General features: G+C 62.7%; 51 protein-coding genes and 1 tRNA gene (1 of these 52 running past the window's edge). 35 read left to right on the top strand and 17 right to left on the bottom strand.

Annotated elements, in window-relative coordinates; translation table 11 throughout:
• Positions 1-146, top strand: the 3' end of a protein-coding gene (locus ABF990_RS04330) for an ATP-binding protein (RefSeq protein ID WP_415500304.1). It extends 1237 nt beyond the left edge of the window; only the last 146 of its 1383 coding nucleotides appear in the window; its start codon lies off the left edge, out of view; it ends in the stop codon at positions 144-146.
• Positions 147-295: 149 nt separating this feature from the next.
• Here the strand turns inward: ABF990_RS04330 and ABF990_RS04325 are convergent, their stop codons facing one another.
• A complete protein-coding gene (locus ABF990_RS04325; RefSeq protein WP_415490242.1) occupies positions 296-859 on the bottom strand; it encodes an outer membrane protein assembly factor BamE in 564 nt (187 codons plus the stop codon).
• Positions 860-1110: 251 nt separating this feature from the next.
• Between ABF990_RS04325 and ABF990_RS04320 the strand changes: the two genes are divergently transcribed.
• From ABF990_RS04320 to ABF990_RS04290, 7 genes are all read left to right on the top strand, one after another.
• Positions 1111-1665 carry a YceD family protein gene (locus ABF990_RS04320; RefSeq protein ID WP_415490243.1) on the top strand — a complete coding sequence of 185 codons (555 nt, stop codon included), beginning with the start codon at positions 1111-1113 and terminating at the stop codon, positions 1663-1665.
• Positions 1666-1867: 202 nt separating this feature from the next.
• Positions 1868-2071 carry a 50S ribosomal protein L32 gene (gene rpmF / locus ABF990_RS04315; RefSeq protein WP_415490244.1) on the top strand — a complete coding sequence of 68 codons (204 nt, stop codon included), beginning with the start codon at positions 1868-1870 and terminating at the stop codon, positions 2069-2071.
• Positions 2072-2156: 85 nt separating this feature from the next.
• On the top strand, positions 2157-3266 hold the full coding sequence (gene plsX / locus ABF990_RS04310) for a phosphate acyltransferase PlsX (RefSeq protein ID WP_415490245.1): 1110 nt from the start codon (positions 2157-2159) through the stop codon (positions 3264-3266).
• Positions 3267-3343: 77 nt separating this feature from the next.
• On the top strand, positions 3344-4309 hold the full coding sequence (locus ABF990_RS04305; RefSeq protein ID WP_415490246.1) for a beta-ketoacyl-ACP synthase III: 966 nt from the start codon (positions 3344-3346) through the stop codon (positions 4307-4309).
• A gap of 68 nt (positions 4310-4377) precedes the next feature.
• Positions 4378-4701, top strand: a complete 324-nt coding sequence (locus tag ABF990_RS04300) for an integration host factor subunit alpha (RefSeq protein WP_415490338.1) — start codon at positions 4378-4380, stop codon at positions 4699-4701.
• 4 nt (positions 4702-4705) lie between these two features.
• Positions 4706-5308, top strand: coding sequence for a MerR family transcriptional regulator (locus ABF990_RS04295; RefSeq protein WP_415500303.1), 603 nt, complete (start codon positions 4706-4708; stop codon positions 5306-5308).
• A gap of 63 nt (positions 5309-5371) precedes the next feature.
• Positions 5372-5445 (top strand) — tRNA-Pro (locus ABF990_RS04290).
• A 98-nt stretch (positions 5446-5543) separates the two neighbouring features.
• Here ABF990_RS04290 and ABF990_RS04285 read toward each other — a convergent pair.
• On the bottom strand, positions 5544-6662 hold the full coding sequence (locus ABF990_RS04285) for an AI-2E family transporter (protein ID WP_415490248.1): 1119 nt from the start codon (positions 6660-6662) through the stop codon (positions 5544-5546).
• 95 nt (positions 6663-6757) lie between these two features.
• Complete coding sequence (locus tag ABF990_RS04280; protein WP_415490249.1) at positions 6758-6883, bottom strand: hypothetical protein; 126 nt, start codon at positions 6881-6883, stop codon at positions 6758-6760.
• Here ABF990_RS04280 and murJ point away from each other — a divergent pair.
• Both murJ and ABF990_RS04270 read left to right on the top strand, forming a co-directional pair.
• Positions 6882-8426, top strand: a complete 1545-nt coding sequence (gene murJ / locus ABF990_RS04275; RefSeq protein WP_415490250.1) for a murein biosynthesis integral membrane protein MurJ — start codon at positions 6882-6884, stop codon at positions 8424-8426. The genes ABF990_RS04280 and murJ overlap by 2 nt on opposite strands.
• A gap of 18 nt (positions 8427-8444) precedes the next feature.
• Entirely contained in the window at positions 8445-9869 is a 1425-nt protein-coding gene (locus ABF990_RS04270) for a UdgX family uracil-DNA binding protein (RefSeq protein ID WP_415500302.1), read from the top strand.
• A gap of 176 nt (positions 9870-10045) precedes the next feature.
• On the opposite strand, the gene ABF990_RS04265 is transcribed toward ABF990_RS04270, so the two are convergent.
• From ABF990_RS04265 to trxB, 4 genes are all read right to left on the bottom strand, one after another.
• Positions 10046-10336 carry an integration host factor subunit beta gene (locus ABF990_RS04265; protein ID WP_415490252.1) on the bottom strand — a complete coding sequence of 97 codons (291 nt, stop codon included), beginning with the start codon at positions 10334-10336 and terminating at the stop codon, positions 10046-10048.
• A gap of 127 nt (positions 10337-10463) precedes the next feature.
• A complete protein-coding gene (locus tag ABF990_RS04260) occupies positions 10464-10934 on the bottom strand; it encodes a MucR family transcriptional regulator (RefSeq protein WP_415490253.1) in 471 nt (156 codons plus the stop codon).
• A 458-nt stretch (positions 10935-11392) separates the two neighbouring features.
• Positions 11393-12274: a LysR family transcriptional regulator gene (locus tag ABF990_RS04255; RefSeq protein WP_415490254.1), complete on the bottom strand. Its 882-nt coding sequence runs from the start codon at positions 12272-12274 to the stop codon at positions 11393-11395.
• A 121-nt stretch (positions 12275-12395) separates the two neighbouring features.
• Positions 12396-13343 carry a thioredoxin-disulfide reductase gene (gene trxB, locus ABF990_RS04250; RefSeq protein WP_415490255.1) on the bottom strand — a complete coding sequence of 316 codons (948 nt, stop codon included), beginning with the start codon at positions 13341-13343 and terminating at the stop codon, positions 12396-12398.
• A 200-nt stretch (positions 13344-13543) separates the two neighbouring features.
• Here trxB and ABF990_RS04245 point away from each other — a divergent pair, with 200 nt between their 5' ends.
• From ABF990_RS04245 to ABF990_RS04210, 8 genes are all read left to right on the top strand, one after another.
• On the top strand, positions 13544-14026 hold the full coding sequence (locus ABF990_RS04245) for an Lrp/AsnC family transcriptional regulator (protein WP_415490257.1): 483 nt from the start codon (positions 13544-13546) through the stop codon (positions 14024-14026).
• Between the two features lie 72 nt (positions 14027-14098).
• Complete coding sequence (locus ABF990_RS04240) at positions 14099-15193, top strand: glycosyltransferase (protein ID WP_415490339.1); 1095 nt, start codon at positions 14099-14101, stop codon at positions 15191-15193.
• Entirely contained in the window at positions 15190-16659 is a 1470-nt protein-coding gene (locus tag ABF990_RS04235; RefSeq protein WP_415506482.1) for an ArnT family glycosyltransferase, read from the top strand. Before ABF990_RS04240 ends, ABF990_RS04235 begins: the two co-directional genes overlap by 4 nt.
• A 124-nt stretch (positions 16660-16783) precedes the next feature.
• Positions 16784-17776, top strand: coding sequence for a glutathione synthase (gene gshB, locus ABF990_RS04230; RefSeq protein WP_415490259.1), 993 nt, complete (start codon positions 16784-16786; stop codon positions 17774-17776).
• Positions 17777-17984: 208 nt separating this feature from the next.
• A complete protein-coding gene (locus ABF990_RS04225) occupies positions 17985-18749 on the top strand; it encodes a class I SAM-dependent methyltransferase (protein WP_415490260.1) in 765 nt (254 codons plus the stop codon).
• 155 nt (positions 18750-18904) lie between these two features.
• Positions 18905-20221 carry a cbb3-type cytochrome c oxidase subunit I gene (locus ABF990_RS04220; RefSeq protein ID WP_415499990.1) on the top strand — a complete coding sequence of 439 codons (1317 nt, stop codon included), beginning with the start codon at positions 18905-18907 and terminating at the stop codon, positions 20219-20221.
• Positions 20218-21183: a heme o synthase gene (locus ABF990_RS04215; protein ID WP_415499989.1), complete on the top strand. Its 966-nt coding sequence runs from the start codon at positions 20218-20220 to the stop codon at positions 21181-21183. The genes ABF990_RS04220 and ABF990_RS04215 overlap by 4 nt, the downstream gene beginning before the upstream one ends.
• On the top strand, positions 21180-21317 hold the full coding sequence (locus ABF990_RS04210) for a hypothetical protein (protein ID WP_415499988.1): 138 nt from the start codon (positions 21180-21182) through the stop codon (positions 21315-21317). Before ABF990_RS04215 ends, ABF990_RS04210 begins: the two co-directional genes overlap by 4 nt.
• A gap of 347 nt (positions 21318-21664) precedes the next feature.
• Here the strand turns inward: ABF990_RS04210 and ABF990_RS04205 are convergent, their stop codons facing one another.
• From ABF990_RS04205 to ABF990_RS04180, 6 genes are all read right to left on the bottom strand, one after another.
• Positions 21665-22624 carry a Tim44 domain-containing protein gene (locus ABF990_RS04205; protein WP_415490264.1) on the bottom strand — a complete coding sequence of 320 codons (960 nt, stop codon included), beginning with the start codon at positions 22622-22624 and terminating at the stop codon, positions 21665-21667.
• A 27-nt stretch (positions 22625-22651) separates the two neighbouring features.
• Positions 22652-23992, bottom strand: coding sequence for a TldD/PmbA family protein (locus ABF990_RS04200; protein ID WP_415499987.1), 1341 nt, complete (start codon positions 23990-23992; stop codon positions 22652-22654).
• Positions 23989-25254, bottom strand: coding sequence for a M16 family metallopeptidase (locus ABF990_RS04195; protein ID WP_415490266.1), 1266 nt, complete (start codon positions 25252-25254; stop codon positions 23989-23991). Before ABF990_RS04195 ends, ABF990_RS04200 begins: the two co-directional genes overlap by 4 nt.
• Positions 25255-25315: 61 nt before the next feature.
• Entirely contained in the window at positions 25316-26719 is a 1404-nt protein-coding gene (gene thrC, locus ABF990_RS04190) for a threonine synthase (RefSeq protein WP_415499986.1), read from the bottom strand.
• A 111-nt stretch (positions 26720-26830) separates the two neighbouring features.
• Positions 26831-28006, bottom strand: a complete 1176-nt coding sequence (locus ABF990_RS04185) for an L-dopachrome tautomerase-related protein (RefSeq protein ID WP_415499985.1) — start codon at positions 28004-28006, stop codon at positions 26831-26833.
• Between the two features lie 179 nt (positions 28007-28185).
• The gene (locus ABF990_RS04180; protein WP_415499992.1) at positions 28186-29703 is read right to left on the bottom strand and encodes a carboxypeptidase M32; all 1518 of its coding nucleotides are present in this window, start codon (positions 29701-29703) and stop codon (positions 28186-28188) included.
• Positions 29704-29773: 70 nt separating this feature from the next.
• Between ABF990_RS04180 and ABF990_RS04175 the strand changes: the two genes are divergently transcribed.
• The 3 genes from ABF990_RS04175 to ABF990_RS04165 are packed head-to-tail and all read left to right on the top strand — an operon-like array spanning position 29774 to position 37483.
• Positions 29774-31756, top strand: coding sequence for a tetratricopeptide repeat protein (locus tag ABF990_RS04175; protein WP_415499984.1), 1983 nt, complete (start codon positions 29774-29776; stop codon positions 31754-31756).
• Positions 31757-31777: 21 nt separating this feature from the next.
• A complete protein-coding gene (mutS, locus tag ABF990_RS04170) occupies positions 31778-34462 on the top strand; it encodes a DNA mismatch repair protein MutS (RefSeq protein ID WP_415499983.1) in 2685 nt (894 codons plus the stop codon).
• Positions 34463-34516: 54 nt separating this feature from the next.
• On the top strand, positions 34517-37483 hold the full coding sequence (locus ABF990_RS04165) for a [protein-PII] uridylyltransferase (RefSeq protein ID WP_415490271.1): 2967 nt from the start codon (positions 34517-34519) through the stop codon (positions 37481-37483).
• Positions 37484-37598: 115 nt separating this feature from the next.
• On the opposite strand, the gene ABF990_RS04160 is transcribed toward ABF990_RS04165, so the two are convergent.
• Complete coding sequence (locus ABF990_RS04160) at positions 37599-38471, bottom strand: NUDIX domain-containing protein (protein WP_415499982.1); 873 nt, start codon at positions 38469-38471, stop codon at positions 37599-37601.
• A 114-nt stretch (positions 38472-38585) separates the two neighbouring features.
• On the opposite strand from ABF990_RS04160, the gene ABF990_RS04155 reads away from it, so the two are divergent.
• From ABF990_RS04155 to ABF990_RS04135, 5 genes are all read left to right on the top strand, one after another.
• Positions 38586-40394, top strand: coding sequence for an ABCB family ABC transporter ATP-binding protein/permease (locus ABF990_RS04155; RefSeq protein ID WP_415499981.1), 1809 nt, complete (start codon positions 38586-38588; stop codon positions 40392-40394).
• A gap of 83 nt (positions 40395-40477) precedes the next feature.
• Entirely contained in the window at positions 40478-40771 is a 294-nt protein-coding gene (locus ABF990_RS04150) for a hypothetical protein (protein ID WP_415490274.1), read from the top strand.
• Between the two features lie 146 nt (positions 40772-40917).
• Entirely contained in the window at positions 40918-41223 is a 306-nt protein-coding gene (gene rpmB / locus ABF990_RS04145; RefSeq protein WP_415490275.1) for a 50S ribosomal protein L28, read from the top strand.
• A gap of 243 nt (positions 41224-41466) precedes the next feature.
• Complete coding sequence (gene fusA, locus ABF990_RS04140; RefSeq protein WP_415490276.1) at positions 41467-43554, top strand: elongation factor G; 2088 nt, start codon at positions 41467-41469, stop codon at positions 43552-43554.
• 194 nt (positions 43555-43748) lie between these two features.
• Positions 43749-44816, top strand: a complete 1068-nt coding sequence (locus tag ABF990_RS04135; RefSeq protein ID WP_415490277.1) for an FkbM family methyltransferase — start codon at positions 43749-43751, stop codon at positions 44814-44816.
• A gap of 88 nt (positions 44817-44904) precedes the next feature.
• On the opposite strand, the gene ABF990_RS04130 is transcribed toward ABF990_RS04135, so the two are convergent.
• The gene (locus ABF990_RS04130) at positions 44905-47703 is read right to left on the bottom strand and encodes a phosphoenolpyruvate carboxylase (protein ID WP_415499980.1); all 2799 of its coding nucleotides are present in this window, start codon (positions 47701-47703) and stop codon (positions 44905-44907) included.
• A gap of 271 nt (positions 47704-47974) precedes the next feature.
• On the opposite strand from ABF990_RS04130, the gene ABF990_RS04125 reads away from it, so the two are divergent.
• The 9 genes from ABF990_RS04125 (at position 47975) to ABF990_RS04085 (ending at position 56022) form a co-directional block, all read left to right on the top strand.
• On the top strand, positions 47975-49273 hold the full coding sequence (locus tag ABF990_RS04125; RefSeq protein WP_415499979.1) for a DUF445 domain-containing protein: 1299 nt from the start codon (positions 47975-47977) through the stop codon (positions 49271-49273).
• 152 nt (positions 49274-49425) lie between these two features.
• Positions 49426-49893 carry an SUF system Fe-S cluster assembly regulator gene (locus ABF990_RS04120; RefSeq protein WP_415490281.1) on the top strand — a complete coding sequence of 156 codons (468 nt, stop codon included), beginning with the start codon at positions 49426-49428 and terminating at the stop codon, positions 49891-49893.
• A 3-nt stretch (positions 49894-49896) separates the two neighbouring features.
• Entirely contained in the window at positions 49897-51387 is a 1491-nt protein-coding gene (sufB, locus tag ABF990_RS04115; RefSeq protein ID WP_415499978.1) for a Fe-S cluster assembly protein SufB, read from the top strand.
• 13 nt (positions 51388-51400) lie between these two features.
• Positions 51401-52177: a Fe-S cluster assembly ATPase SufC gene (gene sufC, locus ABF990_RS04110; protein ID WP_415490283.1), complete on the top strand. Its 777-nt coding sequence runs from the start codon at positions 51401-51403 to the stop codon at positions 52175-52177.
• 17 nt (positions 52178-52194) lie between these two features.
• Positions 52195-53454: a Fe-S cluster assembly protein SufD gene (sufD, locus tag ABF990_RS04105; RefSeq protein WP_415490341.1), complete on the top strand. Its 1260-nt coding sequence runs from the start codon at positions 52195-52197 to the stop codon at positions 53452-53454.
• A complete protein-coding gene (locus tag ABF990_RS04100) occupies positions 53451-54704 on the top strand; it encodes an aminotransferase class V-fold PLP-dependent enzyme (RefSeq protein WP_415490284.1) in 1254 nt (417 codons plus the stop codon). The genes sufD and ABF990_RS04100 overlap by 4 nt, the downstream gene beginning before the upstream one ends.
• The gene (sufU, locus tag ABF990_RS04095) at positions 54701-55150 is read left to right on the top strand and encodes a Fe-S cluster assembly sulfur transfer protein SufU (protein ID WP_415499977.1); all 450 of its coding nucleotides are present in this window, start codon (positions 54701-54703) and stop codon (positions 55148-55150) included. The genes ABF990_RS04100 and sufU overlap by 4 nt, the downstream gene beginning before the upstream one ends.
• Positions 55137-55634, top strand: coding sequence for an SUF system Fe-S cluster assembly protein (locus tag ABF990_RS04090; RefSeq protein WP_415490286.1), 498 nt, complete (start codon positions 55137-55139; stop codon positions 55632-55634). Before sufU ends, ABF990_RS04090 begins: the two co-directional genes overlap by 14 nt.
• Positions 55635-55653: 19 nt before the next feature.
• A complete protein-coding gene (locus tag ABF990_RS04085) occupies positions 55654-56022 on the top strand; it encodes a HesB/IscA family protein (protein WP_415490287.1) in 369 nt (122 codons plus the stop codon).
• Here ABF990_RS04085 and ABF990_RS04080 read toward each other — a convergent pair.
• Positions 55970-57271, bottom strand: a complete 1302-nt coding sequence (locus ABF990_RS04080; protein WP_415490288.1) for a class I SAM-dependent RNA methyltransferase — start codon at positions 57269-57271, stop codon at positions 55970-55972. The genes ABF990_RS04085 and ABF990_RS04080 overlap by 53 nt on opposite strands.
• Before the next feature lie 127 nt (positions 57272-57398).
• On the bottom strand, positions 57399-57671 hold a 273-nt coding region (locus tag ABF990_RS04075; protein ID WP_415506481.1), incomplete at its 5' end, for a hypothetical protein.

The raw sequence follows: 57671 nt of genomic DNA, 5'->3' as shown, positions 1-57671 counted from the left end.
TCAGGGCGTTTGAAAGCGGACGCAGCAGCGGCACCGGACTGGGGCTGACGATCGCGCGCGATATTGCCCGCGCCCATGGTGGGGAACTTACGCTGGAGGATTCCCCGTTAGGCGGGTTGCGGGTCAGGGTGATCCTGCCGCTGTAAGGGCGCTCTATCCCACCCGCATGGCTGCCAGCCTGAGGGCGCCCACAGCTCACTCTGTCCTGAATGGCCGCGGAGTACGTGCCGGCGGGTTTATCCGCCTATGGAGCGGGAGAAAGCCGTGGTGCTGGTGGTGAGCCGTCAGGCACCGATCAGAGCGAGTTGCCCGACCCGAAATGCCCCGGCCCCTGCATGTTGTTGTTGTAGCCGCCCATCATGCCGCCGCCCGAACCCGACCCCATCATGTTCTGCATGGGGTTGTAGCGGCCCACATTGCCCAGAATCTGCTGCATGACGTTGATTTTCGTGCCCGGCGTGGGGGTGATCTTGTTGATCATGGCGACATCCATGCCGTCCTTGCGGCTGAGCGTGCGCAGGCTCGTCAGTTTGCCGGCATTGTCAAAGCGCAGCACAACCACCTGCTGCTTGCTGACGGCGGGAAAATCCATGGGTACCATGTGCGTGGCCATGGAAATATAGATCCACACATTGTCATCGAACGCACCACGCGTCGTGGGTGAGCCCATGAGGTCCAGCGCGTCAGCCCGGGTGCTGGTACCCGGTATGAGCTGATTGTAGTCGTCAGGCTCGGCCAGGGACCCGCGGGGAATGAGGCTGGGCGCGAACACTCCGCAGCCCGACAGTAGCAGAACCGCACACAATGTCCCGCAGGCGCTGCGCAGGCGCGTTAATCCGTTGCGGTTTGGCTGTGTCATCTGCTCAGGGCTTCCCGGCTGCTCATGGTCGTATTGGCGGCGCGCATCCTGGCACGTCCTCACCAAATCGGGATGCCCCAACCGTTGCTAGGCGTCAATTCCCGAGGTCGCCAAAGCAAAGTGCCGGTGCAGTTTTATTGTGCCATTGCGCCACGCAAAATGCCCGATATGATAGACGGGTCCTGGCGGAATGCGCCGTTGCAGGCCGCTCCCCGCCATGATGCCATATAGCGACAGCTCAGGAGGCCGCCGTGACCGACAAGCCAGAATTTTCCCGCCCTCTGGCGGTGCGCCGAATCGGGAGTGATGGAACGGATTATACCGTCGAGGCAACCGAGGAGGAATGTCAGCGGGTGGCCCGGCGCCTGAACCTGCCCGAGATCGCCATGCTCCGCTGCCGCTACACCCTGCACGACAGGGGGCGCGGGGTTGTGGAAGCACATGGCGCCCTTGCAGCGCGCTTCATGCAGACATGTGTGGTCAGCCTTGAAGTATTTGAGGATATGATGGCGGGCTCTTTTGTGGTCCGTTTCGTCCCTGCCGAAAACTTTACGGACTCTGATGTGCCGGATCTGGAGGCGGTGGACGAAATACCGTATGACGGTCAGGACATCGATCTGGGCGAAGCTGCGGTGGAACAGTTCGCGCTGGATCTCGATCCTTACCCCCATGCGCCCGACCTGGTTCTGCCCCCCGGCCTGATCATGGATGAGGACGAAGCGGAGAACCTGGCCACCCAGGAGCGGCAGACAAAAAAGGCCAATCCGTTCGCGGGCCTTGCGCGCTGGAAAGGCGGCAATGCGTGACGGAGGCGGCCAGGCTGCATAGGCAGCCCGTGACCGGCATGGAAGATGCGGGTTTTCTTTTCGGATTGCTTGCGAAAAAGCTTGCTGTCTGCTAGAGCCCGCGGCTCAGTCTGGTGATGAACCAAATGTATGGTGTCCGGCAGTGCGAACAAGCGCGGCCGGACGTTTTGTAACTTAGCGTATCAGGAAGGGGCTCAGGCTCATGGCTGTACCCAAGAAGAAAACCTCCCCCTCACGCCGTGGCATGCGTCGCAGCCATGAAGCGCTGCGCGTGGAAGCACATGCCGAATGCTCGAACTGTGGCGAGCTGAAGCGCCCGCACCACGTATGCAGCCATTGCGGCCATTACGACGGTCGTGAAGTGGTTGCCTCCGGCAAGGCGCTGAAGGTAGCGGTCCGCGCCTGATTATCGGGCGTGGGGTCAAGGCGGGTTGCAACCGTAACGCGCGACTGTGGGGGCAAGGCATCTGCGGCATGGCAGAGAAGCAGGCATGAACAAAACCGAGATTCCAGACAGTTTTCCTTCCGACCCGACCGAGGTGTATAGCCTTGCGATAGATGGAATGGGAGGGGATGGGGCTCCAGAGGTTGTTGTTGCCGGCCTGGCCGTCGCCGCTGAGCGGCATCGCGGTATCAAAGTGCTGCTGATCGGGGACGAGGCAAGCCTTCGTCCCTTGCTGGCCAAATACCCCAAGGCTGCCGCCATCTGCACGGTGTGGCATACGGATGTGTCCATCTCCATGGACATGAAACCGACTTCGGCCCTGCGGCTGCGCCAGTCCTCCATGCGTCTTGCCATGGATGCGGTGGCCAGCGGTCGTGCCCAGGGCGTGGTGTCTGCCGGTAACAGCGGCGCCATGCTGGCCCTGGCCAAGATCGTCATCAAGACCCTGCCGGGCATTTCCCGCCCGGCCATGGCCGCCATCAGCCCGACGATCAAGGGTGATGTGGTCATGCTGGACCTTGGTGCGAATGTCGCGTGTGACTCGCGCAATCTGGTAGAGTTCGCCGTCATGGGCGAAGCCTTTGCCAAATCCGTGCTTGGCCTGCCTGCCCCTACCATCGGCCTGCTCAATATCGGTTCGGAAGAACTGAAGGGCGATGAAAAATTGCGCGTGGCGGCCGAAACCCTGCGGGAAAGCCCATTGGGCGCGCAGTTCCACGGCTTTGTCGAAGGGCACGACATCACCGCAGGCACGACCGACGTGGTGGTGACGGACGGGTTCACGGGCAACGTCGCGCTCAAGACCGGCGAGGGCGTGCTGAAAATGGCCACGACCCTGTTGCGTCGCGTGTTCCAGAACGGGCTTCTTGCCAAGATCGGGTATCTGCTCGTCCGTCCCGGGCTGGAGCGGATGAAAGAATGGCTCGACCCCAGGCGCTATAACGGTGCTGTGTTTGTCGGGCTGAACGGTGTGGTTGTAAAGTCGCATGGTGGCACGGATGCCGAAGGCTTTGCGGCCGCGGTGGATGTGGCCATGGACATGGTGACGCACGGTTTCAATGACAGTATTCGTGACCGCCTGTCCCATATGGGAGCGCTGGTTTCGCGCCAGCAGGTGGTCGTGGAAGGGCGTGAACCGGCGGCCTCGGCGTCCTGACAACGGAACGGAGGCACGGTATTGCCCGTCAGGTATCGACCTGGACTGCCGTGCCGTTGGATGATGAAAGAACGGCAATGGCGAAGCATTCGCTTCTAACTGGGTTTGGCGGGTATCTTCCGGACAGGGTCGTTACAAACGCGGAACTTGCAGCCCGGCTCGATACCTCCGATGACTGGATCAGAACCCGCACGGGCATTACCCGACGCCACCTTGCCGGACCTGACGACACGGCCGCAAGCATGGGCGCTGCCGCGGCGCGGCGCGCTCTCGACTATGCGGGCCTGACCGCCAACGATATTGACGCGGTGCTGCTGGCAACCGCCACACCCGATCAGGCTTTTCCCGCGACTGCGGTGCGGGTGCAGGCGGAACTGGGGATTGCGAAAGCCTTTGGTTTCGATATCGCCGCCGCCTGTTCGGGGTTTATTTACGCGCTGGCCACGGCGGATGCCTTTATCCGCGCAGGTCAGGCCCGGAATGTGCTGGTCATAGGTAGCGAGGTCTATTCGCGTATTCTCGACTGGTCAGACAGGGGAACCTGCGTGCTGTTCGGGGATGGTGCGGGTGCTGTCGTGCTTTCGGCCTCGGACGAGGATGACGGGCGCGGTATTCTGTCCACACATCTGCATTCCGATGGTACGTTGGGCGATCTGCTCTATGTCGACGGTGCGGTGGGGCAGCCTGAAAAAACCGGGCACCTGCGCATGAGCGGGCGTGATGTGTTCCGGCATGCGGTGTCCAAACTGTCATCCTCGGTCGATGAAGCGTTGCAGGCCCACGGCCTGTCTTACGAGGATGTGGACTGGCTGGTGCCGCACCAGGCCAATATCCGCATTATCGAAGGGGTAGGCAAAAAGCTGTGCCTGCCGCCCGAGCGGGTTGTGGTCACTGTTGACCGGCACGCCAATACCTCTGCCGCATCCGTGCCGCTGGCGCTGGATGAAGCGGTCAGGGACGGTCGTATCAAAAAAGGCGATCTGGTGCTGATGGAAGCGCTGGGTGGGGGGCTGACCTGGGGGTCTGCCCTCGCGCGGATATAATTATATTATAACAACACGCGTATTGGCGATGCGAATGAATTGACGCGCTGTGCAGGCGTGTTACTTTCATTCACATGGAAACTGTTACGCGTGCATCCTTGATAGAGCAGATCTATCAGCAGGTAGGGCTGTCTCGTAGAGAATCCGCCGTGCTCCTGGAGGATATCCTGGAGACGGTGATGGCCGCACTTGAGCGCGGCGAAAGCGTGAAAATCAGCGGATTTGGCACATTCGCCGTGCGCAAGAAGGGCCAGAGGTCCGGGCGTAACCCCAAAACTGGCGAAGAAGTGCCGATCATGCCGCGCTCCGTGCTGGTTTTCCGGTCCAGCCAGTTGCTCAAGGCCGAAGTCAACCATGAAGCGGTCGAAGCCGGAGCGCAGGATGATGAGTGAACGCATGACGGACCAAACCGATCTGCAGCAGGCCGTGACAGAGCTGTCCTCCCCGGATTCGGGCGATGACAGCTTCGATTCCACACGCCTCGAAAAAGGCCCTCTCGCATTCAGGACCATCAGCGAAGTCGCGGATGAACTGCATGTGCCCCAGCATACACTCAGGTTGTGGGAAACACAGTTCGAGGCCGTAAGGCCACTCAAGCGTGGCGGTGGCCGCCGCTATTACCGCCCGGATGACGTCGAACTGCTGCGCCGCATTGCGGATATGCTTTATACGCAGGGTTACACCGTCAAAGGCGTGCAGCGCCTCCTGCGTGAAGGGGGAGTTGTTCTCGACATGCCCGATGCAACGGCAGAGTCGGAAGACGGCAATGCCGCATTGGTGGCCGAGGCCGCCTACCCGGTGCCGCAGCCGCTGCAGGACGCGTTGACCGACGGGGATGTCGCACAGCCCGTATTCAATACCCCAGACAATGCTGCGGTCGCGGAATTTCAGCCTTCGGCTGGCGTTGCCCCTTTGGCTGCTGGCTGCGACGAACTGCGTCAGGAGTTGCAGGATATTCTGGTTGAACTTCAGGCCATTCGCGAAAAACTGGTAATTTAAAAAAACTGTACGGGGTGGGTTGTGCGGCTCGGGTGAGCCTGCTAAACACCACTCCACACTTAACGGGCAGTAGCGCAGTCTGGTAGCGCATCAGTCTGGGGGACTGGGGGTCGTGGGTTCGAATCCCGCCTGCCCGATATTTTTCTTGTAAAATTGGTTTACCGTTAAGCACGCAGGCGTGGTGGGCAAAAGCCCGGCCCCGCTCGCGTGCTTTTCTGTTTTAGGGCTGTCGGGTTCAGGCTTTTGCCGTGTTGCCCGTTGTCCAGCGGCGCCATAGCAGGTGCAGGGTGGCCATGATCGCGGGCCCCACGAAAAGCCCGATCAGCCCCCATGTTTCCGCCCCGCCCAGAATGCCCACCAGCACCCACAGGAAGGGCAGTTGCGTACTGCCGCCGATCAGGGTGGGGCGCACAAAATGATCGGCCACGAAAATCACGCTCATGCCGATACAGAAGGTGACAAGCCCTGCAATGGAGGCGCCCTGCGCCATGATCAGGACCGAGACGAGGCCGACCGCAATCAGCGCACAGAACGGCACCATGGCGGCTACGGCGGTTATCACGCCGAACAGGGCCGGGCGGGGCGCATGGGCGATCAGATAGACAACCCCCATGAGCACGCCTTCGGCAATGCCGACCAGCACCAGCCCCTGTACCGTTCCGTGGATGGAGGCAACGATCTGGCGGCTTATGCTTTCACCACGCTTGCCAAAGGCACGGCATGACGCGACACGGCATTGCCTGATGACCGAGGGACCGTCCTTGTAAAGAAAGAACAACGTCAGGATAGAAAAACAGAACAGCGTGCTGCGATGCGCGATCTGGGTGCCCAGGGTCCTGGTAAAAGCAATTCCATGCCCATCGAGCGAGCCGAGTATATCGGAGATATCGTCCGGGTTGGACAGATGGTCCGTCCACCAGCGGGTGATGGTGGCTGAGCCGAAGGGCAGGAGTTTGACGCTATCGGGCACGGGCACGCCGTATTCGCGCGCATGGGTCAGCCAGCCTGCCGCACTCTGGGCTTCTCCTATGGCCTCAAGCGTGAGCAGTGTCAGCGGAATGACGAACAGGAGCGCCATGGCGGCGGTAAAGAGCAGGGGGAGCAATGGCCCCTGCGCGGCTTTTGGCCAGGTGCGGCATGCACGCACGTAAAGCGGCCATGTGGCGATGGCGAACACGCTGCCCCACACCAGAGCGGGAAGAAAGCCCTGGATCGTGTACAAAGCTACGGCGACAATAAAGAGCGCAAGAAACGTACGGGCGGCTTCCTGCCCCCGGCGGGACCGGTGGCTGGGCCTTGCCAGCGTGCAGCGGGCAGGAAGTGGAACCGGTTGCTGGGCTTGGGTATCGGGCATTCGGCTGTGTTCTTTCCAACATTCCGGTTCGTCAGGGTGCCTGTTACCGCACCATCTGCCGATCATAGCGTTTTGACACCGGATAATATAGCGCGCTAAGCGGCATGCCCAAGCGGGCCTTTGGCGGAGTGGGGACTGGATGCGAAGGCTTCCACACTGTTGCGGCTCTGGTCATTGTCCTGCCATGGCGGGCTGACCGCAAGGATCAAGCGATGTTTCATGCTTAGAAATTTTCTGACGGTTGGCGGCTGGACAATGCTCAGCCGCATTCTGGGTCTGGTGCGTGACCAGCTTCTGGCTGCCCTGATGGGGGCCGGTGCCCTGCAGGATGCCTATCAGGTGGCGTTCCGCCTGCCCAACATGTTTCGCCGCCTGTTTGGCGAGGGCGCGTTCAATGCCGCCTTCGTGCCGCTGTTTTCATCCGTCATGACGCGTGAAGGCAAGGACGAAGCCCGACTTTTCGCGCGGCAGGCACTGGGTGTGATGCTGGTCTGGCTGGTGTTCCTGTGTGTTCTGGGCGAGGTGTTCATGCCTCAGATCCTGCGCGTCATAGCGCCCGGGTTTTTACAGAATGGCGACCGTTACGACCTGGCCGTGAGCCTGAGCCGTATCACCTTTCCCTATCTCGTGCTGATCTGTGCCGCTGCCCTGCTGGCGGGGGTGCTGAACGGGCTGCATCGCTTCGGCATGGCGTCGGCGGCGTATCTGGCGTTCAACGTGGTGGGAATCGCAGCCATTGTCGGAGCGGCCCCTTTCTTCCCCAATGTGGCCTATGCCGCGGCCTGGGGGGTTACGGCATCCGGTGTGGTGCAGCTTGGGCTGCTGGCCTGGGCCTGTGAGAGGGCGCGGTTCGGTCTGTCACCCCTCTGGCCTGTACTCACGCCGCGTATCCGCCTGCTGCTGCGCCGGATGGTGCCGGGGCTGATCGGCAGCGGTGTCGGCCAGATCAACCTGACGATCGACACCATTATCGGCACGCTGCTCCCCGCGGGCAGTGTGTCGCTCATGTATTTTGCCGATCGTATCAACCAGTTGCCCCTTGGCGTGCTGGGTGCGGCCGCTGGCACGACGCTGCTGCCCGTGCTGACACGCCACCTGGCCGCGGCCGACCATGACGCCGCCCACGTGGCGCAGAACCGGTCTATCGAATACGTGCTGCTGCTGACCCTGCCCGCCGTGGCAGGGCTGCTGGTGCTGGCTGATCCGATCATGATCGTGCTGTTCGGCCATGGGTCGTTCACGCAGCACGATGCGGTGCTTTCGGCGCAGTCGTTGCGGGCCTATGCCATGGGGCTGCCAGCGTTCGTGCTGGTCAAGGTGCTGTCGCCGGCGTTTTTCGCGCGGGGCGATACGCGCACGCCGGTTTATGTCGGCATTGCCATTCTCGTGCTGAACGCTCTGCTCAACCTTGCGCTCATGAAGCCGCTGGCGCATGTAGGCCCGCCGCTGGCCAGCAGTCTGGCTGCCTGCATCAACGTGCTGTGCCTGGGCTTTCTGCTGTGGCAGCGTGCGGCCCTGCGGCTGCCCGGTGCCATGATATCGCGCCTGATACGGGTGCTGGTTGCCGCGGCAGGCATGGGGGGCGGGTTATGGCTGGCCGGCTTTGTGCTTGCGTTGCCCGGCCCGTTTCTTTTCAGGGCGCTCTGGCTTGCTGGCATGGTTGGCGTAGGGGGAATGGCCTATCCTGTCCTGCTGCACGGGCTTGGCGTCATCGATCTGCGTGTAAGCTGGGCTGCGATCGCCAGACGGCTTGGCCGTCGGTAAAACTGGAAGGAAAAATTCATGCCCGAAATACTCCTGGCGCATCAGGTTGATTTCGGGACATGGCGGCAGGCTGCACGCGCGCATGCCCATGCTGGCACTCCGCCGGGCGAACTGACCTGGCGCGTTCGCCGGTTTGATGAAACATTCCCGACTCCAGCGCCAGCCGATGTTCTCCTGCCGGAGCAGGGGGCTGCCCCGTTTGGCGTGCCGCGCGTTCTGATGCAGACATTCGAACGCGCCATGCAGGCTCATGACCCGCAGCGCTTCGAACTGGCATACCGGCTGGTCTATCGCATTGCACGGGGCCAGATTGATCTGAAGAACGATCAGGACCCCGACCTTCTGGCCATTCACGCTCTGGCAGATGCAGTGGACGTGGAAACCCGTCTCTTCAGGCGGGAGTTTTCGGCTTTTACCAGTGAACAGACGCAGCGGCGCTGGGTCTTTCAGCCGCGACATTATGTTGTGGAAGCGAACGCTGCGTTCTGCGTAGCCAGAAATGCCCGTCTCTGGGAAATCCGCACCCCCTACCGGCGGGCGCTGTGGAACGGGAAAAAGCTGTTTTTCGGCCCTGGAGACTCGGAGGTCGAGCGTGTACCGGTTCAGCAATGGCAACCAGCGGGGTCGGGGCTTTGGCAGGATTATCCGCATACTGTCCTGCCCCCGAACCTGGCAGACGTGCGTGCGGCCAGTACGCTGGCTGAATTGGCCGCGCAGGCCATGGACTGCCGGGCCTGTAGCCTGTGGCAACCCGCGTCGCGTACGGTTTTCGGCACAATCCGGCTTGCTTCGGGCCCGGTCCTGTCCGCCGATGGCGATAATCTGCCCGCTGTGGAAGCTCCGATCGGTATGACGGGCGGCGCCGTATCTGCTGATCCGGGTGAAGCATCTTGCGGCCCGGGCAAGGCTGCATGCGCGCCACATCAGGCGGTGCGTATGCCCGGGCTGATGCTGGTGGGTGAACAGCCGGGAGATCAGGAGGATCTGGCCGGGCTGCCTTTTGTAGGACCGGCCGGGCAGGTGCTGGATAACGCTTTGGCGGCAGCAGGCTTTGCGCGTGAACAGATCTATATCACCAACGCGGTCAAGCATTTCCGCTTTCTACTCAGGAACGGGCGCAGGGTGCACCAGAAAGCTGGTGAAGACTCGATACAGGCATGCCGCATCTGGCTTGATGCCGAACGTCGGCTGCTCGCCCCTGTGCTGACTGTCATGCTGGGGGCAACTGCGGCCAGTAGTCTGTTGCGACGCCCGATCACGATCTCGCGCGAGCGTTCCCGTATTCTGACGCTGGATGATGGCACGAACGGGTTGGTGACAGTGCATCCATCCTATCTGCTCAGGCTTCCCGATGAGGAAAGCAGGCAGCGCGAACAGGCTCGCTTTGTCAGTGACCTGACGCTGGCAAGGCAGTTTCTGATGGATAAAACAGGCGTTGAATAGGCCAGGGACCGAGTGTTGCCACGTATCGTGTGCAGGTTGCCTGCCGGTCAGGAGCCGACAGAAATTGTATGGTGGGGCATACGCGTTGGGGCAACGGTACCGGAATTGAACGGAGTATCGGTTGCTGGCCTGACTCTGCGCGTGACGGTGCTTTCACGCGGCATTGAACTGCTCTGTCAGTGCTTGCCGTTTTTGTTCAGGCGCTGGTGCAGTTCCTTGCCTGTCTTGAAAAAAGGGACAAGTTTCTTGTCCACATGCACCTGTTCCCCGGTTTTGGGATTTCGGCCCAGGCGGGGGTCACGTTCCTTGACAGAAAACGCCCCAAAGCCACGCAGTTCGACACGCTGGCCTCTGGCCAGGCTTTCAGAGATACCGCCAAATACGGTATCGATCAGAAGGGTTGCCTCGCGGAGTTGCAGATGCGGGTTTTTCTGCATCAAGGCAGTAATCAGCTCAGATCTGGTCATGTCGGAGCGCTCTTATCCCATCAGGTAGTCAGGCAGACTGTATAGGCAAAGAGTCATGTCTGAACAGGAAAACCGATCATGCGAACCAGATTGCACCATCGGGTTTCCTGAACAGTGTCAGTCTGGCTTAGCTGGCGGCTGCCGGGGCTTTCTTGCCACGCTTGCCGCGCGCGCCTGTATCGTCTTCGCTGCCGGCCGCGTGAATTTTCCGGCCCAGGCCGATTTCACGCGCGAGGGTTGAACGCCGTTCGGCATAGTTGGGGGCGACCATGGGGTAGTCGACCGGCAGGCCCCAGCGTTCACGGTACTGTTCCGGCGTCATGCCGTAGGCGCTCTGCAGGTGACGCTTGAGCATCTTGAGCTTTTTCCCGTCTTCCAGACAGATGATGTAGTCGGGGAAAACAGAGCGCTTGACCGGCACGGCGGGCTGAAGCTTTTCAGGCTCGCTCTGGGGCTGGTCAGCCATCTTGAGGGCCTGATAGATATCTCTGATCAGGGCCGGGATCGATGCGGGGTCCGTCTGGTTGTTGGAAACATGTGCGGACACGATCTCGGACACAAGATCTAAGATAGGCGAATAGTTCTGGTTCTCACTCATGGCTGACCCAATAAAAATTTAAAGTGAATGATCCGAAGTATAGTCAATTCGTTTTTGCTTGGGAATAGAGAATATACGGATTAGGCATATTAAATTCAAATATCGCGTAAAAGTTGTATGAGTGATCTGATATGACGAGAACCTGATAAACTAATTTTAATGTTTCGTGAATGCCGGTGTCGCACTATCGATCTGTAATAGCAACAGTGAAGCATACCCTGTTTTGGATAATTCAAAGACCGTTAAACGCGCATGACAGTGTTTAACCAGTATCAGGGCACTGTATTGGGGTCAAAAAAAGTAAATTTTATAAAACGAGTGTTGATAAAAATTATTGTTCGACATGCTGGCCCGCTCAAACAAAAACGGGGCAATAGCTCTTGCGAGTATTGCCCCGTCATGGTGGCCCCTGCTCAGTAAAATGCTGGGCGCGGCCGCGCAATGTCAGAAAAGCGGATTTAGCGGATGCCCAGCTCGCTCATCAGAAAATCGCGGAAAACCGCGACACGCTTGGAACTGCGCAGTTCTTCGGGGTAGACGAAATACGCATCCACCGTTGGCGTGGGCACGTCTGGCAGGATCTGCACCAGATCGGGAAATTCCGTTGCGGCGTAAGTCGGAATGGAGCCGATGCCCAGCCCGGCGGCAATCGCATATGCCATGGCGGCCATGCTGTTGACCTCAAGCCGCGCGACCTGCGGAGCCTGTCCGGCCTGCGCTGCCTGTGCCAGCCAGTTCACATGGGCGACGGGCGGATGGTGTTCACCGAACAGCACCAGATTGTGGGATTTGATATCGTCCAGACTATGCGGCGTGCCGTATTTTTCCAGATACAGGGGGGCTGCAAAAATCGGCAGATGAAAATCCGCCAGATGGCGCTGGATCAGGTCGGGCTGGCGTGGTGCATGCATCCGCACCGCCACGTCGGCCTCGCGCATGCCCAGATCCAGATCGTTGTCTTCCAGAATCAGGCAGATATCGATTTCGGGGTTCGCGGCAATGAATTTATGAAGCCTGGGCATAAGCCAGCAGCTTCCGAAACCCGTCGTGGTTGTGACCCGCAGCCGACCGGCGGCTTTTTCCTTGCTTTCGGTCAGCAGGGTCTGTGTCATTTCCAGTTTGGAAAAAACTTCCCGCACGGTCTTGTGCAGGGTTTCACCCTGTTCCGTGAGAATGAGGCCGCGTGCATGACGGTGGAAAAGAGGAACCTGAAGAACATCTTCCAGCGCGGAAATCTGTCGTGACACGGCAGACTGGCTGAGGTTCAGAACGTCCCCCGCGTGGGTAAAGGAACCGGCTTCCGCCACTGCATGGAAAACCCGGAGTTTGTCCCAGTCCACGCACGCCTCCTGCATTAATTATTGAATAAAAGATATGCAACACATCGAATTATGCATTGCGATGGGTATTAGGTGCAGTAATTATATTTCCCGGTCAAGGGACTACAGACATCACGCCGGATCACTTCAATGCGGATAAGAAACGTTCTGCGTCCAGCGCCGCCATGCAGCCGGTGCCGGCCGCCGTGACCGCCTGACGGTAGATCTTGTCCTGCACGTCGCCTGCGGCAAAGACTCCGGGAACGGATGTCTGCGTGCCACCGGGCTGCGTTTCCACATAACCGTCGGCATCGAGTGCGAGATGCCCCTTGAAGATTTCGGTCGTGGGGGCGTGGCCGATGGCGATGAAAACGCCGTCGGTGGCCAGGGTGCTGGTGCTGCCGTCGTTCGTGTCACGCAGCAGGACCGCGCTTACGACAGGAGGCGTGCCGTCGGCCAGAATATCCGCGATCTCGCTGTTCCAGCGTACGGTGATCTTGGGATTGGCAAATAGCCGGTCCTGCAGGATTTTTTCCGCACGCAGCGTATTCCTGCGGTGGACAAGCGTTACATGGGCTGCGTGGTGGGTCAGATAAAGCGCTTCTTCCACCGCGGTGTTGCCGCCGCCAACCACGATCACGTTCTTGCCGCGATAAAAAAAGCCGTCGCATGTGGCGCAGGCCGAAACACCGGCTCCCTGCAGTTTCTGTTCGCTGGGCAGGCCAAGCCAGCGGGCCTGTGCGCCGGTGGCGATGATAACGGAGCGGGCGGAGTAGACCGTTCCGGAATCCCCGTGCAGGGTGAAAGGGGAGCCCGTTGAAAAATCGACCGAGGTGATAATATCGTATTCGATGCGTGTTCCCACGTTCAGGGCCTGTTCGGCCATCTGTTCCATCAGCCAGGGACCCTGGATGGCCTTGGCGAAACCGGGGTAGTTTTCGACATCGGTTGTAATGGTCAATTGCCCGCCGGGCTGCAGGCCCGCCACCAGAACGGGGGACAGGTTGGCGCGTGCGGCATAAATGGCGGCGGTGTAGCCCGCGGGGCCTGCGCCAATAACAAGCAGATCGGTCGTAATTGTTTGTGTCATGGCGTAAAATCCCTGCGCGTGAAGTCGTGCCTCGTACCACCGTCTGTGCGGGGGCTGAAGTGGCAAGGCCCCAGATATGGCCGGACGTTTGGTGTTGGGCAAGAGCTTCAGAGTGTTGTATGCGGCACCGGGGCAGGCATGGCGTGGTGCGATATGCGGGTCTCAGTTAGTCTCATCGTGGGCAGGATGGATCGGATAAGGTGACGGACCTGGACGCAGTTGATCTTCGTATTGTGGCCGAGCTGCAAAATGACGGGCGCATAACCAATGTGGAACTGGCCCGCCGTGTGGGCATTTCCGCTCCGCCGTGCCTGCGTCGCGTGCGCAGGCTGGAGGAAGAAGGCGTGATCCGTGGCTATCATGCGGAACCGGACAGCGTGTCCCTGGGCTGGCCCATCACGTTTTTTGCGCTGATCGGGCTAGAAAGCCAGAAAGAGACAATTCTGTGTGCGTTCGAGCAGACGCTGGCCGAATGGCCCGAGGTCAGGGAATGTCACATGATTCGCGGTGGCGGGGATTTTCTTGTGCGGCTGATCGCACGTGACGCGGCGCATGAAAACCGACTGACCCGGCAATTGACCGAGGCCGTTCATGTTATCCGTGTGCAGACTTTGCAGACCATTCGTACCAGTCTGGAGCGTTGGGGCGTGCCACTGGAAAACGACCACGAAGGAAAAGACTGAGTGAACGTGGCGACCGGCAGATTACACGAGGCAAAAAGCGATAACGTGCGGGGTCTCGATCCTGACCAGACTTTGGCCGAGCAGGCCGGAGTGGACGTTACCGTTGTCATTCCATGTTATAACGAGGCGGCAAACGTTCGCCCGCTGGTTGCGGCACTCAGGACCGCGCTGCAGGGCCGCCGGTGGGAAGTGGTGTTTGTCGACGATCATTCACCCGATGGTACGATCGATGTCGTGCGGACTCTGGCGCGGGATGATGCGCGGATTCGCGGCATATGCCGTATCGGACGCCGGGGCCTGTCTTCCGCCGTGATCGAGGGGGTGCTGTCCTCTTCCGCGCCGGTGGTGGCCGTGATGGATGGCGATCTCCAGCATGATGAATGCCGTCTGCCCGCCCTGATCGACGCGGTGCTGAGCGGAAACTGCGACCTGGCTGTGGGCAGCAGGCATGTCGAGGGCGGTTGCAATGCCGGCCTTGCCAATGCCTGGCGGCATGCGTTGTCCGATGGCGGGATCTGGCTGGCCCAGCGTGTCATGCCCGTGAAACTGACCGACCCCATGAGCGGCTTTTTCGCGATCAGGCAGGATATGTTCGAACGGATCGCCCCCAGCCTGTCGGGCACGGGTTTCAAGATTCTGCTCGATCTCGTTCTGTCGTCGGAAGCGCCCTTGCGCGTGCGTGAGGTGGCCTGCGGCTTCCGCCCCCGTCTGGCTGGCGAAAGCAAGCTGGACGTGCTGGTCATGATCCAGTTCGCAGCCCTGCTGGCGGATAAATTTTCTCACGGACTGCTGCCGCTCCGGTTTGTGGCGTTTGGTCTGGTGGGACTGGTGGGCGTGCTGGCCAACCTGCTTGTCATGCAGGTGATCAGCCTGTTCGGCGGCTCTTTTGGCGTGGCGCAGGGGGTGGGCACGGTGGTGGCCATGGTCCTGAATTTTGTTCTCGACAATAATTTCACCTATCGTGACAGGCGCCTCAAAGGTGTGCGTTGCATGAGGGGGCTGGCGCTGTTCATGCTGGTCTGCTCAGTCGGCGGGATCGCCAATGTGGGGATCGCCCACATGTTGTATGACCAGCGTTATGCCATAAACGAATCCAGTATTGCCGGGGCGGTTCTGGCGGCGGTGTGGAACTACGCCATGTCCTCGACCATTATCTGGCGCCCGTGACAGGGCCACGGACCGGTCCTGCGGGCTATGCCCCCTGGCTGGTCGGCCTTGTGGGTCTTACGCTCGCAAGGCTGGTTGTGGCCGGCTTTGTGCCGCTTGCCCCGGACGAGGCGTATTATCGCCTTTGGGCGCTGGCTCCTGCTGCCGGGTATCTCGACCATCCACCCATGGTGGCGTTGTGGATGCGGCTTGGCTTGTGGCTGGGGGGGGATACTGCGTTCGGCCTGCGCCTGATGGGGCCGATCAGCGCCTTTGCAGGGTCGTGCCTGCTGGTCCAGGCCGGGGCATGCTGGCAGCCCGGCAGTGCGCGGGCAGGGCGGGGCGTCGGGCTGAGAGCCGCGATCATGCTGAACAGCACCCTTGCGCTGGGTCTGGGCACGTTGATCATGACGCCGGATACACCGCTCGTGTTTTTCATGACCCTGCTGGTCTGGAGCCTGAGCAGGCTTTGCGCAGGCGGGGCCGGTTGGTGGTGGCTTGTCGCGGGTGCGGCCGTGGGTCTTGGTTTCGACAGCAAATACACGGCCCTGCTCCCGGCGCTGGGGGTTGGGGTCTGGGCATGTGTGAACTCTCACGGGCGCCATTGGCTGCGCACCCCCTGGCCGTGGTGTGCGGCCGTGGTGGGTATGCTCTGTATCTCCCCCGTCATCTGGTGGAACGCAACGCATCACTGGGCCAGTTTTCTCAAGCAGGGGGGGCGGACGGCGGACTGGCAGCCTGCCCGAATGCTGACTTTTCTGGGTGAGTTGCTGGGCGGGCAGGGGGGGCTGGCATCACCGTTGCTGTTCGGGCTTTTTGCCGTGGGTTTTGTCACCCTGTGGCGTCGGCGCGATGTATTTTCCGCCCTGCTGTCATGGGTGATCCTGTGTCCTGCTCTGGTGTTCGTGCAGCACGCGTTCGGTGCCCGTGTGCAGGCGAACTGGCCCGTTGTGGTCTATCCCGCTCTGGCGCTTGCGGCAGCGCCCATTGTGTCAGGCTGGCTGAAACCGGCCGTGGCATGTGGCGTGGGCCTGACTGTCGCCATTCTGATCCAGGCCGTGGCGACTCCCCTGCGTCTTGCCCCGCACTGGGATGTCACGCTTCGCCAGCTTGGCGGGTGGTCCGCATTCGGGCAGGCTGTCGCCAGCGTAGCGCCGGAGGGCCTGCCGCTGATGGCTGATGAATATGGGCTTGCGGGTGAGCTTGCCTTTTACGCGGCGCCGCGGAGTGTGGTGGCAGTTGAACCGCGCTGGAGTCTGTTTGCCCTGCCGCGTCCCGCCTGCGGGCAGGAAGGGTATCTGATCCGCAGCCATAAAAGACAGGGCGGGCCGGATTCCGCCATGTTCGACGTCATGCCCGGGCCGGTCGTCTCTCTCTCCCGCATGCGTGACGGTATGGTGGCGGAAACTTACGGCATGTTCCACGTGCGCCTGCGCTGCGATGGGGGAACACGCGTCGGCAATGCGGCACAGTTGCCCGTAAAATAGTGCGCCGTGTGTTGTCGGCCGAGCTCTTTCGCGTTCACTGGCGGTGGGTGACGTTTGCGTGTTGGGGCCAAAGCGGGCAGGATACGGCCATTATCGTGTTGGCAGAAACGGGAAACGCAATTTCATGGCCTCGCACCGGCTTGTAGCGGTTCAGATGGACCCGCTTGAGCATATCAATATCGATGGGGATTCGACCTTCGCCCTCATGCTCGAAGCGCAGGCCCGGGGCCATGCCCTGTTCGTCTATGAGGTCGGCAGCCTGGCGCTGGGCGAAGGCGCGCATGAGCCGGGGCAACCTTCGCGCACACGGGTCAGTGCGACCATGCGCCCGGTCACGGTCCGCCGCGAACACGGCCGGCATGCAAGTTATGGTGACGCCGAACGCCGTTCCCTGGGGGATATGGATGTGGTGCTGATGCGCCAGGACCCACCCTTTGACATGGCCTATATTACCGCCACCCATATGCTGGACCACGTGCATGGCACGGGACCGGGCAAGGCGCTGGTGGTCAACGACCCGCGCTGGGTGCGCGACAGCCCGGAAAAACTGCTGGTCACGCATTTCCCCGATCTCATGCCGCCAACACTGGTAACATGGGACGTGGCGGAAATCCGGGCTTTCCGGGCCAAGTGGCGCGACATTATCGTCAAGCCGCTGTTCGGTAACGGTGGCAGCGGTGTTTTCCGCATTCGCGAGGACGACCAGAACCTGAACGCCCTGCTGGAAATGCATTTCGCGCGCTCGCGTGAACCGCTGATGATCCAGCGTTACGAACCGGCGGTCACGGCAGGTGACAAGCGTGTCATTCTGGTAGATGGCGAACCTGTCGGGGCGATCAACCGCGTGCCGACAGGGGACGATCACCGCTCCAACATGCATGTTGGCGGTGTGGCCCGTCAGATCGGACTGAGCGAGCGTGACCGCGAAATCTGCGCGGCCATCGGCCCCTTCCTGCGTGACCATGGGCTGATTTTCGTGGGGATCGACGTGATCGGGCAGTACCTGACTGAAATCAACGTCACATCCCCCACAGGCCTGCAGGAACTGCAACGCTTCGATGGCGTGAACGGCGCGGGGCTGATATGGGACTGTATCGAACGCAAGCTCGGGGCCTGAGCCTTAACACCAGCGCTGCGGGTCGGAATGACCCGTGGCACGGCATGTCATGCTGATGCGCGCATGCGGGTCGAAACCTTTGGCGTCCTGCATGCTTTGGCACAAAGGCGTTTTCGTGGCGGCACATGTCGCAAGCGGGACCGCATAGTAGGAAGGAAGATGTGTGGTGCCACTTGAAGAAATGCCACCGAGCGGGCAGAGAGAAACCATGAGCGATATTCTCCATGATTACCCCTCCGGCCGGGGGGAAGCACCCGTTCCGCCTCCGTCACGTTCGGCGCTGGATACGGAAGCCGTCAAGGTGGCGTACCGCCGTTGGGCCAATGTGTATGACGTGGCCTTTGGCGGTGTTTCGCGTTTTGGCCGCCTGCGCGCGGTCGAGGCGGTGAATGGTCTGCCCGGTTCGGATGTGCTTGAGGTCGGTGTGGGAACGGGCCTTGCCCTGCCGCATTACACATCGTCCAAGGTCATTACCGGGATCGATCTTTCGAGCGACATGCTGGCCAAGGCCCGTGAACGGGTGCAGCGCCAGGGGCTGGGGACCGTCAAGGACCTGCTTGAAATGGACGCCGAAGACACGCAGTTCGCGGATAATTCCTTCGATATCGCGGTGGCCATGTTCGTGGCCTCCGTGGTGCCCCACCCCAGAAAGCTGCTGCGTGAGCTCAAACGCGTGGTCCGGCCGGGCGGGTATATCCTGTTCGTGAACCATTTTCTGGCGTCCGGCGGTGTGCGCAGCATGGTTGAACACGGCATGGCCCGTGCATCCCGTTCGTTGGGGTGGCACCCCGATTTTGCCATGGAATCGCTGCTGCCGCCCGCCGATCTGGCGCGTGCGTATATCCAGCCCGTGCCCCCAATGGGACTGTTCACGCTGGTAACGCTTGAAAACCTGCCGCAGGTGCTGGCTCAGCCTGTCGTGGATGATGCTCCGGCCCGTGCCTCAACCCCGTCAGGCGTTCTGGTCGGCTGAATGCGTGCGTTCCTGCCAGGGCAGGGGCGTTTGTGGCGCGTAGCTGGGCGGCTCGTTCTTGCCGCTAAAAGCGGGTAGACTGCGCGCAGAAAGTTTACCGGTCTGGCGGATCATTCCGCCAGACCGCTGGCCGCACAGAAAATGGAAGTTGGAGCATGATCTCCGCTCAGACGCAGAGCATACAGGACCGTTCACAGACTGGCCGCCACGCGGTGACGACTAACAGGGTCGATACCGCAACAGGTGCTGCCTATGTGTTGCTGGCGGCCCTGGCCGGTCTGTGCGGTGGCGGTCTTTCCGTTGCCGGTGGGCTGGGTCTGCTGCCCGCGGGCTCCATTCTTGCGCGAATAGAACCCGCGCATCCGGCGCTGATGCTGCTTTATGTGGTGGTGCCGGCTCTGGTCGGCGGTTTTGGCACACTCTGGCTGCCCCGGGCGCTCGCCCGTGATCATATGCTGGCCCGCGGGCTCAACGGGGCTGGTCTGGTCCTTGCCGCATGTGCGGCGCTGCTGACCCTGGGCAACGCCGCACAGGGCGTGCATCCCCACGGTACGGGGGCTGGTATCGCACTTCTGCTGTGGTGCGCCGGCACGCTGCTGACGTGCATGGCGCTTCTGGTCACGGTGTTCGACAGTCGTGCCGACAGTGTTGCCCGGCGGCCGTTCTCACCTTTCGTGTGGGGCGAAATGCTGGCCGCTGCCGTGCTGCTGCTGAGCGTGCCGGTTCTGGCAGGCATGGTTGTGCGGGCATGGTTCTGGCCAGCCCTTGCACAGCCGGTGGTGGCGGAAAATTTCGCCGGACCGATCGGCCTTGTCATTCTCCTGGCGGGCTTTGGTATCGTATTTGAAATGAGCGCCCGCTTCGCCCGTTTTTCCGAACGTCCCGTGGCGCTTATCATGGCGGCCACCGCCGCGACAGGCAGCGTGGCCTGGGTCAAGACCGTATTCGTGCAGGGGGCCGAACGCACAAGTGCCGTATGGCTCGGCGGCGTGATTCTGGCCCTGTGTTCGTTCTCCGCTGTCTGCCTTGCGGGCCTGTGGCTTGCCGGTACATGGAAATCCCGCGTGACGCTTCGCACACCGCTGTTGTGGGGGCTCGGTTTTCTGGCAGTGGTATCGGTCGGCTGGGTCGCGCAGTTGAGCCATGGTGCGGGCCTTCACTCCGCGCTTCAGTTTGGTGCGCTTTATGCTGTCTGCGGCGGGTTCTACCTGTGGCGGGGCGAGGAATGCGGGTTCTGGTATCCGCAGGGACTGGCGCTGCTGCATTTTGGCCTGACGGCGGTGGCCACCGCACTTGTGTTCATACCCGCCCAGCAGGGGCTTGGCGGTGTGCTGTTCGGTCTGTCGGCCGTATGCTTCGTGCTGACGGCCGGGGCCAGTTTCAGGCGGAATGTGTCTGCTGCCAGTGTGGCGGATGCTAATGTGGCGGAGCAACCTCTGCACCGCACCCCGCGCGCGGAGACCACCCGATGAGCGAGAGCGTGGCCTCACCCGCCACCACCCGGCGGCCTCGTTTCGATACGGCCAAGGTGGGTACGACCCCGCGCGACTGGCTGGCGCTGCTCAAGCCGCGGGTGATTTCGCTGGTGGTCTTTACCGGCGCGGCTGGCATGGCCATGGCGCCGGGCCATATCAACCCGTTTGTGGCCGTTGTGAGCATCTTCTGCATCTGCCTTGCATCGGGGGCGGCAGGTGCCATCAACATGTGGTACGACCGCGATATCGACGCCATCATGCAGCGTACCATTACCCGGCCTATTCCCGCCGGACGCATTCCACCGGATGAGGCCCTGGCTTACGGTATTGGCCTGTCGAGCCTGTCCGTATGCCTGATGTGGATTGCCACCAACGCCCTGGCAGCAGGTATTCTGGCGTTTTCGATCTTCTTCTATTCTGTCATCTACACGATGTGGCTCAAGCGTTCGACGCCGCAGAACATCGTGATCGGTGGCGCAGCGGGCGCGTTCCCGCCCATGATCGGCTGGGCTGCCGCGACCGGGCATATGGCGGTTATGCCCGTGGTCATGTTCGGGATCGTTTTTTTCTGGACTCCGCCGCATTTCTGGTCGCTCTCGCTTTACGCCTGCAAGGATTACGGGCGCGCGGGCATTCCCATGCTGCCGGTGGTGCGGGGCGAACGGCATACGCGCTGGCAGATTTTCATCTACACGCTGGTGTTGCTGGCGGTGTCGCTCATTCCGTCAGCCATGCATCTCAGCGGCTGGCTTTATACCGCCACCGCTCTTGTTCTTGGCCTCGGCTTCGTGGCCTGCGCGGTCCGCGTGCTGCTTGAGCCGCAGGACGGGAATGGTGCCAGCCAGAAAGGCGATAAGGCTGCACGGGTATCCTTCCGCTTTTCGCTGGCTTATCTGTTCTTTCTGTTCTGCGGCCTTCTGGCAGATCACATGTTACGGTTGTGGATGCACGGATCATGAACCAGGTGCTCGATATGGCTTTGCCCGAACAGCTTGAACGGCAAAAGCGCCAGCGCCTGCGTGTGCGGGCCATGCTGGTGTTTATGGGGCTGCTGGCCGTAATCATGTTCGGGCTGACCCTGCTTCAGGGCTGACAGCTTCTATCAGATACCAGTGCGGCTACCAGTTGTGCATGATGCGTGGGCTACTTCTGCCGGTCTGGCGGTCAGGCGTGGCCGGGCAGGGCTACCGATTAACACTTCGCTCAGTCGCAATAAAAGATCAAAGCGGTAAAACAGGAAATGGCCCCCGGACATATCGACCGGGGGCCATTTTGTATTCTACTGCGTGCCTTGCAAGCTCTGGTACTACTGAGCTGGCAGTACGGCGTGCCGTGTCATGCGGCCCGCATCTGCCGGTGCGTGTGGCAAGCTTGTAGCATCAGCCCGTCATTGCCCCCTTAATTTTCGCGGGGCAATGACGGCGCACAGGACAAGCCCGTTCAGCGGGCCTGCTGAATGGCAGAGAGCAGCCAGCGTCCCCCGCGTGAGGGGCGCGTGAAGGTCCAGAGTTCGGTAATGGTCACCGGCTCGGTAGAACTGCCGTCGATCACCTGGCCCATGGCGTTGGTGGTCAGGTCGATCAGGCTGTAGCGCATGGCCACGGTTGCGTAATCCATGCCGTTCTCAGCCCAGGCTTCCGCCAGATCGCCCTGCAGGAACCGCACGTCCGAGACGACATTGCGCGCTCCCTGGCTGGCAAGGGTGGCAAGCTGCTCGTTGAAATACGACACCATCTCGGGCGTTGCCATGCGCTGCATGGCCGAAATGTTCTGCTGGTTCCACGCGGTCTGGATATCCAGCAGGGTCTGCTGGAACATCTGGTAATCCGCTGTGCCGATCTGGATCGGGTTGCCCGTGGGGGTGCCTGTGGGGCGCGCGGCGGCCGGTCCTGCTCCCATCGGGTTGCCGGGATTAAAGGCCGAACCCGCGGGCCGCCCGCCCGAAAAACGCCGGACAAGCCACATGACCAGCATGACCACAAGACCAACCTGAATCAGCAACCCGACCAGACTGAAAAGTCCATGCACACCGCCCATGAAACCATGCCCGCTCAAAAGCCCGAAAAGTCCCGCCCCCAGAAAACCGCCAGCAAAGCCGGTCAGGAACGGGTGGCGGTTCTGGTATGGCATCATGGGGCGGGCAAAGGGGGCCGCCATCTGGGGCGAAGCACCAAAGCCGGGGCCGGAGGGGGCCATGCGCGGGGTTATGGAGCGGTCCATCGGCGCCGTGCTGTAGGGCGTTGTGCGTGTCGGTGGTGGCGCGCTCCAGGTCCGGCTGCCACGGCTGCCCATTGAGCTGCCCTGGCCTGCGCGGGCGTCGGCCTGCACGGCCAGCGGGCCGGCAGCAAGGCTGGCACCCAGCAGGATTGTAAGAACGGATGCGAGAAAACGTGCTTTCACAGGTGAATTGGTCCCCAGGTCAGAAGGTCAGGCCCCGGCGGTGCTCAGGGCCTCCACCCTTAATGTGGGGGCGTCTGTGCCAAAACGGAATACCAGATCATTCGCTAATGTCATGGAAGCGAAAATTTCCAGCAGGTTGCCCGCAAGGGTGAACTCCGCCACAGGTTCGGCAATCTGCCCGTTACGGATCATGAAGCCGGACGCCCCACGGCTGTAATCGCCTGTCAGGCCGTTGATGGACGAGCCCATCATTTCGGTAATGTACAGTCCTTCACCGATATCGGCCATCAGTGCCTGGGGGCTGAGTGTTCCGGGCTCGAAAAACAGATTGGTGGCTGACGGGCCGGGTGGGCCCGATGTGCCGCGCGCCGCCCGCGCATTGCTTTGCAGCTTGAGCTGGCGCGCGCTGCGGCTGTCCAGAATCCAGTTCTGCAGAACGCCGTCCCGCACGAGGGGCAGGGGGGCCATGGGCAGTCCTTCCCCATCGAACGGGCGTGAACGCAGGCCCTTGATCCGGGTCGGGTCGTCCGTAATGCTGATGGCGGGGGCGAAAATACCCTGCCCCATCCTGTCCTTGAGGAAGGACGTGCCGCGCGCAATGGCCGTGCCCGTTATGGCGCCGATAAAATGCCCAAGAAAGCTGCTGGCCACGCGGGGGGCGAACACCACGGGGTAACGGCCGGTACGCGGGCGGGCGGGGTTCAGGCGTGCGACGGCTTTTTCACCTGCGCTGCGGCCGAGTTCGCCCGCATCCTGCAGGTCGGCCAGCCAGACCGTGCCGTGATAGTCGTAATCGCGCTGCATGCCGTCGCCCGCACCTGCCAGCACACAGACCGAGTTGGAGTGGCTCGTGCGCTCGTAGCTGCCCGCGAACCCGCCCGATGTGGCAAAGGCCACACGCGTGCGCCCGAAGGACGCGCTGCTGCCCGCGCTGTTGGTCACGCCCTTTATCGCCAGTGCGGCTTCCTCGCCCTGGCGGGCGCGCTCAAGCAGGGTGGCGGTGTCGGGCTCGGCCGGGTCGGAAAGCTGGAGGTCGTTTGTGGTGTGCGTGCCGGTCAGGGCCTGGGGGGCCAGGCCCGCATACTGGTCGTCGGGCAGGACGCGGGCCATGGCCATGGCCTGGTCCACCAACTGCTCGAAACGGCCAGCATCGATCGTGGTGGTGGAAACAATGGCGTTCCGGGCGCCTGCAAAAACCCGCAGGCCCAGATCCGTGGTTTCTGACCGTTCAAGCTCTTCGGTCACACCGTTGCGTACCCCCGCCCCGACGGAGGTGCTGGCGATGAACACGGCCTCCGCATTGTCGGCTCCGGCTTTTCTGGCGCGGCCGATCAGGTCCGAGAGAAGGTCGAGGGTACGGGCTGTCATGCTGCCAGATTCTCCGCGATATTCTGGAGGGAGGGAATGTTGCCGATGGGGCCAAGGGCGGCCAGGGTCGGCGTTCCGGCAAAAATGCGGGCAGCGGCTCCCCGGATTTCGTCCGTGGTTACGGCTTCGATCCGGCTGACGGTTTCGCTCGTGGGGATGATACGCCCGAAAATCTGGAGCTGGCGGGCAATCTGTTCGCACCGGCTGCCAGTGCTTTCCAGTGACATGAGCAGAGATGCCTTGAGCTGCGCACGGGCGCGGGCCAGTTCATCCTCACCCACGGCAAGCTGCACCTTGCGCAGTTCCTCCAGTGTCACGGGTACGAGTTCGGCGCATTCCTTCTCGCCTGTGCCCGCGTAAATGCCGAACATGCCGCTGTCGAGAAACGGTACGGCAAAGGAATAGACCGAATAGACCAGCCCGCGTTTTTCGCGGATTTCCTGGAACAGGCGCGAAGACATGCCCCCGCCCAGAAGGGTGGAAAGCAGCATGGTGGCGTAATAGTCGCTATCGCCATATCCTGCGGCGGGAAAGCCCAGAACAACATGCGCCTGGTCCAGATCCTTGACCTGACGGAACTCGCCACCGCCATACCGCGCGGCCTGCATGACGGGCCGGGGCGATGTCGGCAGGTCGGCGAAATGCCGGGCTACCTGATCCACGACGGCTTCGTGCTCAAGGTTGCCTGCGGCGGCCACGATCATGTTGTCGGGCGTGTAATGGGTGCCCATGTAGCGCATGAGCGTCTCGCGGCTCATGCCCCGGATCAGGTCTTCCGTGCCCAGGGTGGGGCGGCCCATTGGCTGGGTGGGGAACGCCGTTTCCTGGAAATGGTCGAACACGATATCGTCCGGGGTGTCGTTGGCCTGCCCGATTTCCTGCAGGATCACGCCGCGTTCGCGTTCCAGTTCAGCCGGGTCAAAGCTGGAATGGGTCAGGATATCGCCAATGATATCGATGCCCAGGCCCAGGTTTTCCTTTAGCAGCTTGACGTAGAACACCGTCTGTTCCCGGGCGGTATAGGCATTGATATGCCCGCCGACATTCTCGATTTCCTCGGCAATGCGCAGGGCCGAGCGCTTTTCGGTGCCCTTGAACGCCATATGTTCGAGAAAATGGGAAACGCCGTTTTCCTCCGCCGTTTCGTTGCGTGTGCCAGCGGAGACATAAGCCCCGAAGGAGACTGTCTCCATGCGGTCCATGCGTTCGGTCACGACGGTCAGGCCCGAAGGCAGGCGGGTCAGCTTGATGGGATCGGTCATTCTTGTCCTGAAAAAGGAAAGGCTGCCCGGCAGGGCAGCCTGATAGGAGAAATGGGGAGGCTCAGTTCGCGTTGCAATCGGCTACGGCCGCGCGCACCGCATCCTTGATCGCCTGTGGCGTCGCGGGCACGGTGCGGTAGCGTTCACGCCGTTCGTACAGATCGGCCATATGCACGGGCAGGGCCGGGTGGATACCTGTTGCCGCTACCATTGCGTCGGGGAATTTGGCCGGGTGGGCCGTGGCTTCCGCGATCATGGGGGTGCCCGGCTGGCGGAATTTACGGCCCGCTGCAATGCCGATCACGCTGTGCGGGTCGGCCAGGTAGCCCGATTTCTGGTGCAGGGCGCGAATTTCGGCCTCGGTCTGGGTGTCGTCCAGCGCCAGGCCAGAGAACAGCGTGCGGGCCCGTTCCCAGGTTTCTTCGGGCACATCCATATGCCCCGTGGTGCGGAAGCCGGTCATGATCCGTGCGCAGGCTTTTGCGTCGCGGTTCAGCAGTTCGAACAGTAGGCGCTCGAAGTTGGACGAAACCTGAATGTCCATGGACGGGGAAAGGCTGGGCACAACCCCCTTGATAGTCATGTCATTGGCGTTGAGGAACCGGGTCAGGATGTCGTTGCGGTTGGAGCCCACGCAAAGCTGCCTGATGGGCAGCCCCATGCGCCGTGCGGCCCAGGCGGCGAGAATGTTGCCGAAATTCCCGGTCGGCACCGCAAAGGACACCTCGCGCTCGGGGGCGCCAAAGTTCAGCGCCGCGTGCACGTAATAGGGAATCTGGGCGGCAATCCGCGCCCAGTTGATGGAATTGACGGCGGACAGGTTCATTTCCCGCCGGAACGGCAGGTCGGCGAACAGGGTTTTCACCAGATCCTGGCAGTCGTCGAACGTGCCTTCCACCGCGAGATTGGTGATGTTGGGGTCCATTACCGTGGTCATCTGCCGGCGCTGCACCTCGGACGTGCGGCCCTTGGGGTGCAGGATGATGACCGAAAGCCGCTTGCGGCCCCGGCATGCCTCGATCGCGGCGGAACCCGTATCGCCCGAGGTCGCCCCTACAATGGTTACATGGTCGTTGCGCTGCGTCAGCACATGCTCGAACAACTGGCCCAGCACCTGCATGGCCATGTCCTTGAAGGCAAGGGTCGGGCCATGGAACAGTTCCTGAACGAACAGCCCGTCTTCCACCTGGGTCACTGGCACGATGGCGGGGTGGTCGAACCCGGCATACGCTTTTTCGCACAGGGCTTTCAGCGTTTCATAATCGATATCGGGTGCCGTGAACGGGGCCATGACGCGGGCCGCCAGTTCGGGGTAGGGCAGGCCGCGCAATGCACGCCAGTCATTGGCCGAGAATTCGGGCCAGGTTTGCGGCAGATAAAGGCCGCCATCCTCGGCAAGGCCACTCAGCAGCACATCGGAAAAGGAAAGGGCGGGAGCATCCCCGCGGGTGGAAATGTAGCGCATGAAAAACACTATACCCTGAATGGCCTGTGGCGCGAAGTGGGCTTGTAGCGGCAGCCCGGGGCATTTCCCCCCCGGTGCGATGCAACGCCGGATGGTAGCGGATGTTCCGCCCTATTGCGGGGGCGGTGTGGTGGGTAGCGTCAGGTCATAGACCGTAACGGGCCACTTGACCGAAGCCGGGCCACCGAATGCGGTCGTGTGGTCGATCTGGCTGGCGGAGACAAACAGGTGGCCGTGCCCGTCCAGACCGGGCGTGGTCGGCCATGTCAGTCTGGGGTCGGTGATCAGCCTGCGCGGAATACGCCCCGTCGTATAGCTGAGAATACTGCCCGTGGTCACATCGGACCAGTATAGCGTGCCGTTGGAATCAATGGTCATGCCGCCCAGGGTGGGGGTCTTGAACCACTGGGTCACCCCTTCCTCGAAGGCCGCGGGGGTCACATCGGGGTCGAAGAACAGCGACGTGGCAATGCGCGACAGATAGCCCGAAGGGGGCTGCACCACGATCCACGACCCGTCGGGGCTGACCGCGATCATGCTTGCGTCCAGCGCGGCCAGCCGCCCCGTTGCGTCATGCAGTTCACCACTGGGGGTGACGATCGGGCGCGTGGCGACAAGGGCCGGATGGTGGTCGAGGAAGCGACGGCTCATTCTGGCGGTCAGATCGACCACAAGAACAGCCCCCACCCCGGAATCCGCTACGTAGGCTGTGGTGTCGTGTACCGCCACGCCAGACAGGATACTGCCCGGACGCAGGGCCGCGGCCTCGATCGGGATGCTGCGCAGCACGGTGTTCCTGGCTGGGTCGATCTCCAGCAGTTTGGGCGCGGCCACGGGTGGCTTTGTGTGGTCAGGCACGCCGCTGTCCAGCACCCAGACAGATCCGCTGGCCGCGCGGATCAGCCCGCTGGCGGATACGATCCGTGTTGCGGGGTCTCCGTCGGTGGCGTTCCAGGCGGTGTCGGGCCAGGGGGCCAGGGTGCCGTCCGGGGCGCGGGCATAAAGCTGCGGGCCGGTATTGCCCACCCATGCCGGAGCTTCCAGCAGCATGCGCCCGTCGGGCAGGGGCAGCACGGTGGTCCATATCTGCTTGTTTGACTGCATGAACGGGGTCAGGGCGGCGGCCCCCAGTTCGGGCACTTTGGGCATGTGCAGCGCCCAGGCGGCCGTGCTGGACAGGGGGGCCGCCAGCGGGTTGAGCAGCAGCGTGGCCAGCACGGCGCAGGATGCCGCGCGGCCTGGGCGTACGCGGTGCAGGAGGCAGAACAGTCGGGGCAGAGCAGTCATGTGTCGGGTCCAAGATGCGGCGGTCTGGAATGCCGGAGACATTAGAGCCGAAGCCGGTCTCCCGCTAGGGACGGTGTCCGCGCCGGGCCAGAGGCGCGCAGATGTGGTGTGCAGATAGCATGCCTGCGCAATGCGGAGGCACGCGGTTTGCCGCATGCCCCCATGCCCGTCCGTGGGGGTCAGGCGTCGGGCGCGCGGTCGATGTAGCGGTTGCGGATATGGGCCAGATAGGCGTCGGCCTCCAGCGGCCTGCCTGTCGCTTCGCGCAGGATCTGCGGCATGGTCGCGCTGCTGGCGCGGCCATGTACGTTCTGGCGCAGCCAGGCCAGCAGGGGCGCGAAGTCGCCCTTGCCCACGGCCGGCAGGATATCGGGGTTCTGCTGGCAGGCGGCCGCACGGAACTGGGCTGCCGCCATGGCCCCAAGGGCGTAGCAGGGAAAATACCCGAACAGCCCCTCCGGCCAGTGGATGTCCTGCAGGCAGCCCCGCCGGTCGTCGGGCACGCGCAGGCCCAGCAGGGCGTGAATGCCGTCATTGAACGCGCCGGGCAGGTCGGCAAGGGCGAGGTCGCCCGCGATCATGGCTTTTTCCAGTTCGTAGCGGACCAGAATATGGGCAGGGTACGTCACTTCATCCGCATCCACACGGATAAAGCCGGGCTCCACATGGGTCAGCAGCCGGTGCAGGTTCGCCCCGTCCCAGCCGCTGGCGGTATCGGGAATGGCAAGTGCTGTCCGTGCATGCGGGGCCAGCCACCGCGCAAAGGCACCCGAGCGACAGAACTGCATTTCCATCAGCAGGGACTGGCTTTCATGCAGGGTCATGCCGCCAGCCTGCCCGACGGGCTGCGAGACCCAGGCAGCGGGCAGACCCATGTCGTACAGCGCGTGGCCGGTCTCGTGCAGCACGCCCATCATGGCGGGAATGAAATCGGCCTCGTCATAACGGGTGGTCAGGCGCACATCGAACGTTGCCCCACCACAGAACGGGTGGGTGCTGACATCCAGCCTGCCGCGCGTCATGTCAAAACCGAGCTGGCGCATCAGCACGCGGCCAAGGGCTTCCTGCCGGGCGACGGGGAACGGTCCGTGCAACGGTATGGCGGGTGGCAGGGCGGCCTGATGGTCGAGCACGCCTGCGATCAGTCCGGGCAGGTCGGCGCGCAGGCGGGCAAATACAGGATCGATATCGCTCTGGCGTGTGCCGGGGTCGAACCCGTCCAGCAGGGCGTCGTACGGGTTCAGGCCCAGCGCCTCTCCCGTGGCGTCCGCCACGGCGCGGGTCAGGCGCAGCACCTCGGCCATATAGGGCTGAAGGGTTGCGAAATCGCTGGTCTCACGCGCGCTGCGCCACACGATCTCGCAGCGGGATGTCGCGTGCGAGAACGCCTCCACCAGGTCCTGCGGCAGGGCGGTGGCGCGTTTATGCAGCCTGCGCATCGCGGCCAGGTTGGCGTTGCGCCACACCGCGTCCTCTCCCGTGGCGTCCACCCCGGCTTCGGCCAGAAGCTCCGCCATGGCCGGGGCTGTCAGGATTTCGTGGCGCAGCCCTTCGAGCATGGCCATGTTTTCGGCCCGGCGTTCCGCCGCACCGGAGGGCATCATGACTTCCTTGTCCCAACTGAGAATGCCGATCGCATCGTTCAGGGAGGACAGGCGCGCAAAGTGGCGTTCGAGGGAAAGATAGGCTGTATTCATACCCGGCATGGTACAGCATCCGCGCCGCGGGCGAAATGCACCATGTGGGAAAAACCGGCGGGGAGCATCTATGCAACGGAACGACGAACGGCTGAGCGGCCCGGCTGTTGCCTCCGGTTCTGGTCCCGGTCCTGGCTCGGGTCCCGGCCCCGGTGCGGATGTTGCGGAACAGGCGCTGGCCTGTCTGGCCCGGGGTGAGGCCGAGCAGGCGGTGGCCCTGCTACGTAACCAACTGCGCACGCACCCGAACGATGCGCAGGCCCTGCACGCCATGGCCTGCGTCGCCCGCGCAGGCGGGAACGCGCCAGTGGCCATCGCTCTGGCAGGTCGGGCCATTACCCTTGGAGCAGAGCCGCATTTTCACATCACGCTGGGGCTGGCGCTGCATGAGGCGGGGCAGGGAGAGGCCGCGCGTGCCGCCCTGAACGTGGCTGTGCTGGCAACCCCCAAAGACCCCCGTGCGCATGACGCCATGGCCGTGGTGCTGGAGGCCATGGGCCGCGCGGCAGATGCCGGGCGCGCCCTGCGCCAGGCGCTGGCCCTGCGCCCGCTTGAGGCAGAGCGGCATATGGCCCTTGCGGCCTTTCTGGCGCGGCAGGGCCGGGCGGCACAGGGGCTGGAGGCTTCTGCCCGTGCTCTACGGCTGGGGGCAGGGAGCGTTGCGGCGCATAACCTGCATGCCATGCTGCTGGATGCCTGCGGCCGCCCGGGTGAGGCTGAACCCCATTTTCGTTACGTGGCCGAGCATATGCCCGGCAGTGCGGCTGCCCTTGCCAACCATGGTGCCGTCCTGTTCGTAACCGGTGCGCAGGTTGAGGCCCGGCACGTGCTTGAAGCCTCGCTCACCCTTGCCCCGGATGTCGCGCAGACCCGTACAAATCTGGGTCTGGTGCTGATGGCGCTGGGGGACCTCCCCGCCGCACGGCTCCATCTTGCCACGGCATGCCATCTGCGCGGGGGCGATGCCCGGCTGATGCTGAACCACGCAGGGCTTCTGGTTGATCTGGGGGAGTACGAGGCTGCGCACACGCTGCTACTGGCGGCCGAGGCCGGGGCGGCCAACGCGCGTGACCGGGCGCGGGCGCGCATGAACCGGGGCGTGCTGGCCCTTGCGCGGGGCGATTTCGCCCAGGGCTGGGCCCTGTTCGAAGCGCGGCAGGTCCTGTTGCCGCCACCGTCGGAGGCGGCTGATCTGGCGCAATGGGACGGAACACCCGGGCCCGACCCTGTTCTGATATACGGCGAACAGGGGCTGGGGGATTGCATCCAGTTCCTGCGCTATGTCGAATCTGCCGCGCAGCGTGTTCCTGTTCTGCTGGTCGTGCCCGCGACCCTGCGCGGCCTTGTCGAGCAGACCCGGCTGGGGCGGAACAGCCGCGTGCAAATACTGGAGTCCGGCGGGCAGGGGCCGCACGCTGCCGGTGCACGGTGTTCCCTGTTAAGCCTGCCGCATTGTCTTGGCATGGCCGCGCCCTTTGCCTGGCAGGCGGCTTTTGCGACAGGTGCCGCGCAAGATCCGCGGGCGGAGCAGGCGGCGGGCCAGCGGGTGTTCCGGCTGGGGGTATGCTGGGCGGGCAATGCCGTATTCCAGTTCGATAAGCGGCGTTCGATCAATCCCGCGCTGCTGCGCCCGCTTGCGGATATTGCCGGTGTGCGGGTGCAGGCCCTGCAACCCGAACCCGATGGCGCGGTTGCCCCGCTGCCGTTCGTGGCGGATGCCCTGCCCGTGGGCGATGTGCTGGCCACCGCCCGCCTTTTGGCCCGTCTGGATATGGTTGTCAGCGTGGACACCATGATCGTCCATCTCGCAGGCTTGCTGGGCGTGCCTGCGGTGCTGCTCGACCGTTTTGGCGGTGACTGGCGCTGGGCCGGTGGCAGCACGACAGAAAACGGCAATGCGCCTGCGCAAAGCCTGTGGTACCCCAATGTGCGTATCCTGCGCCAGCCCGCACCCGGCGTGGGGGATGCGCCATGGCTGCCGGTGGTGGCGCAGGCCATCTGTCTTGTGCGCGATGCGGTGCGGAAAATGGGTAAAGACGGTTGTCCCGGTTAAGCATCTCTTTATGATATGGGCATGACACGCATCTCCCCCGAAGGCGCCTCTCCGGCGATGGCGCAGTGGTTCGCGCTCAAGGCCGAGAATCCCGAAGCCCTGCTGTTTTTTCGCATGGGCGATTTCTACGAACTGTTCTTTGACGACGCGGTGACGGCGGCTGCCGCACTCGACATTGCCCTGACCGCGCGCGGGAGCCATGCGTCCGAACCCATTTCCATGTGCGGCGTGCCGGTGGCGGCAGCACCTGCCTATCTGGCGCGGCTGATCCGGCGTGGTTTTCGCGTGGCGGTGGCCGAACAGACGGAAACCCCGGTCCGTGGTCGCCCCAGCAAGGGGCCGCTGGCCCGGGCCGTGGTGCGGCTTGTCACCCCCGGCACCCTGACCGAGGACGAACTGCTTGAACCCGGCCGCTCCAACCTGCTGCTGGCGCTGGTTCAGGGTGCCGCCGCAGGCCGGGGGCGGCGCGCGCGTGACAGCGGGCGAGATAGCACGCGAGACGGGGCAAACCCGGCGCAGGCATGGCTGGGTGCGGCATGGATCGATGTCTCGACCGGTCTGTTCGAAACCGCAAGACTGACCGGGCGCGCCCTGCCAGCCCTGCTGGCGCGGCTGGACCCGGCGGAAATTCTGGCGTCATCCGGGGTGGAACTGGGCGACTATGCCATGCGTCTGGCCCCCGAACGCGCTCCCGTCCCGACTGAGAGCGCGCGCCAGCGTCTGGCTGCGGCGTTCGGCGTGGCCAGCATGGAAGCGTTCGGCACGTTCTCGGACGAGGAAACCCTGGCGGCCGCGCAGGCCGTGGATTACGTGCGCCGTACCCAGGCCGGGCAGATGCCGCGCCTGGCGCATCCCGTGCCCCAGAACGATGGCGGCGTGCTGAGCATAGACCCCGCCACCCGTGCCAGCCTGGATATTCTGCGCGCGCGTGACGGTGGGGCCGACCACACGCTGTTCGCAGCTCTCGACCGCACAGTCAGCGCGGCAGGGGCGCGGCAACTGGCCGAATGGCTGGCGTCCCCCCTGACGCAGGTTGAACGGATCGCTGGTCGGCAGGCCGGGTGGCTGTGGCTGAAGGACGAGCCCGTGCGGGCCCAGTCCCTGCGTGACGCCCTTAAAAAAGCGCCTGACATGGCCCGTGCCCTGGGCCGCCTGTCCGTGGGGCGCGGGCAGCCGCGTGACCTTGCCGGTATACGGGACGGTCTTGGGGCGGCGCGGGACGCGGCGGCCGCACTTGGTGGTGGGCAGGCTGCCCTGCCTGAAATCCTGCAAAAAGCCGTACACTGCCTGGGCGGGGCAGAGGGGCTCAGGGCCCGGCTTGGCCGCGCCCTGGCCGAGCATATGCCCGCCAAGCTGGATGACGGCGGGGTGGTGGCCCCCGGTTTCGATGTGGAACTGGATGAACACCGCAGCCTGCGTGACGATTCACGTCGCCTGATTGCGGAGTTGCAGGGCGAATATGCTGCTCGTTACGGCATGGCCAGTCTCAAGATCCGTCACCACGCCCAGCTTGGTTACGTCATGGAAGTGCCGGTGGGCGCCGCGACCCGGCTGAAAGACCGGGTCGAGCTTATTCTGCGGCAGGGCACGGCCAGCACGGCGCGTTTTGTCACCGACGAACTGGCCAGCCTGGACGCCCGCATCATGCAGGCGGCGGACAAGGCCGCCCAGCGCGAGAAAGCGCTGTTCGCGGGGCTGGTCGCGGATATTCTGGCCGAATCCGACCTGCCCGCCGTGGCCCAGGCGCTGGCGGTGGTGGACGTGCTGCAATCCTGCGCCGTTCTTGCCACCGGGGGAACCTGGTGCTGCCCGAGTGTTACCGACGATACGGCCTTCCGCCTTGAGGGATGCCGCCACCCGGTGGTGGAAGCCGCCCTGCCCGCGGGCGTACGCTTTACGCCCAATAGCTGCGATCTTGCGCCGGAATACAGGATCATGCTGCTGACCGGGCCGAACATGGCGGGCAAGTCGACTTTTCTGCGCCAGACAGCCCTTGCGGTCATTCTGGCGCAGGCGGGTTTTCCGGTTGCGGCGGACCGGGCGCATATCGGCGTGGTCGACCAGCTGTTCTCGCGCGTGGGCGCGTCGGACGATCTGGCGCGGGGGCGCTCGACTTTCATGGTCGAAATGACCGAGACCGCGGCCATTCTCAACCAGGCGGGCCCGCGCTCCCTGGTGGTGGTGGACGAAATCGGGCGTGGCACGGCAACGCTGGACGGTCTGGCCATTGCCTGGGCGGTGCTGGAAGCCCTGCATTCCACTGTGCGCTGCCGCGCGATTTTTGCAACCCACTTTCACGAACTGGGGAGGCTTGTGGATACGCTGCCCCGGCTGTGCCTGCATACGATGGCCGTGCGGGAATGGCAGGGCCAGATTGTCTTCCTGCACGAGGTGCTGGCGGGCACGGCCAAAAAAAGCTGGGGCGTGCATGTGGCGCGGCTGGCCGGTGTGCCCGCTGGCGTGGTGGACAGGGCGGGGCGCTTGCTGCGCGAGTTGGAGCGTGCTGAAAATACAATACCCGAGCCGCTACCGCTGTTCGAGGCGCACAAGGCAATACCCACGGTGCCTGAAAATACGCTAGGACAACGCCTGATGGACATTGATCCCGATACCTTGACCCCCAGAGGTGCCTTGGATCTGCTTTATGAGCTTTGCAGGGAAGCACGGCAGCAGGCCGATGGTGTGGAGCAGTCTTTCCAGTCCTGATCGTATCGTGTCACCCAGGTCTTCTTATTCTTCAGGAATCGAACCCGAACCCCGATGTCCATTTCTCCCGTACACGCTGCCCCCGGGCAGCAGCCCGACATGACCGTGCTGGCCGCGCTGACGCCAGAAGCCCTTGCCGCGTGCCTGACGCGGGAACTCAGGGACGCCACGGCCCCGGACGCCGCAACCCCCGAGCGGGAAGAAGCCGTGGCGATCTTCCGCCGCTATCTGGGGCGCTACCAGGCGGATGTGCGCAACCGCTTCGAACGTTATGAACTTAAAGGGGCGGCTTCGGCCAAGCTGATCGCAGCTTTTACCGACGTCATGCTGCGCGCGATCATCGACCTGGCCATTCGCGCCAATCCGGGCCTGCATGGGGCGGGCGGGGTGCCCGTAAGCGGACTTTCCGGGTTTGCCGTGGCGGCCACGGGCGGGTATGGCCGTGGCATGCTGGCGCCGTTCAGCGATATCGACCTGCTGTTCCTGATCGGGGATGACGTCGGGGAACGGGTTCATCCGCTGATCGAATACGTGCTGTATTTCCTGTGGGACCTGGGGCTCAAGGTAGGGCATGCCACGCGCACCATCTCCGAATGTATCGATGAGGCGACGAAGGATACGACCGTGCGCACCGCCCTGCTGGATGCGCGGCTGCTGATGGGGGATATGGCGTTTTTTGCCATGTTCGAGGCGCGCTATATCCTTGCCAGCGTGGAAGCGGGGCCCGCGGGGTTCATCCATGACAAGCGGAGCGAGCGGCTTGAACGCCACCGCCGCTTTGGTGACAGCCCTTATCTGGTGGAGCCCAACATCAAGGAAGGGCGGGGCGGTCTGCGCGACATGCAGACCCTGTACTGGATGTGTCGCAACACATTCGGCACCCGCCACGTCAAGGACCTGCTGGCGCCGGAATTCATCTGGATGGGCCTGCTGACCGAGCAGGAAGCGGCCCGCGCCCGCCGGTCGTGGGACTTTCTGTGGACCCTGCGCCTGCACCTGCATTACGTCGCCGGTCGGGCGGAAGAACGGCTGACCTTCGACATGCAGCCGGTGATCGGCGCGCGCATGGGCTATACCCGCCATGGCCGCCAGAATGGCGTTGAACGCTTCATGCGCCATTACTTCCTGACCGCGCGTGAGGTCATGCGCCTGACCCATGTGCTCGAACCCGCCGTGCTGCGGCAGGCGCAGGGGCCGGTCGCGCATGCCGCCAAGCCCGATGACGCCATGCGCGAGGCCGGGTTTACCCTGCTGGACGGACAGATCCTGCCCGATCGCGGTGTGTCGTTCGACCAGGACCCCATCAAGATGATGCAGATCCTGGACTGGGCCCGCCTGCGCCGCAGGCCGCTGCACCCTCTGGCCCGCCACCAGCTTATCCGCTGGGAACGCCGCGCCACCGCCTTGCGCGACGACCCCGAAGCGGCCCGTATTTTTCTGGACCTGCTCTGCGGCGAAATACCGCAGGAGGAACAGCGCCCCCGCCGGCGCAGGGCCAGTGCGGTCGCGGCTGCCGTGGCGGCGGAGGAAACCACGCCCGCCTATTCGGCCGCCTATGGCAGCCACCCGCCATCGGGGCATTCGCACTGGCTGCATATCCTGAACGAGACCGGTATTTTCGGGCGACTGATCCCGGACTGGGCGCGCATTGTCGGGCAGATGCAGTTCGACACCTATCATGTGTTTACGGTCGATGAACACACGATCGAGGCTGTGCGTATTCTCGATGAAGTCGTGGCCGGGCGCATGGCCGATGAAATTCCCATTGCCTACGACCTCATCAAGGACCTGCAATCGCGCTGCGCACTGTATATGGCGGTGCTGCTGCATGACGTGGCCAAGGGGCGCGGGGGCGACCATTCCGAGATCGGGGCCGAGATCGCCGCCGAACTCTGTCCCCGCCTTGGCATGTCGGGCGAAGAGACCGAGACGGTCTCGTGGCTGGTGCTGCATCACCTGCTGCTTAGCCATACGGCCTTCCAGCGCGATATCGACGACCCCAAGACCATTCTGGATGTGGCCGATATCGTCCAGTCGCCCGAGCGGCTGCGCCTTCTGCTGCTGCTGACCATTGTGGACATGCGCGCGGTCAGCCCCCGGGTGTGGAACGCCTGGAAGGCGACCCTGCTGCGTGAACTCTACGTGCGCGTGGCTGAGGTGCTGGCAGGCGGGCTCGCCACGACCGAGCGTGACGTGCGCGTGCGCCACGCCAAGGATACGGCAGCCGAAATCCTGACCGAGGAAGGTGTCTCCCGGCGCGATATCGACCGGTTTCTGGGGCTGGGTTACGCCGGGTACTGGCTGTCTTTCGACTATGAGACCCATAGCCGCCACGCCCGCCTGATCCGCGAGGCCGACCGCCGTGACTCCCCGCTGACGGTCGAGGTCCTGCCCCTGCCTGCGCGCGGGGTTACGGAAGTGACGGTCTATACGGTGGACGTGCCGGGGCTGTTTTCCAAAATTGCCGGAGCACTGGCCCTGGCCGGAGCCTCCATCGTGGATGCGCGCATCCATACGATGACACATGGCATGGCGCTGGATACGTTCTGGATTCAGGACACGTCCGGCCAGGCCTATGAGGAAACACACCGTCTGGCGCGCCTGTCATCGCTGATAGAGCAGGGCCTGAGCGGACAGATCGACATCGAGGCCGAAATCGCTCAGGCCGGCTTCGGGCACATGCCCATGCGTATGCGCGCCATTCATGTGCCGCCACGGGTGGTGGTGGATAACGGTGTGTCCAACACCCATACGGTGATCGAAATCAACGGCCGCGACCGCCCCGGCCTGCTGCATGACGTAACCCAGGCCATGAGCCGCGAAAGCCTTCAGATCGCCTCGGCCCATATCACCACCTACGGTGTGCGGGCGGTGGACGTGTTCTACGTCAAGGACATGTTCGGCCTGAAAATTACCGACAAGAAACGGCTGGAGGAAATTCGCGTCAGCCTGCTGGCGGGACTGAAGGAAGCCGAGGCCGAGGCCAGTGCAATGGCCCAGGCACGCTATTCGGGCTCATAAGGGGGCGTATGGCGGCGCAGGGGCATGGCGTTGCCGGGCTGAACCTGCGCGGGCCGTGACATGTGCGGCCTGGCTGGTCGTAGTCAGAGCGGTTACGACCAGCGTGATTGCGGGTTCAGGCCCGGGCCAGGGTCCGGCCCGGGCTTGCGGGGGAAAGCCCCTTGTCCAGCCCGGCGCGCAGCATCCGCCCCTCGGGGCTTGAGGGGTCGATCAGCCCCTGACGCAGGAACAGGTCGATCAGCACCAGATTGACGTTGAACTTGAAGTCATCCGTATCGCGCACGATCCTGAACGCTTCTTCCAGCGCGATCAGGGCGAAGGATTCAACCTCGCCATCGGCGGCGGCGGGGGTAAAGCTTTCGGGCAGGTACAGGTCGTAGCAGTACAGAATATCGCGGCGCAGCCCTTCCTCGCGGTTGAGCGCATACACGATCCGGCCGGTCTGTGTGGCCTGGGCCGCAAGCTCGGGGCCTATGCTGGCTTCTTCCGCGGCTTCCTTCGTCAGAGCCTCGAACGGCGTGTGCCCGGCGGGCATGCCGCCTGCCACGAGATGATCGAGCTTGGAGGGGTCCAGTCGTTTGTTGGCTGCCCGCCGCCCGACCCACAGGTGCAGGCCGCGCGGCGTGCGCACCAGCCCGTTCATGTGAACGCCTACGGCCACCAGCCCGAACAGCGGGAGTGCGCCGCGGTCGATCCGGCCCAGAACGGGCTCACCCAGATCGGGCATGACATCGAACACTTCATGGTGGGACTTGTAATATCCCTCTGTCGCCAGCGTTTCTCCCAGGGCTTCAAGCCGGTCGGGGTGGGGCAGGTCGAACCCCTGCGCCCTGCTGCCCAGCCCCGCGTTTTCGAGCCGGTCGAACAATGCGGGCGTGATCCAGCCCGCGGGCGTTCCCGCAAGGGAAAACGGTGCCCGCCCACCCTGCAGGGTCGCGGAATTGCAGTGCTGGAGATGCCTCATGAAAGGCGATGGGTCAGAAGACATGAACCGTCCTGTCAGCCCGTGGCGGGCAAATAAGGCACCTGTTATCGGGTGTGCGCTCCGCCGTGGCAAGGCTTCGGGGTTTGCAAAAACAGCCCGGCATGCCAAATCCAGATCATGCGTCCTTCTCCCCATGCGGCGTCCGGGCCGCTGCACAAACCGGCAAGCACGACATTCGCGCGCCTTCTGCCCTATCTCTGGCCACAGGGAAACCGCGCCCTGCGTTGGCGCGTGGTGCTGGTGCTGGCGGTCATGGTGGCGGGCGAGTTCGCGACACTGGCGGTGCCGCTTGTCTACAGCCGTGTGGTGGACCGGTTCGTTCATCCCGACAGCCTGGCCATGGCGCCCGCCCTGCTTATTATCGGCTACGGGGTTGTCCGCCTTGTCGCGGCGGCGCTGACAAACCTGCGTGACGCGCTGTTCGCGCCCGTGCGCTTCAGGGTTGCACGGCAGGCGGCGTATCGCAGTTTCCGCCATATGCATGCGCTGTCCATGCGTTTCCACCTCGACCGTCGCACCGGCGGCGTGACCCGTGCCATAGAGCGCGGGACGGAGGCGGTGGAAACCCTGCTGCGCATGATCATGTCCATCTCGCCCACCATCTTGCAGGCGGCGCTGGTCATGGGTGTGATCGGGCATATCTTCAACTGGAAATACGTCGTCCTCATGGGGGTGATGATCGTGGCGTATATCGTGTTCACCGTACGGTTCACGACATGGCGGCTGGGCATACGGCGGCGCATGAACGAAACGAACAGCGAAGCCACCGGCAAGGCGCTGGACAGTCTGCTCAATTATGAGACCGTCAAGTATTTCGGGAACGAGGAGCACGAGGCCACACGCTACGACAACGCACAGGCGCGTTACGAGCAGGCCGCGCTGAGCACGCAGTATTCGCTGGGTACGCTCAACTTCGGGCAGGCGGCCATTATTGCCGTGTCCCTGGCCGCCATCATGCTGCTGGGCGGGTTTGACGTGCAGGCCGGGCGTATTACCGTGGGTGAGTTCGTGATGGTGAACACCTACCTGCTCCAGTTATACGGTCCGCTCAATTTCCTCGGTTCGGTTTATTCGGGTATCCGCACGGCGCTGGTCGACCTCGAACACATGCTGGGCCTTGCGGACGAGACGGTGGAAGTGGCGGACCCCGCCACCCCGCTCCCCCTTGCGACAACGCTGGCCAATTCCGCCCCGGCCAGGGTGGAGTTTCGCGATGTCCGGTTCGGTTACCGCCCCGACCGCGAAATCCTGCACGGGGTCAGCTTTGTGGTGGAGCCGGGCCACAAGGTGGCCATTGTCGGCAGTACGGGGGCCGGTAAATCCACCATCAGCCGGCTTTTGTTCCGCTTTTACGATGTGTCATCCGGGGCGGTGCTTCTGGATGGCCATGATGTGCGCGATTACAGGCAGGCAGACCTGCGTGCGGCCATTGGCGTGGTGCCGCAGGATACCGTGCTGTTCAATGACACGATCGGCTATAACATTGCCTACGGTCGCCTTGGGGCCACGCAGGATGAGGTGGAACAGGCGGCCCGACTGGCCCAGATCCACGATTTCATCGCCTCTCTGCCCGATGGCTACAAAACCCGGGTGGGTGAACGCGGGCTGAAGCTGTCGGGGGGCGAAAAGCAGCGCGTGGCCATTGCCCGGACGATTCTGAAAGACCCACGCGTTCTTGTGCTTGACGAGGCCACAAGCGCGTTGGACACACATACCGAAAAAGAAATTCAGGCCGCGCTGAAAACCGTAGCCGCCCGACGCACGACACTTGTCATAGCCCATCGCCTGTCCACCATTGTGGATGCGGACGAAATCCTGGTGATGGGGCAGGGGCTTGTGGTGCAGCGTGGAACCCATGCGGCCCTTCTGGCCGAAGGCGGGCCATATGCCGCCATGTGGGCGGCACAGGGCAGCGAAGGGGCTTGAGCGTGTCCAGGATTGGCGGCCCATGAACGGCCAGAAGCGACAGCCCGTCGAATCCGGGGGGTGGCGCAGCAAGGGAGAGAGAGATGGCTGATACAGCGCATAATACCGGCGACAATGCGGGTGCCGGTCCCGACGTGCCCGAAGATCTGGCGCGCTGCGCCATGGTGGTCGAACACGCCATAGACCACCTCAAGCAGGAAAAGTTCCCCCCCCTTGCCGTGGCGTCAGCCCTGCTGGGTGGCGCTCTGGGCGTGCTGGCGCGCAGCATGGACCGTGACACCGTTCTGCGCATTCTCGATTCCGCGGCCGCCAGTGTGCGTTCGGGGGATGTCCATGCCTCCGTCCATGCCGACACCGAGGCCGGGCCGGGCAATTAAACTGGCCCTCGGGCGAGAAAGCCTGGGCACAACCCTTGACTGGAGGCGGCGGGTCAGTCATAAGCCGCGCCAATCATGGATGTAGATGCCGGGCATTTGTCTCGGCCCTGTGTTCCCTATTTTTAGTCAAGACTAAGGATGAGACAATGTCCCGTCGTTGCCACATCACCGGCAAGGGCGTGCTGACCGGAAACAACGTCAGTCATGCCAACAACAAGAGCCGTCGCCGTTTTCTGCCCAACCTGCAGGAAGCATCGCTGGTTTCCGAAATCCTGGGTTCTGCCGTGCGTATGCGCGTCAGCACCCGTGGCCTGCGCACCATTGAACACAATGGTGGCCTGGACGCGTTCCTGCTGAGCACGCCCAACCGCAAGCTCCCGACCGAAGCGCTGGTCGTCAAGCGCCGCGTGCAGCGCGCTCAGGCCAAGAAGCAGGACGCCGTCAGCGCCTGATTTTTCAGCGTCTGTTTTCGGCGGAGCCGGGTTTCATGTCCCTGACCCATGCGGTCATGTGGCAGGAACCCGGTTTCTGTGTGGTTCGGGTGACTGGCCTTTTGCCAGGCATCTTTGTCTATCGGCCGGTATCCGGCAGCCGGCCTTCCTGAACGGCAATGTTTCAGGTTGGGCCCGTGGTGTTCGGTGGCCACAGGCGCGAAGGGGTTCCTGTCGCGCCTGACCTGTTTTCTGGAGGTTTTCGTGTCCGCCAAATCTGATCTCTCCAAGATCCGCAATATCGGTATTACCGCCCATATCGACGCCGGTAAGACGACCACGACCGAGCGCATCCTGTATTACACCGGCGTTTCCCACAAAATCGGTGAAGTGCACGAAGGTAACACCACGACCGACTACATGGCGCAGGAACGTGAGCGTGGTATCACCATCACCTCCGCCGCCGTGACGTGCGACTGGAAAGACCACCGGATCAACATCATCGATACGCCCGGACACATCGACTTCAACATCGAAGTGAACCGTTCGCTGCGCGTGCTCGACGGTGCCGTGTTCATCATCGAGGGTGTGGCTGGCGTTCAGCCGCAGTCCGAGACCAACTGGCGTCTGGCTGACCGGTACAACGTGCCGCGTATCATTTTCATCAACAAGCTCGACCGTACGGGTGCGGACTTCTACCGCGCGTTCGACACGTTGAAGGAAAAGCTCGATATCATCGCCATTCCGCTGCAGCTCCCCATCGGTGCGGAAGACCAGTTCATCGGTGTTGTCGACCTGGTGGAAATGAAGGCCATCGTCTGGGAAGGCGGTGAACTGGGTGCGAAGTTCCATGACGAGGAAATTCCCGCCGACCTGAAGGAAAAGGCCGCCCAGGCGCGCCAGGAACTTCTGGACACGGCCCTGGCTGTCGATGAAGCCGCCATGGAAGAATACTTCGACAAGGGCGATGTGTCTGTTGAAACGCTGAAGAAGTGCATCAAGAAGGGTGCCATCAGCGGTGAATTCCGTCCCGTCCTGTGCGGCACGGCCTTCAAGAACAAGGGCGTGCAGCCCCTGCTCGACGGGATCATCGACTATCTGCCCGCCCCTGACGACGTGGCCGGCATTCGTTGCGCCCCGCCCGAAGGCGAGGAAGCCGACGACAAGAACCAGCCGATCATCCCCGTCGACCCCGATGGCAAGTTCGCCGGTCTGGCGTTCAAGATCATCAACGACAAATACGGCACGCTGACCTTCGTGCGCGTCTATCGCGGCGTTCTCAAGACGGGTGACACCGTTCTGAACACCACGAAGGGCCACAAGGAACGTATCGGCCGTATCTATCAGATGCATGCCGACAAGCGCGAAGAACTGACCGAAGTGCATGCCGGTGATATCGCGGCGTTCGTGGGCCTGAAGGACACCCAGACGGGTGACACGCTGGCCGACGGCTCCGATCCGGTGGTGCTGGAACGCATGTCCTTCCCGGTTCCGGTTATCGACATCTCCGTCGAGCCCAAGACCAAGGACGCGGTCGAGAAGATGACGCTGGCCCTGCAGAAGCTGGCCGGTGAAGATCCCTCGCTCCAGCTCAAGACCGACCAGGAAACCGGCCAGACCATTCTGTCGGGCATGGGCGAGCTGCATCTGGACATCATCATCGACCGTCTGCGTCGCGAATACGGCGTGGAAGCGAATGTAGGTGCGCCGCAGGTGGCATACCGCGAAACCATTTCGCAGACCCACACGGAAACCTATACCCACAAGAAGCAGTCCGGTGGGTCGGGTCAGTTCGCTGAAGTCAAGATCAGCTTCGAGCCGGTCGAACGTAACGGCGGTATCCTGTTCGAAAATCAGGTTGTTGGCGGCACCGTGCCGCGTGAATACATCCCGGCGGTTGAAAAGGGTATTCGCGTTCAGTCCTCCACCGGCGTGCTGGCTGGCTTCCCGACCGTGGACTTCAAGTTCACGCTGCTCGACGGTAAGTACCATGACGTCGACTCGTCCGCACTGGCGTTCGAAATCGCCGCCAAGGCCTGCTTCCGCGAAGGCATGAAGAAGGCTGGCCCTGTTATTCTCGAACCGATCATGGATGTGGAAGTCACCACCCCGAACGATCACGTGGGTGACGTGGTGGGCGATCTCAACCGTCGTCGTGGCATGATCCAGAACCAGGAAACTTCGGGTTCCACGGTTATGGTGCGCGCCTATGTGCCGCTGAAGGAAATGTTCGGTTACATTTCCCACCTGCGGTCCATGACCAAGGGTCGTGCATCCTTCACGATGCAGTTCCATCACTACGATCCGGTGCCGCGCAACGTGGCCGACGAAATCATGGCTGCGTCCCGCTGATTTCTGGAGCATTCCAGATTGTAGACATCAAGGCCGTTCCCGTAAGGGGCGGCCTTTTTGTTTGGTGTTGCAAGGTATGCCCGTTCGCTCTGCTTCGACCGAAACAACATACTATAGTGGCGGTAGCTGAGATTGCAGCGAGGAATGAAAATGTATAATAGCAATCAATAATATCAGCAGATGGAAAAAATGTAATGTCAGCCAATCTTCCTGGTAGTTTAGATAACTTTTATAATGTTATTCTTGGAATGAGTCTTAATAGTCTTAAATTCAATAATTTAAGCGATAATTTTGATGCTGAAAGGTTCAATGTCGGGGGGCAGGATCTTTCCGGGGATTTTGAACTGAATTCGAGGATTTTTTATTTTACATGGTTCTTTTTCAAAAGAGAGGAATTGTTCAAGGCGTATTCGGCTCTTGGTAATGACAGTTCTAAGCTGCTGTATATCTGCCTGATTGTGTACCGGCTGGTCGGCCATCTTTCTTTCAGGATTCCGGCCGAGTTTCTTTCCCGGCCCCAGGATCTTGAGGCGCTGAAAGCTGTCGAGAAACCAACGGAGAGCCCCTACCCGGTAACCGGCATGTTCGGCAAACTGCGGCATTATGATTTTGAATTTCATGGCAAGCGCTATGTTGCTGACTGTCTGGGGTTTGAATCCTATCTTTATCGCAGGCAATATTTTTACGATCAGGACGGCGTTTGTATTGCGCCTGAAGTCGGAGATGTCGTCATCGATGGGGGTGCTTGCACGGGTGATACGGCGCTGGTGTTTTCCAATGCCGTTGGCCCGGAAGGAAAGATCTATTCCTTCGACCCCGTGAAGGAACATATCGATATTCTGAATTATAATATCGAGCAGTTTCCGCTTCGTAATGTCGTTGCGATGCCCTACGGACTTTCAGATCACGAGGTTAAAGCCCCGCTGATGGTCACCAACCATTATGCACCGGGTTTTTCGGCGGCTTCGCAGGTCGTGCCGCTTATATCGCTCGACCTTCTTGTCGCGCGCGGTGAAATTGAAAAGATCGATTTCATCAAGCTGGATGTGGAAGGTGCGGAACTGGAAACACTCAAGGGGGCGCAGGACAGTATCCGGCGTTTCCGTCCGAAGCTGGCCATTTCCCTGTATCACAAACCCAATGATATTTTTGAGCTGATCGACTACGTGAAAACGCATTTCGATTTTTATGCTCTCTATATCGGGCACTACACCATCCATACCGAAGAGACGGTCCTGTATTGTATGCCTCTCAGGCGATAGGGTGGCAGCCATGTGCCTGTAAAGCAGAAAAAGGCCGCACCTTCACGGGGTGCGGCCTTTTTTTACCCGATGTCCGAATTCGACGTGTTCAGCCAAAGGCGCCGATATCGTGCATGAGGGCGACGCTGATCTCGCGCAGGAGTTCGAACAACTGCGCCATGGGCGTGAAAATTTCCCTGTGTTCGCGGATATAAATACTTTCGTCCCGCGGGCCCGCAGGTTCATGGAAGTCGAGTTCCGATGGGCCGCTGCCGGTGGGGAAAATATTGCCCAGTTCCTGCAGGACCGCCGGGATTTCCAGGCAGAGGACCTGCTGCATCATGGTTTCGTGGTTGAAACCGCCCCGGGGCATAAAGAACGGAATACGGCATGCCAGCAGCCAGATGCGTTCGATCAGCATGATACGGATCGCATGCAGCAGGCGAATGCGCGGCTCAACCCGGGGTGCATGCTGCCAAGCCTCGCGCAGGGCCAGATGATCCGCCTGGATACGGCGGAACAGGGTCTGTAATTCGGCCGAGAGATTCAGTTTTTCCAGATCCCGCATGATTGCCAGAAAAGCCTGACGCCGCTTGGCGGTGTTTTCCTCTGTCGCGCGATCCAGCCAGAAGCCGGGGTCCAGCATGCACACGACGCTCTTGAGCACCTTGTCGTCAGAACTGGCCAGGGCATGACGCGCGAAATCAAGGGCGCGGTAAAAGCGCGGGCTGGAGGTGTTCAGGGTTTCGAACGTTTCGGGGTGGCGGCGGGCGGCGGCTCCCAGCCCCTGAAGCGTGTTGGCACACCAGCCCAACTGCTGCAGGATGGCGTTGTTGGGAATGGCGCGTAGCTGGCCGGGATGGGTAATACGGCTGCGGGTCGCGGCTTCGGCACTCTGGCGGGCAGGTGGGCGCGAGCCTGTGCGGTCGATCAGAGACGGGCCGAACGCCCCGAGCAATGCCGCATAGCCGGGGTCGGCCACCAGGCTTTTCATGTTGTCGATCACGCTGGAGAAAAAATCCGCCGCGAAATCGGGGTGGTCGTAAATCGGGTCGCTGTCCTGTCGGTGGGGCAGGTAGATGTTTTCGGCAATGGTGGCCAGTGTCGCCCCCGCCAGTTCCGGGGTGCCGAACAGCAGATAGCCGTCTCCACCCTGGAAGGATGTTTCTTCCCGCCAGACAATGCCGCTTTCCTCGAAACGGTTGCGGACATGGGCTGGAGACAGATAGTCGAGCCTGTCCGCCAGGCGGAACGGATGCGCGCCGCGTCCGATGCTTTCGCCATGTGTGTCGAAAAAAACGACCGTGACATCGGACAGGCCCCAGCGGGCCAGCAGATCCCCGATGCGCAGCCGCAGCCGCTCGATCTGGTAGGAGGCGGCAAGCTGGCCGATATAACGCCCGGAATCGGAATAGCCGAACTGGAAGCAGATACGCCCCATGCGCCGCACATAGTCACGCCACGCGGGGGAGCGCAGGGCTTCCTCCACAATGTGCGCGCCATTGACCAGTGCTTCTTCCGTTTCGAACAGCGGGGAAATTTCGATCTGTCCGGCAACGCCGAAATAGGTTGCCGCCCAGAGTGCCGCCAGAAGCGTGTAGCCGGTTTCGGTCTCCGCGATCAGGAAGCGGACCGGTGTTTTCGTATCCACGAATTTGGTGATCTGGGCGATGGTCATCAGCAGTCGCCCGGCGGTGGAGGAATCGTTCAGCAACGCCCCGAAATCGACCGGCACGGGCTCGACGGCCTCCAGCGCCTCGTTCACCTGAATAAGCAGGGCGCGTCGGTGCACGGGGTTGCCCGGGTCGTCCAGCAGCTTGAGCTTCTGGCGCACAAAATTATGCACCTGCACGGAGTTCAGGCGCACATGTGTATGGGCCAGCCCCAGCCCATGGGCCATAAAGCCTGCGCGGGCCACGGCCAGCGGCACCTGTGCGGAGGGCGCCGCGCTGTCGATTGCGGCCTGTAGCAGGTCTTCAAGCTCTGCTGCGTGGGTCAGGGCTGTTGCGCGCCCGTCCACCATAAGCTGGGCGAAGTTGGCCACGGCCTGAACGTCGGCCGGCCCTGTGGGGGCTGCGCTGATCTGCCCTTTCACGCAGGCTATGGCGTTTTGCAGCGTCTGCGCCAGGTCGGGGGCCAGAACGCCTTCATGGGTGATCTGCTGTTCCAGACGCATAAGCTGGAACAGTTTCATGCGCAGGCGCAGACGCAGGGTATCCCACCAGCCAATATCCGTGCGGCCGTCCGTATCGTAACCGACCCAGCTTGTGGCAATGACGGGGCACGGGGCCAGGTGCTGCCAGTTGTCCGGCCAGGCGGTTTTCGCGGTTTCCAGCAAGGCGGCCGAGAGCAGGTCTATGGCGTCGCGCGCGCGGGTTATGGCCTGCGCGGCCAGCGTGAATTCCTCCTCCAGCGTCGGGGGGGCGGTGCGGCGGTGTGTCTCGAAAAAAGGGGCTGTTTCGGGCGGCATGACGGTGGAGGCACTGGCTGCCACCGCCGCATAGACAGGGTTGCTCAGCGCGAATGTCGGGTGCGCGGTAAACACGGCCGCGAACCGGATGGTGCTGGTTGCTTCCTGATACGCGGCGAATGTGGGTTCGGGCAGGGTCGCGCGGATGTGTTCGGCCACGTCGCGCAGTTTTTCGTGCGCGGCGGCGGGGGTGGCCCCTCCCACGTAACGGTGCAGCCGCCGTGCGCGGTTCAGAAACGCCTCGTCCCGCAGGGCGCGGATCAGGGTGAGAATATCGTCATAGCCGATCTCTTCGCGCTCGAAGGCCTCGCCCAGGCGCAGGGCCGTCGCCATGACCGGATTGGTGCCTTCCGCCACAGTGCCGGGCGCCGATGAGTCGCCCACGGATGCAAGCAGAGTGCGGATGCGCGGCGGAAGAGATGAAAAATCTGGGGACATGGGGCGCGCGGGGTCCTTGCAGGATTGGTCGGTAAGACATGTGACGTTATGCGCAAACGCGGTGAAGAGTCTTTTCACGTCTGCAGGGTGCGTGCAACAGCCTGCGGCCGGATGGGGCGCGTCTGTGGCGGACCTGCCCCATTTCAGCCAGGCAGAGGGGGGCAGGGCGGATATCGGGGGCGACTGCGCCGGACAGGGGTGTCACGCGTTATGGGTGCGCAGATGATGCCAGCCACTTGGGGCCGGGGCTGCGGGGTGCTATCGAACAGGCATGACGTCACAGGTCGAAAACACAGGGGATTTCGCCGCCCGGCAGGTGCTGCGGCGATACAAGAGAGCGGCTACGGGCCTGCTGGTGCTGATGGGCGGGCTGACCGTTCTGGGTTACGCGGCACCCGCGGCCGGCTGGGTCAGGGACGGTTTCTGGCTGGAAATGCTGCGTGCCGGGGCGCGTGCGGGCGTGGTTGGCGGGCTGGCAGACTGGTTCGCGGTGGTGGCGCTCTTCCGTCACCCGATGGGGTTGCCGATTCCGCATACGGCGATCCTGCCTGCCCAGAAAGACCGCCTGGGCAATGCGCTGGGGCGTTTTGTGGCCGGGCAGGTGTTTACGGAAAAAGAAGTCACGCGGGTGCTTGCGCAGATGGACGTGCCAGCGCTTGTCGCCCGTATGCTCGACGATTCCGCAACACAGGACACGATTGTCGGGGCCGTAACCCGCTCCACACCGCAGATTCTCGACCGGCTGGAAGACGGGCGCGCCAGTCGCGGGCTGGCCCGTGTATTGCCGCGACTCCTTGGCGGGAACGACCTGGCGCCCGTTATTGCCAAGGCGCTGCGCAGCATGGTGGATGACGACCGGCACCAGGAGGTGCTGTCCTATCTGCTGGGCCAGATCAAGGACGGCCTGCAATCCAAGGAATCGTCGCTGCGCGCCATGATCGAGGACCGGGTGCGTGAACAGGGTGGCCGCTTTCTGGGCTGGGCCATTGGCGGGTCCATTGCCACCAAGGTCATTCTGGCGGCCGGCAAGGAACTGGAACGGGTGGACCCCGAAAATTCCAGCCTGCGTGAAGGGTTTACGACCTGGGTGCGCGCCCAGGTGGACCGGATCGAAACCGACCCCGAACGCGGGCGGGAGTTCACGCAGGCCGTCATGTCCGTTCTGTCGCATGACAGCGTGGCGGGCTGGTGGGGCGATATCTGGCACAGATTCCGCCGCATGGTGGAGTCCGACATAGAGGACCCCGAGGGGCGCGTGGCCTCTCTGGTTCGTGATGGGTTGAGCCGTCTTGCCACGCAGGCCCGGACCGACGACGTGCTGCGGCGGCGTATCGTGGACGGGACGAACCACGCCGTGCTGCGCATGCTGCCCTTCGCGCGGGAACGGGTGGGTGACTTTATTGCACGCGTGGTTTCGGGCTGGAATACGGTGGAAATGGCGGACCGTCTGGAACTGCGCGTCGGCAAGGACCTTCAGTTCATCCGTTTCAACGGTACGCTGGTGGGCTTTGGGGTGGGGGCTCTGCTGTTTGCCATCCTGCGGCTCATGTTCGGGCTGAACGCCCAGTAGAATTCGCCCCTTCCGGCGTTCAGGCGCGGGCAGGGCGATGGACAGCTATGCGGGTGGCAATATTCCCGCCGATTTGGGTTGACGCAGGCCGTTCTTGAGGCCATGTATCCGAAACAGGACCGCACAGGTCTTTAATTGGTGAAGGCCGGATAATGCTGAAACTTTCCCGCCTGGCGGACTACGCGATCGTCATTCTTGTCAAGCTGGGCGAACAGGCCGGGGTCGTGACCTCGCCCTGCCTCGCGGCAGAGACAGGCGTGCCCGAACCGACGGTTGCCAAGGTGCTCAAGGTGCTGGCGGGGGACGGTTTCGTGCTCTCGCAACGTGGGGCCAAGGGCGGTTACAGACTGGCCCGACCACTTGCCGACATTTCTGTCGCCAGCGTGATCACGGCGGTAGACGGCAAGATCGCCCTGACCGCCTGTGTCGATGGCGGTGGGTGCGATAACGGCGTAACATGCAGCCTGTGCGGCAGTTGGGATACGATCAATCAGGCAATCCGCACGACGCTGGAGGGCATATCGCTCGAGAGCATGCGCCAGAGCCAGACAATCCGTCCGCCAAGACCCTACAGCAATGGCGTGGCAAGTACTGTTCAAGAACTGCGTGGAGGGGCCTAGGTCATGCCGGCCGTAACAGAAACCCGCGAAGCCGTCGAAAAGCTCGGTCAGTCCACATATAAATGGGGCTTCGAGACCGAAATCGAGATGGATATGGCTCCCAAGGGCCTGAATGAAGACATCATCCGTCTGATTTCCACCCGCAAGGAAGAGCCGGAATGGATGCTGGAATGGCGTCTGGCGGCGTTTGCCACATGGCAGGCCATGCGCGAGCCCGAATGGGCCAAGGTGTCCTACCCGCCGATCGATTATCAGGACCTGCATTACTATGCGGCCCCCCGTCGCAAGCCGGGGCTGAAATCCCTTGATGAAGTCGACCCCGAGCTGCTGAGAACCTACGAAAAACTGGGTATTCCGCTGCATGAACAGGCCCTGCTGGCCGGCGTGGAACTGCCCGAGGGCGAAACCGCCCGCCCGCCTGTGGCGGTGGATGCGGTGTTCGACAGCGTGTCGGTTGCAACGACCTTCCGCAAGACGCTGGAAGAGGCAGGGGTGATCTTCTGCCCCATTTCAGAGGCGGTGAAGGAACACCCCGAACTGGTGCGCCGCTACCTGGGCAGCGTGGTTCCGGCGGGCGACAACTTCTTCGCGGCGCTGAACTCCGCCGTGTTCACGGACGGCTCGTTCGTTTACGTGCCCAAGGGCGTGCGTTGCCCTATGGAACTGTCTACCTATTTCCGTATCAATGCGCGCAATACCGGGCAGTTCGAGCGTACGCTGATCGTGGTGGAGGAAGGGGCTTCCGTCTCCTACCTCGAAGGCTGCACGGCCCCCATGCGCGATGAAAACCAGTTGCACGCGGCTGTGGTGGAACTGGTGGCCATGGATGACGCCTCCATCAAGTATTCCACGGTGCAGAACTGGTACCCGGGGGATGAGGAAGGGCGCGGCGGTATCTACAATTTTGTGACCAAGCGTGGCGCGTGCCGTGGCGCGCGGTCCAAGATTTCCTGGACTCAGGTGGAAACCGGCTCGGCCATTACCTGGAAATATCCGTCCTGCATTCTCCAGGGTGAAGGCTCTGTGGGGGAATTCTATTCGGTCGCGGTCACGAACAACTGCCAGCAGGCCGATACCGGCACCAAAATGATCCATATCGGGCGCAATACGCGGTCGACCATTATCGCCAAGACCATCAGCGCCGGACGGTCGGACAGTACCTATCGCGGTCTGGTGCGTGTGCAGCCCAAGGCGTCGGGCGCGCGCAATTTCACGCAATGCGACAGCCTGCTGATTGGCGATCAGTGTGGGGCGCATACCGTGCCGTATATCGAAAGCCGCAACATGGCGGCCCGGATCGAGCACGAGGCGACGACATCGAAAATTTCGGAAGACCAGCTCTTTTACTGCCGTCAGCGCGGCCTGTCCGAGGAAGATGCGGTGGGCCTGATCGTGAACGGGTTCTGCCGCGACGTTCTGAAGGAACTGCCGATGGAATTCGCGGTAGAGGCGCAGAAACTGTTGCAGATCAGCCTTGAAGGCAGCGTTGGGTAAGGGAGTACAGACCATGAGCCAGTTTTTGGAAATTTCCGGACTGAAAGCCAGAATCGATGCTGACGGGCAGGAAAAGCAGATCCTGCGTGGCGTGGACCTGAGCATCCCCCCCGGTGAGGTGCATGCCATCATGGGACCGAACGGCTGCGGCAAGTCCACGCTGTCCTACGTTCTCGCCGGGCGTGAGGATTACGAGGTCACGGGCGGCACGGCCACCTTCAAGGGGCAGGACCTGCTGGCCATGGAGCCGGAGGAACGCGCCGCCGCCGGGCTTTTCCTGGCTTTTCAGGCGCCGGTCGAACTACCGGGCGTGAACAATGCCAATTTCCTGCGCACGGCGGTCAATGCGGTGCGTCGCGCGCGCGGGCAGGACGAGCTTGACGCTGTGGCTTTCCTCAAGCTTGCGCGGGCCGCGGCCAAGGAACTGTCCATGGCCCCGGACATGCTCAAGCGCAACGTGAATGTCGGATTTTCGGGCGGCGAGAAAAAGCGCAACGAAGTCCTGCAGATGACCATGCTCGAACCCAGCTTTGCCATTCTGGATGAAACCGACAGCGGGCTGGACGTGGACGCCCTGCGTATTGTGGCCGAGGGTGTGAACCGCCTGCGTTCGCCGCAGTTTTCCGCCCTTGTCATCACCCATCATCAGAAACTGCTGGACTACCTAGTGCCCGACCGCATCCATGTCATGGCGCAGGGGCGGATCATTCTGTCCGGTGGGCCGGAACTGGCGCGCGAGATCGACCGGGAGGGCTACACCAAATTCCTGGCGGAAGCGGAGGCAGCGTGAACGCGATCAGCACAACCATGCCCGGCCCTCTGGCCCTGTTTGCCGAACGTCTGAATGGCGTGGCCGGGCCGGAACGTCAGGCTGCTCTGGGTGCCCTGGCCCGAACCGGCCTGCCCACCCGTCGCACGGAAGCATGGAAATATACCGCCCTGCGGGCGCTGGGCAGCAACAGCTTTGCAGCTCCGCCTGCGGCGTATGACCGGGCGCGGGCAAAAGCCCTGCTGGACGGCCTGCTGGCCCGGCATGAAAGCCTGGCCACGCTGCCGCGCGTGGTGCTGGTCAATGGCTGCCATGCCCCCGAACTCAGCCATGTGCCCGATACGCTGACGGTGGAGTTTTTTGACCCGTCTTCGTCCTTCGGGCTACAGGCGGCCCCCGATCGGGACCCGCTGGTTGCCCTTAATACCGCTCTGGCGGCGGGGGGTGTCACGCTGTCCGTGCCCGCTGGGGTCAAGGCCGGGCAGATCGCGGTCATATCGCTGGGGCTGGCGGGCGAACACGCCCTGTCCTACCACCCGCGTCATGCGATCTCGCTTGCGGCGGGGGCCAGCCTGTCGGTACTGTCCATCCATGCGGGGGAGGGCGCGTATTTCCATAACCCCGTCACGGATATCCATGTGGGCGAACAGGCCGAACTCCGGCATGTCACCCTCCAGCTTGAAGCGGCCGAGGCGGTCAGCCTTGGTACGGTTTACGCCAAAATCGCAGCCCATGGTGTGTATGACAGCTTTGCCCTTGGGCTGGGTGGCGTGCTGACACGGCACGAGGTGCATGCCTGCCTGGCGGCGTCCCATGCTCTGGTTCATGTCAACGGCGCGCAACGGCTGGGCGGACGCCAGACAGGCGACATGACCAGCGTGATCACCCATGCGGCACCTGACTGCGTGTCCCGTCAGACGGTGCGCAATGTGCTGGACGGGCACGCGCGCGGTGTGTTCCAGGGCAAGGTGCTGGTGGAACGCGTGGCCCAGAAGACCGATGGTTACCAGATGAACCAGGCCCTTCTGCTCTCCCCCGATGCGGAGATCGACGCCAAGCCGGAACTGGAAATCTACGCTGACGATGTGCGGTGCAGCCACGGTGCGACTGTGGGCGCGCTGGATGACGACCAGTTGTTCTACCTGCGCAGCCGCGGAGTGCCCGAGGTGCAGGCTCGCCAGATTCTGATCGATGCGTTCCTGGATGAAGCTCTGGCGCTGGTGACGGACGACACGGCACAGGCGATCTGCCGGGCCATCATGGCTGAGCGGTTCGGCCAGGGGGGAGACCACGCATGAGCGTCGCAGCCACCACACAGCCCCATACCGGGGGCTTCGATATCGCGGCCATTCGCGCACAGTTTCCCATCCTGTCGGAAACGGTGCATGGCAGGCCGCTGGTTTTTCTGGACAGTGCGGCCTCCGCCCAGAAGCCCGAGGCCGTGATAAGCGCCATGGCGGAGACCATGCGCCACCAGTATGCCAACATCCATCGCGGCCTGCACTGGATGAGCGAGCGCACGACCGAGGCGTATGAAAATGCCCGTGATCTGGTCGCGGCGTTTCTGAATGCTCCCTCGCGCGATGAGATTATTTTCACGCGCAACAGTACCGAGGCCATCAACCTGGTGGCGCATTCCTTCGGGAGCATGCTCAAGCCGGGGCAGGCGGTGCTGATTTCGGAAATGGAGCACCACGCCAACCTTATTCCCTGGCAGATGCTGCGTGACCGTGCAGGCATAGAACTGCGTGTGGCCCCCATTACTGATGCGGGTGATATCGATCTGCCTGCCTATGAAGCCCTTCTGGCCGACGGCAAGGTGGCGCTGGTGGCCATAACCCACATGTCCAACGTGCTGGGCAGTATTACCCCGGCCCGTCAGATCGCGGACATGGCCCATGCGGCGGGTGCGCTGGTGCTGTTCGACGGCAGCCAGGCGGTGGTGCACCATCGCACCGACGTGCAGGCCCTGACTGCGGATTTCTATACCTTTACCGGGCACAAGCTCTATGGCCCTACCGGTATTGGCGTGCTGTGGGCCAGACGTGCCCTGCTGGAGGACATGCCGCCCTTCCTGGGGGGGGGAGATATGATCTCCACCGTGACCTTCGAAAAATCGACCTGGGCCAACCTGCCGCACAAGTTCGAGGCGGGCACGCCCGCCATTGTGGAGGCCATCGGTCTGGGTGCGGCGGTGTCCTGGGTCCAGGATGTGGGGTTCGAGGCGATTGCAGCGCATGAACAGGCATTGACCACCCATGCCCTGAGCCGTCTGGCCGATGTGCCGGGCCTTGCTGTGGTTGGCAGCCCCGCACGCCGGGGCGGGGTGGTGTCGTTCACCATGGCCGATGTGCACCCGCATGATATTGCGACCCTGCTGGACCGCAACGGCATTGCCATACGTGCGGGCCATCACTGCGCGGAGCCGCTCATGCGCCGCCTGGGGCTGAGTGCCACCGCCCGTGCGAGCTTCGGGATCTACACCACCCGCGACGAGATCGACACACTGGCGGATACGCTGGTGCGGATCAGGGACTTTTTTGTGTGATCGACAGCGACGAGGCCCTGTACGACCGGTTGATCGTCACGCGGGCGAAAAAGCCCCTGCATGCGAACCCTCTTTCCGCGCCCGATGTGAGCGGAGAAGGCAAAAATCCGCTTTGCGGTGATCGTACGCGGCTCGATATCCGGCTTGAGGGCCACCATATAGCACAGATCAGCCACCATACGCGGGGCTGTGCAATCTGTGCGGCAACGGCTGATCTGATGGTCGAACGGCTGGCCGGGTGCAGTATCGAACAGGCTCATGCCCTGTCGGGCCGTTTTTCCGCCCTGCTGCGGGACGGGGCGGCCAGCGCGGATAGCCTGCCCGGGCTGGCGGAACTGGGGGCTTTGCAGGCCCTGGCCCCGGTACGGGCCCACAAGGCCCGTATACGGTGTGCCGAACTGCCGTGGATAGCCCTGAAGGAGGCTCTTTCTCATGTCCGTAACTGACGATGTGCGCGCTCAGGACCATGCTCCCACGCCCCAGACATTGACCACGCCAGACGCGGCGGACGTTCTGCACGCGGACCACGCAGGTGGGGCGGAACAGGCAGCGGTGGAAAGCTGGCGCCCCGACGGGGACGATGCCGCCCCATCCTCGGCCAGTCCGGCTGAAGGTACGGCGGCCACGCATCCGTCGGAGGATGCGGTGATCGAGGCGATCGCCACGGTTCATGATCCGGAAATACCGGTCAATATTTACGAACTGGGCCTGATTTACGCGATTGACCTGTACGATGACGGGCGCGTGCGCGTTGAAATGACACTGACCGCCCCCAACTGCCCCAGTGCGCAGGAACTGCCTGTGCAGGTCAAGGACGCGGTTGAAAAACTGCCCGGCGTAACCAATGCCGAGGTCGAAATTGTCTGGGACCCGCCGTGGGACATGTCGCGCATGAGCGATGAAGCCCGCCTGTCCCTTAACATGTTCTGACACAGGAAAGGCCGGAACGATGTCACAAAGCATCAGCACTGCTCCGCCACGGCGCGCACTCCCGCCCTTGATGAGCCTGACCGATGCTGCAGCCGAACGGTTGCGGCACTTATACGCCACGGCGCATGCGGGTCAGCTTTTGCGTATTTCAGTCACCACGCGCGGTTGCTCGGGTCAGGCCTATGACATGCAGTTTGTCGAAAAGCCGGGCGACGGGGACGAAATTATCCGCGACCATGACCTGACCCTGCTGGTCGACCGCAAGGCCACCCTGTTCCTGATCGGTTCGCAGATGGATTACCGGATGGGTGATCTGGAGGCCGGATTCGTGTTCGTCAACCCGAACGAGAAGGGACGGTGCGGCTGCGGTGAGAGCTTTCACGTCTGAAGCTGCACACCGTCTCAGTCTCGGCCGACCACAGAAACTGATCTATGACAGCCACGCTGTCCAGCCGGTATCCGGCGTCGGCCAGCATGGCTGCATCTTTTGACAGAGCTGCGGGGTTGCAGCTCACGTAAATCACCTGCGCGGGCTTGCCCTGGGCGATCTGGCGCATCTGCAGTCTGGCGCCCGCATGTGGCGGGTCCAGCACCACCACCGGTGTTTTGGCAAGGTCCTTCGCCATGACGGGCTGACGGTTCAGATCCTGGCAGTGTGTCTGAATACGGGTATTGCCGGCAGCCTTCAGGGCTGCGCAGGCCGGGGCATGCCCTTCATACGCGAGCACACGGCAACGTTCGGAGAGCGGGAGCGTAAGCGTGCCGCACCCGGCGTAAAGCTCGATCACGCTTTCACGACGCCCGAGTCTGTCCGGCAGGGCTGCCATGACCGCCTGCTGAATAGCCTGCTCACTCTGTAGGGTTGCCTGGAGAAACGCGCCGGGCGGCGGAGTAAGCCTGTGTCCGGCAATGGTCTGAAAAACCGGCCCGTTCTGTGCCGCAGTTTCGGGCTCGCCCTCGGCCTTGAGCAGCCGCCAGGCGATTCGCGGTATGCCATGCTCTTCAGCCAGCCGGGCAAGCCTGACCCTGTCTGGCGCCTGTAGCGCGGCATCTGTCAGCAGCACGATATCCGGCCCGGAGTCGAGCAGGTTGATATGCAGACTCGCCGTGCTGCGAATAGCCTGTAGGCTGCGCAACGTCGTGCGGAAGGCGGGCAGAAGGCGCAGGATGTCCGGGTTCAGGACCGGGCACACGCTCATATCCGTTACGGTGGTGCTACCGCGTGCATGCAGGCCGACCAGCATGGCATCTGGCGTGCGCCTTACAGCCAGATCCACCCTGCGGCGGCTTAGTGGCGGCACCTGGTAGCGTGTCGGTTCTGGAATGGCGGAAAACCCGGCTTTTTCCAGCGCATGACGCACCTTGCCGACTTTCCATTCCAGCAGGGCATCGGGCTGCATATGCTGGAGCGAGCATCCGCCACAGGTGCCAGACAGCGGGCAGGGGGGTGTAACGCGACTGGGCGACGCCTGAAGGATCGTATCCAGCCGCCACACGCCTGCGTTGTTCTGCGCCAGACGAACATGTTCGCCAGCCAGTGTGCCCGCGCAATACGTAACCTGCCCGTCTGGCAGGCGCACAGCGCCGTCTCCCTGCGCGGCAAGATACAGGACGGGTGCCTCGACTACCGTAGTCACGACTGTATGTATCAGGTCGCGGCGGGAACTGGCGGTGCGGTTTCCGTTGGTGCTGCGGAGCGTGCGTCTGCATTTGCCGCATCCGGGTGTTCGGAGTCGCGGCGGGGCAGAAGCATGAAAGCGGGCATCAGTTCACCAAAACCCACGACATCGCCAGCCGGCATCGGCGCAATATCGTCACGCTGGTGGCGACCAGGCTTGTTGGGCGCCCTGCTGCCAGACTGCTGGCTGCGTTCGGGGCGATGCTCCGGTTGCGTGTCACGCGGCTGTGCCGGTCGTTCGTCACGTCCGGCAGGCTGATTCTGGGTCTTGTGCCTGGACTTGGATTTGTCTTTGTTGCGATCCCGATCCCGATCCCGATCCCGATCCCGATCCCGATCCCGATCCCGATCCCGATCCC

It is taken from the genome of Acetobacter sp., from assembly GCF_047723915.1.
GTDB lineage: Bacteria > Pseudomonadota > Alphaproteobacteria > Acetobacterales > Acetobacteraceae > Acetobacter.
Note: the sequence above shows the minus strand (reverse complement) of the source record. Positions and strands in the feature narration are given on the sequence as shown.

Excerpts from the sequence above, each read along its gene's own strand:
- ABF990_RS04325 (WP_415490242.1), bottom strand. The coding sequence starts at position 859 with ATGACACAGCCAAACCGCAACGGATTAACGCGCCTGCGCAGCGCCTGC.
- rpmF (WP_415490244.1), top strand. The coding sequence starts at position 1,868 with ATGGCTGTACCCAAGAAGAAAACCTCCCCCTCACGCCGTGGCATGCGT.
- plsX (WP_415490245.1), top strand. The coding sequence starts at position 2,157 with ATGAACAAAACCGAGATTCCAGACAGTTTTCCTTCCGACCCGACCGAG.
- ABF990_RS04305 (WP_415490246.1), top strand. The coding sequence starts at position 3,344 with ATGGCGAAGCATTCGCTTCTAACTGGGTTTGGCGGGTATCTTCCGGAC.
- ABF990_RS04295 (WP_415500303.1), top strand. The coding sequence starts at position 4,706 with ATGACGGACCAAACCGATCTGCAGCAGGCCGTGACAGAGCTGTCCTCC.
- ABF990_RS04285 (WP_415490248.1), bottom strand. The coding sequence starts at position 6,662 with ATGCCCGATACCCAAGCCCAGCAACCGGTTCCACTTCCTGCCCGCTGC.
- murJ (WP_415490250.1), top strand. The coding sequence starts at position 6,882 with ATGCTTAGAAATTTTCTGACGGTTGGCGGCTGGACAATGCTCAGCCGC.
- ABF990_RS04280 (WP_415490249.1), bottom strand. The coding sequence starts at position 6,883 with ATGAAACATCGCTTGATCCTTGCGGTCAGCCCGCCATGGCAGGACAAT.
- ABF990_RS04270 (WP_415500302.1), top strand. The coding sequence starts at position 8,445 with ATGCCCGAAATACTCCTGGCGCATCAGGTTGATTTCGGGACATGGCGG.
- ABF990_RS04265 (WP_415490252.1), bottom strand. The coding sequence starts at position 10,336 with ATGACCAGATCTGAGCTGATTACTGCCTTGATGCAGAAAAACCCGCAT.
- ABF990_RS04260 (WP_415490253.1), bottom strand. The coding sequence starts at position 10,934 with ATGAGTGAGAACCAGAACTATTCGCCTATCTTAGATCTTGTGTCCGAG.
- trxB (WP_415490255.1), bottom strand. The coding sequence starts at position 13,343 with ATGACACAAACAATTACGACCGATCTGCTTGTTATTGGCGCAGGCCCC.
- gshB (WP_415490259.1), top strand. The coding sequence starts at position 16,784 with ATGGCCTCGCACCGGCTTGTAGCGGTTCAGATGGACCCGCTTGAGCAT.
- ABF990_RS04225 (WP_415490260.1), top strand. The coding sequence starts at position 17,985 with ATGAGCGATATTCTCCATGATTACCCCTCCGGCCGGGGGGAAGCACCC.
- ABF990_RS04220 (WP_415499990.1), top strand. The coding sequence starts at position 18,905 with ATGATCTCCGCTCAGACGCAGAGCATACAGGACCGTTCACAGACTGGC.
- ABF990_RS04215 (WP_415499989.1), top strand. The coding sequence starts at position 20,218 with ATGAGCGAGAGCGTGGCCTCACCCGCCACCACCCGGCGGCCTCGTTTC.
- ABF990_RS04210 (WP_415499988.1), top strand. The coding sequence starts at position 21,180 with ATGAACCAGGTGCTCGATATGGCTTTGCCCGAACAGCTTGAACGGCAA.
- ABF990_RS04200 (WP_415499987.1), bottom strand. The coding sequence starts at position 23,992 with ATGACAGCCCGTACCCTCGACCTTCTCTCGGACCTGATCGGCCGCGCC.
- ABF990_RS04195 (WP_415490266.1), bottom strand. The coding sequence starts at position 25,254 with ATGACCGATCCCATCAAGCTGACCCGCCTGCCTTCGGGCCTGACCGTC.
- thrC (WP_415499986.1), bottom strand. The coding sequence starts at position 26,719 with ATGCGCTACATTTCCACCCGCGGGGATGCTCCCGCCCTTTCCTTTTCC.
- ABF990_RS04185 (WP_415499985.1), bottom strand. The coding sequence starts at position 28,006 with ATGACTGCTCTGCCCCGACTGTTCTGCCTCCTGCACCGCGTACGCCCA.
- ABF990_RS04180 (WP_415499992.1), bottom strand. The coding sequence starts at position 29,703 with ATGAATACAGCCTATCTTTCCCTCGAACGCCACTTTGCGCGCCTGTCC.
- ABF990_RS04175 (WP_415499984.1), top strand. The coding sequence starts at position 29,774 with ATGCAACGGAACGACGAACGGCTGAGCGGCCCGGCTGTTGCCTCCGGT.
- mutS (WP_415499983.1), top strand. The coding sequence starts at position 31,778 with ATGACACGCATCTCCCCCGAAGGCGCCTCTCCGGCGATGGCGCAGTGG.
- ABF990_RS04165 (WP_415490271.1), top strand. The coding sequence starts at position 34,517 with ATGTCCATTTCTCCCGTACACGCTGCCCCCGGGCAGCAGCCCGACATG.
- ABF990_RS04160 (WP_415499982.1), bottom strand. The coding sequence starts at position 38,471 with ATGTCTTCTGACCCATCGCCTTTCATGAGGCATCTCCAGCACTGCAAT.
- ABF990_RS04155 (WP_415499981.1), top strand. The coding sequence starts at position 38,586 with ATGCGTCCTTCTCCCCATGCGGCGTCCGGGCCGCTGCACAAACCGGCA.
- ABF990_RS04150 (WP_415490274.1), top strand. The coding sequence starts at position 40,478 with ATGGCTGATACAGCGCATAATACCGGCGACAATGCGGGTGCCGGTCCC.
- rpmB (WP_415490275.1), top strand. The coding sequence starts at position 40,918 with ATGTCCCGTCGTTGCCACATCACCGGCAAGGGCGTGCTGACCGGAAAC.
- ABF990_RS04135 (WP_415490277.1), top strand. The coding sequence starts at position 43,749 with ATGTCAGCCAATCTTCCTGGTAGTTTAGATAACTTTTATAATGTTATT.
- ABF990_RS04130 (WP_415499980.1), bottom strand. The coding sequence starts at position 47,703 with ATGTCCCCAGATTTTTCATCTCTTCCGCCGCGCATCCGCACTCTGCTT.
- ABF990_RS04125 (WP_415499979.1), top strand. The coding sequence starts at position 47,975 with ATGACGTCACAGGTCGAAAACACAGGGGATTTCGCCGCCCGGCAGGTG.
- ABF990_RS04120 (WP_415490281.1), top strand. The coding sequence starts at position 49,426 with ATGCTGAAACTTTCCCGCCTGGCGGACTACGCGATCGTCATTCTTGTC.
- sufB (WP_415499978.1), top strand. The coding sequence starts at position 49,897 with ATGCCGGCCGTAACAGAAACCCGCGAAGCCGTCGAAAAGCTCGGTCAG.
- sufC (WP_415490283.1), top strand. The coding sequence starts at position 51,401 with ATGAGCCAGTTTTTGGAAATTTCCGGACTGAAAGCCAGAATCGATGCT.
- sufD (WP_415490341.1), top strand. The coding sequence starts at position 52,195 with ATGCCCGGCCCTCTGGCCCTGTTTGCCGAACGTCTGAATGGCGTGGCC.
- ABF990_RS04100 (WP_415490284.1), top strand. The coding sequence starts at position 53,451 with ATGAGCGTCGCAGCCACCACACAGCCCCATACCGGGGGCTTCGATATC.
- ABF990_RS04090 (WP_415490286.1), top strand. The coding sequence starts at position 55,137 with ATGTCCGTAACTGACGATGTGCGCGCTCAGGACCATGCTCCCACGCCC.
- ABF990_RS04085 (WP_415490287.1), top strand. The coding sequence starts at position 55,654 with ATGTCACAAAGCATCAGCACTGCTCCGCCACGGCGCGCACTCCCGCCC.